Origin of the sequence: Rhodococcus sp. SORGH_AS_0301, assembly GCF_030818285.1 — a bacterium.
GTDB lineage: Bacteria > Actinomycetota > Actinomycetes > Mycobacteriales > Mycobacteriaceae > Rhodococcoides.
This window is the reverse complement of record NZ_JAUTAC010000002.1, coordinates 3,367,787-3,425,457: the sequence shown is the minus strand read 5'-3', so window position 1 is coordinate 3,425,457 and position 57,671 is coordinate 3,367,787. Positions and strand designations below refer to the sequence as shown.

General features: G+C 68.7%; 36 protein-coding genes, 1 tRNA gene and 1 pseudogene (2 of these 38 running past the window's edge). 25 read left to right on the top strand and 13 right to left on the bottom strand.

The genetic code is table 11. The features are described 5' to 3' along the window. On the bottom strand, nucleotides 1-1,725 hold the 5' portion of the coding sequence (locus tag QE397_RS16750) for an Hsp70 family protein (protein ID WP_307096140.1). It extends 87 nt beyond the left edge of the window; the window shows 1,725 of its 1,812 coding nt (coding positions 1-1,725); its start codon is at nucleotides 1,723-1,725; the stop codon falls past the left edge of the window. A gap of 353 nt (nucleotides 1,726-2,078) precedes the next feature. On the opposite strand from QE397_RS16750, the gene QE397_RS16745 reads away from it, so the two are divergent. The 3 genes from QE397_RS16745 to QE397_RS16735 all read left to right on the top strand — a co-directional run bounded on the left by QE397_RS16745 (nucleotide 2,079) and on the right by QE397_RS16735 (nucleotide 11,259). Then, nucleotides 2,079-7,724 (top strand): IniB N-terminal domain-containing protein, encoded by a 5,646-nt coding sequence (locus QE397_RS16745; protein ID WP_307096138.1) that lies wholly within the window; start codon nucleotides 2,079-2,081, stop codon nucleotides 7,722-7,724. Between the two features lie 146 nt (nucleotides 7,725-7,870). Further along, nucleotides 7,871-9,793, top strand: a complete 1,923-nt coding sequence (locus tag QE397_RS16740) for a dynamin family protein (protein WP_056444035.1) — start codon at nucleotides 7,871-7,873, stop codon at nucleotides 9,791-9,793. Then, nucleotides 9,790-11,259 carry a dynamin family protein gene (locus QE397_RS16735; protein ID WP_027506933.1) on the top strand — a complete coding sequence of 490 codons (1,470 nt, stop codon included), beginning with the start codon at nucleotides 9,790-9,792 and terminating at the stop codon, nucleotides 11,257-11,259. Before QE397_RS16740 ends, QE397_RS16735 begins: the two co-directional genes overlap by 4 nt. A gap of 2 nt (nucleotides 11,260-11,261) precedes the next feature. Here QE397_RS16735 and QE397_RS16730 read toward each other — a convergent pair whose 3' ends face one another. Beyond that, on the bottom strand, nucleotides 11,262-11,819 hold the full coding sequence (locus QE397_RS16730; protein ID WP_051613623.1) for a hypothetical protein: 558 nt from the start codon (nucleotides 11,817-11,819) through the stop codon (nucleotides 11,262-11,264). 614 nt (nucleotides 11,820-12,433) lie between these two features. On the opposite strand from QE397_RS16730, the gene QE397_RS16725 reads away from it, so the two are divergent. After that, nucleotides 12,434-13,297 carry a lipase family protein gene (locus QE397_RS16725; protein ID WP_307096133.1) on the top strand — a complete coding sequence of 288 codons (864 nt, stop codon included), beginning with the start codon at nucleotides 12,434-12,436 and terminating at the stop codon, nucleotides 13,295-13,297. A gap of 24 nt (nucleotides 13,298-13,321) precedes the next feature. On the opposite strand, the gene QE397_RS16720 is transcribed toward QE397_RS16725, so the two are convergent. Next, nucleotides 13,322-14,155, bottom strand: a complete 834-nt coding sequence (locus tag QE397_RS16720; protein ID WP_307096131.1) for a hypothetical protein — start codon at nucleotides 14,153-14,155, stop codon at nucleotides 13,322-13,324. A 151-nt stretch (nucleotides 14,156-14,306) separates the two neighbouring features. Here QE397_RS16720 and QE397_RS16715 point away from each other — a divergent pair, with 151 nt between their 5' ends. Next, a complete protein-coding gene (locus QE397_RS16715) occupies nucleotides 14,307-15,023 on the top strand; it encodes an SDR family oxidoreductase (protein WP_307096129.1) in 717 nt (238 codons plus the stop codon). Nucleotides 15,024-15,028: 5 nt separating this feature from the next. Here the strand turns inward: QE397_RS16715 and QE397_RS16710 are convergent, their stop codons facing one another. Then, on the bottom strand, nucleotides 15,029-16,156 hold the full coding sequence (locus QE397_RS16710) for an ABC transporter permease (protein ID WP_307096127.1): 1,128 nt from the start codon (nucleotides 16,154-16,156) through the stop codon (nucleotides 15,029-15,031). A gap of 1 nt (nucleotide 16,157) precedes the next feature. Beyond that, nucleotides 16,158-17,015, bottom strand: coding sequence for an ABC transporter ATP-binding protein (locus tag QE397_RS16705; RefSeq protein ID WP_037186932.1), 858 nt, complete (start codon nucleotides 17,013-17,015; stop codon nucleotides 16,158-16,160). Nucleotides 17,016-17,467: 452 nt separating this feature from the next. Here QE397_RS16705 and dnaK point away from each other — a divergent pair, with 452 nt between their 5' ends. Genes dnaK through QE397_RS16685 form a run of 4 tightly spaced genes read left to right on the top strand, consistent with a single transcriptional unit; the run spans nucleotide 17,468 to nucleotide 21,592 of the window. Beyond that, nucleotides 17,468-19,312, top strand: coding sequence for a molecular chaperone DnaK (gene dnaK / locus QE397_RS16700; RefSeq protein WP_027506927.1), 1,845 nt, complete (start codon nucleotides 17,468-17,470; stop codon nucleotides 19,310-19,312). Next, on the top strand, nucleotides 19,309-19,917 hold the full coding sequence (gene grpE, locus QE397_RS16695) for a nucleotide exchange factor GrpE (RefSeq protein WP_051613622.1): 609 nt from the start codon (nucleotides 19,309-19,311) through the stop codon (nucleotides 19,915-19,917). The genes dnaK and grpE overlap by 4 nt, the downstream gene beginning before the upstream one ends. Nucleotides 19,918-19,960: 43 nt before the next feature. Next, nucleotides 19,961-21,142, top strand: a complete 1,182-nt coding sequence (dnaJ, locus tag QE397_RS16690) for a molecular chaperone DnaJ (RefSeq protein WP_307096125.1) — start codon at nucleotides 19,961-19,963, stop codon at nucleotides 21,140-21,142. A gap of 27 nt (nucleotides 21,143-21,169) precedes the next feature. Further along, complete coding sequence (locus tag QE397_RS16685; RefSeq protein ID WP_027506925.1) at nucleotides 21,170-21,592, top strand: heat shock protein transcriptional repressor HspR; 423 nt, start codon at nucleotides 21,170-21,172, stop codon at nucleotides 21,590-21,592. A 3-nt stretch (nucleotides 21,593-21,595) separates the two neighbouring features. Here QE397_RS16685 and QE397_RS16680 read toward each other — a convergent pair whose 3' ends face one another. The 3 genes from QE397_RS16680 to QE397_RS16670 form a co-directional block, all read right to left on the bottom strand. Next, complete coding sequence (locus tag QE397_RS16680) at nucleotides 21,596-22,351, bottom strand: FAD-binding oxidoreductase (protein WP_027506924.1); 756 nt, start codon at nucleotides 22,349-22,351, stop codon at nucleotides 21,596-21,598. 13 nt (nucleotides 22,352-22,364) lie between these two features. Further along, on the bottom strand, nucleotides 22,365-23,840 hold the full coding sequence (locus QE397_RS16675) for a trehalose-6-phosphate synthase (RefSeq protein WP_027506923.1): 1,476 nt from the start codon (nucleotides 23,838-23,840) through the stop codon (nucleotides 22,365-22,367). A gap of 119 nt (nucleotides 23,841-23,959) precedes the next feature. Continuing rightward, nucleotides 23,960-24,127, bottom strand: a complete 168-nt coding sequence (locus QE397_RS16670) for a hypothetical protein (RefSeq protein ID WP_200933864.1) — start codon at nucleotides 24,125-24,127, stop codon at nucleotides 23,960-23,962. Nucleotides 24,128-24,290: 163 nt separating this feature from the next. Here QE397_RS16670 and QE397_RS16665 point away from each other — a divergent pair, with 163 nt between their 5' ends. From QE397_RS16665 to QE397_RS16640, 6 genes are all read left to right on the top strand, one after another. Continuing rightward, on the top strand, nucleotides 24,291-25,103 hold the full coding sequence (locus QE397_RS16665; protein ID WP_027506922.1) for an alpha/beta fold hydrolase: 813 nt from the start codon (nucleotides 24,291-24,293) through the stop codon (nucleotides 25,101-25,103). 31 nt (nucleotides 25,104-25,134) lie between these two features. Beyond that, the gene (locus QE397_RS16660) at nucleotides 25,135-30,939 is read left to right on the top strand and encodes a non-ribosomal peptide synthetase (RefSeq protein WP_307096121.1); all 5,805 of its coding nucleotides are present in this window, start codon (nucleotides 25,135-25,137) and stop codon (nucleotides 30,937-30,939) included. Between the two features lie 31 nt (nucleotides 30,940-30,970). Next, the gene (locus QE397_RS16655) at nucleotides 30,971-33,511 is read left to right on the top strand and encodes an amino acid adenylation domain-containing protein (protein ID WP_307096119.1); all 2,541 of its coding nucleotides are present in this window, start codon (nucleotides 30,971-30,973) and stop codon (nucleotides 33,509-33,511) included. Further along, nucleotides 33,426-41,216, top strand: coding sequence for a non-ribosomal peptide synthetase (locus QE397_RS16650; RefSeq protein ID WP_307097607.1), 7,791 nt, complete (start codon nucleotides 33,426-33,428; stop codon nucleotides 41,214-41,216). Before QE397_RS16655 ends, QE397_RS16650 begins: the two co-directional genes overlap by 86 nt. A gap of 86 nt (nucleotides 41,217-41,302) precedes the next feature. Further along, complete coding sequence (locus QE397_RS16645; protein WP_222633547.1) at nucleotides 41,303-42,676, top strand: lysine N(6)-hydroxylase/L-ornithine N(5)-oxygenase family protein; 1,374 nt, start codon at nucleotides 41,303-41,305, stop codon at nucleotides 42,674-42,676. Then, nucleotides 42,673-42,921 carry an MbtH family protein gene (locus QE397_RS16640; protein ID WP_027506921.1) on the top strand — a complete coding sequence of 83 codons (249 nt, stop codon included), beginning with the start codon at nucleotides 42,673-42,675 and terminating at the stop codon, nucleotides 42,919-42,921. Before QE397_RS16645 ends, QE397_RS16640 begins: the two co-directional genes overlap by 4 nt. A gap of 3 nt (nucleotides 42,922-42,924) precedes the next feature. On the opposite strand, the gene QE397_RS16635 is transcribed toward QE397_RS16640, so the two are convergent. After that, nucleotides 42,925-44,394, bottom strand: a complete 1,470-nt coding sequence (locus QE397_RS16635) for a threonine/serine exporter ThrE family protein (RefSeq protein WP_373425300.1) — start codon at nucleotides 44,392-44,394, stop codon at nucleotides 42,925-42,927. 394 nt (nucleotides 44,395-44,788) lie between these two features. Here QE397_RS16635 and QE397_RS16630 point away from each other — a divergent pair, with 394 nt between their 5' ends. The 4 genes from QE397_RS16630 (at nucleotide 44,789) to QE397_RS16615 (ending at nucleotide 46,972) form a co-directional block, all read left to right on the top strand. Beyond that, nucleotides 44,789-45,343, top strand: coding sequence for a GGDEF domain-containing protein (locus tag QE397_RS16630; protein ID WP_307096114.1), 555 nt, complete (start codon nucleotides 44,789-44,791; stop codon nucleotides 45,341-45,343). Beyond that, nucleotides 45,324-45,578 (top strand): GGDEF domain-containing protein, encoded by a 255-nt coding sequence (locus tag QE397_RS16625; protein ID WP_307096111.1) that lies wholly within the window; start codon nucleotides 45,324-45,326, stop codon nucleotides 45,576-45,578. Before QE397_RS16630 ends, QE397_RS16625 begins: the two co-directional genes overlap by 20 nt. Nucleotides 45,579-45,738: 160 nt before the next feature. Then, a complete protein-coding gene (locus QE397_RS16620; RefSeq protein ID WP_307096110.1) occupies nucleotides 45,739-46,875 on the top strand; it encodes a diguanylate cyclase in 1,137 nt (378 codons plus the stop codon). 25 nt (nucleotides 46,876-46,900) lie between these two features. Then, nucleotides 46,901-46,972: transfer RNA gene (locus QE397_RS16615), tRNA-Thr, on the top strand. Between the two features lie 137 nt (nucleotides 46,973-47,109). Here the strand turns inward: QE397_RS16615 and QE397_RS16610 are convergent. Together QE397_RS16610 and QE397_RS16605 are read right to left on the bottom strand one after the other, a co-directional pair. Further along, nucleotides 47,110-47,916: a site-specific integrase gene (locus QE397_RS16610; RefSeq protein WP_307096108.1), complete on the bottom strand. Its 807-nt coding sequence runs from the start codon at nucleotides 47,914-47,916 to the stop codon at nucleotides 47,110-47,112. Nucleotides 47,917-48,397: 481 nt separating this feature from the next. Further along, a complete protein-coding gene (locus tag QE397_RS16605; protein ID WP_307096106.1) occupies nucleotides 48,398-48,703 on the bottom strand; it encodes a hypothetical protein in 306 nt (101 codons plus the stop codon). Between QE397_RS16605 and QE397_RS16600 the strand changes: the two genes are divergently transcribed. From QE397_RS16600 to QE397_RS16580, 5 genes are all read left to right on the top strand, one after another. Beyond that, complete coding sequence (locus QE397_RS16600; RefSeq protein ID WP_307096104.1) at nucleotides 48,704-48,901, top strand: excisionase family DNA-binding protein; 198 nt, start codon at nucleotides 48,704-48,706, stop codon at nucleotides 48,899-48,901. Between the two features lie 844 nt (nucleotides 48,902-49,745). Further along, entirely contained in the window at nucleotides 49,746-50,546 is an 801-nt protein-coding gene (locus QE397_RS16595) for a ParA family protein (protein WP_307096102.1), read from the top strand. A 452-nt stretch (nucleotides 50,547-50,998) separates the two neighbouring features. Further along, nucleotides 50,999-52,171: a site-specific integrase gene (locus QE397_RS16590; protein ID WP_307096100.1), complete on the top strand. Its 1,173-nt coding sequence runs from the start codon at nucleotides 50,999-51,001 to the stop codon at nucleotides 52,169-52,171. 348 nt (nucleotides 52,172-52,519) lie between these two features. Further along, a complete protein-coding gene (locus QE397_RS16585; protein ID WP_307096096.1) occupies nucleotides 52,520-52,939 on the top strand; it encodes a hypothetical protein in 420 nt (139 codons plus the stop codon). Nucleotides 52,940-53,949: 1,010 nt separating this feature from the next. After that, nucleotides 53,950-54,429 (top strand): hypothetical protein, encoded by a 480-nt coding sequence (locus tag QE397_RS16580; protein ID WP_307096094.1) that lies wholly within the window; start codon nucleotides 53,950-53,952, stop codon nucleotides 54,427-54,429. Between the two features lie 169 nt (nucleotides 54,430-54,598). On the opposite strand, the pseudogene QE397_RS16575 reads toward QE397_RS16580, so the two are convergent. Further along, nucleotides 54,599-55,694, bottom strand: a pseudogene (locus tag QE397_RS16575) (NmrA family NAD(P)-binding protein). A 135-nt stretch (nucleotides 55,695-55,829) separates the two neighbouring features. Between QE397_RS16575 and QE397_RS16570 the strand changes: the two are divergent. After that, nucleotides 55,830-56,663, top strand: a complete 834-nt coding sequence (locus tag QE397_RS16570) for an alpha/beta fold hydrolase (protein WP_307096092.1) — start codon at nucleotides 55,830-55,832, stop codon at nucleotides 56,661-56,663. 7 nt (nucleotides 56,664-56,670) lie between these two features. On the opposite strand, the gene QE397_RS16565 is transcribed toward QE397_RS16570, so the two are convergent. Next, nucleotides 56,671-57,671 carry the 3' portion of an MFS transporter gene (locus tag QE397_RS16565; RefSeq protein ID WP_307096090.1) on the bottom strand. The gene runs 529 nt beyond the window's last position, so 1,001 of the gene's 1,530 nt are visible here — the last part of the coding sequence; its start codon lies beyond the right edge, outside the window; its stop codon occupies nucleotides 56,671-56,673.

Below are 57,671 nucleotides of genomic sequence, written 5' to 3'. Positions count from 1 at the left end.
GACACCGCCGAGGCCGTCCGTGACGCCGCCGATGACGTTCGGCGGTGTGTACTGCGGCAGCGAGGGTGCTGTGTAGGCCGGAGCCTGGGGCACCTGGGCCGTCGGGACGCTCGGAGCGGTGAACTGCGGCGCCGGTGCGTTCGGCACAGCAGCGTTCGGCGCGGTGGCGCCCGGTACCGCGGCCGATCCGGTCGAGCCGGGCGCGGTCGCGCCGGGAACCGCAGCCCCCGGTGCTGCTGCGGCGCCGCTGGTCGGCGCTCCGGCGGCTCCGGTGGTGCGCGGCTGCCCAGTCACGGGATCGACGCCGGCGGCGGCGGTGGTCGGGGTGGCGCTCACGGAACCGTCCGCGGCGGCCGGGGCCACCGCGCTGCTGGTGGAGGGGCCGGTGTTCTCCGACGATCCGCCGACGAGGCCGGTGCCGACGGAGAGGCCACCCGCGGCCAGCAGGATCACGGCAGCGGCGACGCCACCGATGACGGCGGTGCGCTTACCGCGCGACGGGGCGTCCTTGGCGTGTGCCGAGCGCGACACCGGTGCGGGCGTGGAGGTTCGGGCCGAGGCGGGGCGCTCGGTGACCGGAGGGAGCAGGTCGGTCTCGTCGTCGTCGACGGTGGAACCGGCGGCGACGGCAGCGAGTGCCGCTGCGCCCGGGCGGTTCAGTTCTGCCCCGGCAGAAGCGATGTCGGCGGCGAGCAGTGCGGCTCCGGTCGCGGCGGTGGCCGCGGGCTGTTCGCCGACGGTCACCGGCTTGCGCAGCGCGGAGGACACGGTCTCGGTGAGCATGGGGATCGACGCGCCGCCGCCGACCAGCAGCACACGGTCCACCGCGTCGCCGTCGACACCCGCGGTGCGCAGCGCCTCGCCGAGTACCCGGGTGACGTCGTCGAACGTCTCGCGCAGTAATTCCTCGATCTCCGACCGCACCAGTCGCACGTCGGTGTCGATGCCGGGCAGGTGCACCGGCACGACCGTCTCGGTGTCGGAGGACAGTGCTTCCTTGGCCGTCGCACAGTGCGTGCGCAGGGTCGTGAGGGCCTCGACCGTCGCGGAATCGAAGGGATCGAGCGACGAGGAGTCGACGTTGTCGAGCACGTGCGCCAACACGACCTGGTCGATGTGGGCGCCGCTGACGTCCTCGCTGCGCGCAGCGCGTCCGAGGATCGCCGAATCGGCACCCGTGCGCACGACCGACACGGTCAGGGCGCTCGCACCCAGGTCCGCGACCAGCACGACGCCGTCCGCCACCGCGTCCGGCGACTGCTGCATCCATGCCGTCGCGGCGAGAGCGTCGGGAACGAAGGTGACGTCGGTGAGGCCGTGGCGGGCAGCCGCGTTGCGAAGCCGATCCACCGTGTACTCGGGCCACGACGTCGGGTAGGTCACCACGATCGCGGCGTCGTCGTCGGCGCCGGCCGTGCGTGCCTCCCGGACGAGGCAGTCCAGCGTCGTCGCGTAGAGCTCGTCGCCGGTGTAGCTGCGTCCGTCCTCGGTGACCAGCGCGACCGGATCGCCGACGCGGCCGGCGAAGCCGGTCAGGGCCGTGGTGTCGACGGTGCCCGGCGCGGCCAGGGCGGGTTCACGGTCGGGCGTGACCGACAGTGCGGTGGACCGCACGACGGTGACGACGTCACCGAGGTGTCCCGGACCGTCCACGGCGACCGCCGTCGAGGTGCTCGAGCCGACGTCCAGTCCCAGACCTGATGACCGTCCCTGATCCGTTGCCATGGCGCCGACTCCGTTTCCGTGCTCGTCGATATTCGTGCTCGTCAAGGCTGTGTCGGACCTGCTGTCGGGCACGTCGCCGTGACGCCGTAGCTGTCCACCGGCACTGTCGTCCCGATGGTCCGTTTCGTTACAGGTCACAAGAGTAGAGCGGTCCTATCCCCTATGCCCCCTAGTCACCCCGATCTGCCCCGGGGCGACCCCCGGGGTGCAGGAAGGGGGCTGCGCCCCGTTGGGACACCTCACTAGTCGACCTAGTTTTGATCTCAACGTGCCGAGACAGTCGGCCCGACCACCTCGACGCCTGCACACACACCGTCTGCCGACACCGGTTCACACACACCCAGGAGATCCCGATGGCCACGAACGCCGTACTCGACTTCATCCTCAGCCTTCTTCGCGACGACAAGGCCGCCGCCGCCTACTGCGCGAACCCCCAGGCCTCGCTGGACGCTGCCGGCCTGCCCGACGTGTGCCACGCCGACATCGTGGCCGTGGCGCCCATGGTCGCCGAGTCCGGACTGTTCGCCGGCGGATCGCGTCTCGCCTCGATCGTGAACGCGGGCAGCTCCTCCACCGTCGTGAACTCGACCGTCGTGAATGCGGGCAGCGTGAACAACAGCACCGTCTTCGGCGGCAACAACGTCGCCGTCGGCGGCCCCACGTTCGGCAGCAACGCGGTGAACTTCGGAAACAACAACAACAACGGAAATTTCAGCAACAACAACTTCGGGGGCTTCGACCTGGGCGGCTTCACCTTCAGCCCGACCCTCATCGGTGGCGGCCTGGCGATCGGCAGCATCGGCAACATCGGCAACCTGAACCTCGGTGACCTGGATCTGAGCGGCCTGAACCTGGCCTCGCTCGACCTCAGCGGCCTGAACCTGGCCTCGCTGGACCTCGGCGGGATCGGCGACATCGACCTGCTCGGCGGACTCGACCTCAGCCTCATCGACCTGGGCGACCTCGACATCGCGGGCCAGTTCACCACGGTCCTCGCCCTCGTCCTGGCCAACGGACTCTCCCTCGGTGGCGACCTCGCCGCCGAGTTCGGTGCCGCACTGGGCGCGGCGTTCGACGCCTTCCTCGCCCTCGGCGGTGTCCTCGACCTCGACACGCTGGTCGACCTCAGCGCCACCCTGGCCGGTGCGCTCACCGCAGCGCTCGGCCTCGGCGTGGGTGCCGGAGCCCAGCTCACGGCCGCCCTCGACGCCGTGCTCGGCACCGTCGCCGGTCTCGACCTCGACGCCGTAGTCGGTCTGTCCGGCGTTCTCTCCAACGCACTCTCGGTGGGCGGTGTGCTCGGCGCGAATGTCGGCGCCGCACTCGGTGGCGTGCTCGGCGCAGCGGTCACCGCCGGTGGCTCGCTCGGCGCCGATCTGGCCGCCGCCCTCACCGCCGGACTCGATGTCGCCGGATCGCTCGGTGTCGTCGTCGGTGGCGCGCTCGGTGTGACCACCGACATCACCGCTGCTCTCTCGGGTGCTCTCGCCGCTGCCGTCGACGTCGCCGGTGATCTCGGCGCGACGCTGACCACCATCCTCGACGCGAACGTCGTCGCCGCGCTCGCAGGCACGCTGACCACCGAGCTCTCCGCGGCTCTCGGCGCAGCCCTCGCTGCCGGCGGAGACGTCGCCGGTGAGTTCGGCGCCTCCCTCGGCGCGCTCCTCGGAGCCGTCACCGGCCTGTCCGGCGCATTCGACCTCGACGCTCTTCTCGGCGTCGGCGGCACTCTCGGCGCGACCCTCGCCGGTGTGCTCGGCCTCGGTGGCGGTATCGGTGCGCAGCTCGGCGCCGCGCTCGACGGTGTCCTGGAGTTGGCCGGTGGCCTGGACCTCGCGGCCGCCCTGGCCGGCGGAGCCGACATCGCGGCCACGCTCGGCGCCACTCTCTCCACTGCCCTCAGCGGCGTGCTGGTCGCCGGCGGTACCGTCGCCGGAACGCTCGGCGCGGCCTTCGGTGCCGCCCTCGGCGGCGTCCTGGGGGCCGACCTCGGTGCTCAGCTGGTCGGACTGCTGGCCGGTGAGCTGGACCTCGGTGCGGCACTGGCCACCATCCTCGACGGCGCTCTCGGCCTCGGCGGCCTCCTGGACATCGGCGCTGTCGCCGATCTCGGTGCCCTGCTCGACGTCGACGGCGCACTCGGCCTGGGTGCCGGTGTCCTCGCCACGCTCGGCGGTTCCCTCGAGGCTCTCCTCGGCGCGGGCGGCCTGCTCGGTGGCGATCTGACCGCACTGCTCGGTGCCGATCTCGGTGCTCAGCTCGCTGCCGCGCTGGCCGGCGCTCTCGCCGTCGGCGGCGACCTGGGCGGCGACCTCGGACTCGCCCTCGGCGGCGTGCTCGCCGGACTCGTGGACGTGGCGGGCGGTCTCGACGTCGACGCGGTGGCCGGACTCGGTGCCACCCTCGCCGCAGCCCTCACCGGCGCACTCGGTGTCGGCGCAGGACTCACCGGTGGACTCGCAGCGGGCCTCACCGCTCAGCTCGGTGCCGCTCTCGACGGTGTCCTCGGCCTGGCCGGCGATCTCGACCTGCTCGGCGGACTCGGCGTGCTGGGCGACCTGAACGTGCTGAACGACCTCAGCGTCCTCGGCGACCTGGACCTCGCGGCCACCCTCGGTACCGCACTCTCCGGCGCTCTCGCCGCCGGCGGCGCGGTGGCAGCCAACCTCGGTGCCACGCTCGGCGCGGCCCTCGGCGGTGTCCTGTCCGGCGACCTCGGCGCCGAGCTCGTCGGCCTGCTCGCCGGTGGTCTGGACCTCGGTGCCGGCCTCACCACCCTGCTGGGCGGTGTCCTCGATCCGTCCGGTGCCCTCGGCCTCGGCGGCGACCTCGTCGCCACGCTCGGCACCTCGCTCGCAGCCGTGCTCGGTGCGGGCGGTCTGCTCGACGCCGATCTCGCGGGCCTGCTGACCGGCGGCCTCGCCGCGCAGCTCTCCGCCGCACTCGCGACGGCTCTCGCGGCCGGCGGCGACGTGGCGGCGAACGTGGGCCTGGCCCTGGGCGACGTGCTCGGCACGGTCACCGCGGGTCTGGACCTGGACGGCGTCCTCGGCGCCGACCTCGCGGCGGCGCTCACCGCGGCCCTCGGCCTCGACGGCGACCTGACCGGTGGACTCACCGCGCAGCTCGCCGGCGCGCTCGACGCCGCACTCGGTGTGGTCGGAGGCGCCGACATCACGGCTGCGCTCTCGGGCGCACTCGCCGCCGGTGGCGACGTCGCCGCAGGACTGGGCGCGACACTCGGCACCACCCTCGCTGCCGTGCTCGGCGCCGACCTCGGCGCCCAGCTCACCGGACTGCTGGCAGGCGGCGCCGATCTCGGTACCGCACTGACCGCCGTCCTGGGCGGCGCTCTCGACCTCGACGGGGTCTTCGGCATCGGTGCCGACGCGGCCGCCGGCCTGGTCGGCACGCTCGGCACCACGCTCGCCGCCGCACTGAACGTCGGCGGCCTGACCGACGTCGACCTCACCGCACTGCTCGGCGGCGACCTCACCGCCGTCCTGGGCGCCGCACTCTCCGGCGCCCTGGGCGCCGGCGGCGCACTGGGTGGCGACCTCGGCCTGGCACTGGGCGGGCTCGTCGGAGCGGCTACCGACCTCACGGCCGGCGCCGATCTCGGACTGGTCCTCGCCGGTGCACTCGGTGTCACCGGCGATGCCGCCGCCACGCTCTCGGGCGCACTCGAGGCGATGCTGGGAGCTGCGGGCGGTCTCGACCTCACCGCGATCCTCGGTGCCGACGCGGACGTCGCCGCCACCGTCGGAGCCGCGCTGAGCGCAGCACTGTCGGCCGGTGGCCCGCTGGCCGCGAACGTGGGCGCCGCCCTCGGCGGCGTGCTCGGGACCGCCCTGTCGGGCGACCTCGGCGCACAGCTCGCAGGTCTGCTGGGCGGCGGCGTCGATCTGGACGCCGCACTCGGCACGGTCCTCGGCGGCGCACTCGGACTCGGCGGGCTGGTCGATCTCGACGGGCTCGCAGATCTGGACGGGCTCGGAGCCGTCGGCGGTCTGCTCGACGCCGACCTGCTGGGCGGCCTGACCGGCGCACTGGACGCCGACATCGTCGGTGCGCTCGCCGGTTCGCTCGGCGCTGCCCTCGGCGCCGGTGGGCTGCTCACCGGTGACCTGCAGGCACTGCTCGGCGGCGATGTGGCGGCGCAGCTGTCCACCGCCCTCGGCGTGGCTCTCGGCCTCGGTGGCGACGCTGCCGGTGAACTCGGACTCGCCCTCGGCGGCGTCCTCGCCGGCGTCACCGACCTGACCGCGGGTGCCGATCTGGGTGCCGCTGTCACCGCCGCTCTCGGCATCACCGGTGAGGGTGCGGCCACCCTGGCCGGCGCCCTGAACACGGCGCTCGGACTCGGCGGGGCGCTCGATCTCGACGGCCTGGTCGGCGGAGATCTGGCCGCCACGGTCGGCGCTGCACTCGGCGGTGCTCTGGCCGCCGGCGGCGACGTCGCCGCCACGGTCGGCGCCACTCTCGGTGCCGCTCTCGGGGGCTCCCTGACCGCCGATCTGCAGGCCCAGCTCGGTGCACTGCTGGCCGGTGGGCTGGACCTCGACGCCGCGCTCGGCACGGTGCTCGGTGCGGCTCCGGATCTCGATCTGGACGCCGACCTCGCCGGCCTGCTCGGCGGCGCTGTCTCGACCGGCCTCGGCCTGGTCGCGGGAGTCGGCCTGCCCGACACGGAGCTGCCGGACCTCACGGGCAGCCTGGCCGCGGCACTGGGACTGGGCGGCGCAGCCGCAGCAGGACTGGGAACCGCACTGGGCACGGTGCTCGGCGGCACGGTGCTCGCCGATCTGGATGCGAACGGACTGCTCGAGGGTGACCTCGGCGGCATCGTCTCCGCCGCACTCGGCGACGCACTGAACGTCGGCGGTGTCCTCGACCTGGAGACCGACCCGGTCGGCCAGTTCGGCACCGCGCTCAACGGGGCGCTCGGCCTCGTCGGCGGCGTGGACACCGGCGCCCTGGGCGACCTGCCCGCGACGCTGACCGCAGCTTTCGGCGTCGGCGGCACGGCGGGTGCGGAGCTCGGCGGAGCCTTCGGCGCTCTGCTCGACATCGCCGGCGGCGGCGATCCGGTGGCGTCCCTGGGAACGGCACTCGGAGCCACGGGTGACCTCACCACGATGCTCGACGCCGCACTCGACACGGCGGTCTCCGCCGGCGGCGCGCTCGACGCCGAGGGTCTGCCGATCAGCGGACTGCTCGACGCGAACACCGGCCTCGACGGCAGCCTCAGCGCACTGACCACCCTGACCGGTGGCCTCGGCGCCGTGGGTGCGGTCGCCGGCGGACTGGACGGCACCCTCACCGGTGTCGGCGGCGCGGTCACCGATCCCGACGCGGTCACCGGTGCGGTGGCGAGCCTGGGCGGCGGCCTCGCCAGCGGCCTCGGGCTGGGCCTGAACAGCGTCACGCAGGGCGGGCTCGAGCTCGGCTCGGAGCTGCAGGGCGGCCTGACCGGCGCTGCGACCGGCGCGGGCGGCGTCTTCGGCGGCTTCGAGATCTCGCCCGACGGCGAGGTCACCGGCGGACTGGACAACACGTCCGAGTTCACCGGCGCACTCGACGGCGGCATCGACGCCACCGCCGACGCGGTGGGCCAGTTCCAGAACTCCACCGACGCCGTGCTCGGCGGCGTCACCGGAGCGACCGACGGACTGGGCCTGAGCGCGGTCACCGACGTCACCGGCGACGCGCTCGGCGCAGTGACCACGGACGGCGGACTCGGTGGCGACATCGCCGGCGAGGCCACCTCCTGGCAGGACGTCGACGCCGAGGGTGCCTTCGACGGCCCCGCGGCGGCGGTCGACGGAGTCGGCGACGGCCTCACCGACACCGTCTCCGGGCTCGGCGGCGGACTCACCGGTGGCCTGACCGACGGCCTGTCGAACACCCTCGGCGGTGGACTGAGCTCCGCGGACGACGGCCTCGACACCGGCGCTGTGGCCGATGACAACGCGGCCGACGCGGGAGACGCCAACTGATCACCCGCGCTCTGTAACACCGACGACCCCGTACGCGCTTATGCGTACGGGGTCGTCGGCGCTTACCGTGAGGGTCACACCGCCGCAGATGGTGAATGCTCACAGACGCGCTCGACCCGTTGCCACCGCAGACAGATCGGGACCACATGCAGAACGACGCACCACCCGCCGTGCAGACCGGCGCCGGGAAGACCCCCGCGCCGACGCAGGCGACGCAACTGGCCGAGCTCCTGTCCCGGATGGGCGAGGTGGCGTCCGGTGCCGGTCGCCGCGACCTTCTCGACCGGTTGACGGCGGCGCGTGAGCGGGTGCTCGATCCGCGCCTGCGCATCGTCGTGGTCGGACCGCTCAAGCAGGGCAAGAGCCAGTTCGTGAACTCGCTGCTGGGCCTCGACGTGTGTTCGGTGGGCGACGACGAGACCACCGCGGTGCCCACGATGGTCGCGTACGCAGAGACCGAGCGGGCGGAGCTTGTGGTCGGCGAGATCGGCGCCGACCCGGTGCGCATCGACATCCCCATGGCGGACATCCATGCCGTCACACCGACCGACCCGCGCGCGGAGGGTCGCGAGATCCTGCGCCTCGAGATCTCCGTGCCCAGCCCGCTGCTGAAGGACGGGCTCGTCGTCATCGACACCCCCGGCGTCGGCGGCCACGGCAACCCGCACGCCAACAGCACCCTGGGTCTGGTCACGTCGGCGGATGCCGTTCTGGTGCTGTCCGATTCGAGTCAGGAGTTCACCGAGCCCGAGGTGGCCTTCCTGCGCCAGGTGGTGACTCTGTGCCCGGCGGTCGCGTGCCTGGTGACCAAGACCGACCTGTACCCGCACTGGCGGCGCATCGTCGAGGCCGATCGCGGGCACCTCGCGCGGCAGGGCATCGACGTCCCGCTGATGCCGATCTCGTCGATGCTCCGCTCGCACGCGCTGCGGCTGAAGGACGATTCGCTCGACAAGGAGGCCGGCTTCCCGGCTCTCTACGACTTCCTCCGCGGTGTGGTGCAGCGTGCCGACGCCACCACTCGCAAGGCCGTCGCTCTCGACGTCCGCTCGGTGTCCGAGCATCTCGCCCTCGCCCTGGGCAGTGAACTCGCGGCGCTTCGCGATCCGGAGACCGCCGCCGCGGCGGTGGCCGGTCTGCAACAGGCGCGGGCCAACGCCGAGGACATGCAGAAGCGCAGCAGTCGGTGGCAGCAGACACTCAACGACGGCATCACCGATCTGGCCGCCGACATCGACCACGACCTGCGAGACCGGCTGCGCGTCATCACCCGTGAGGCGGAGGAGGCGGTCGACGGGGGAGACCCGGGCAAGGACTGGCCGCGCATCGGTGAGTGGCTCGAGGACCAGATCGCCTCCGCCGTGGGGGACAACTTCGTCTGGGCGCACGAGCGGTCCCTGTGGCTCGCCGAGACGGTCGCTCGGCACTTCGCCGAGACGGCCGATGCGCACATCCCGGCGATGAACATCGCGAACGTCGACGGCGTCATGGACCCGGTGACCTCACTGGGGGACCTCGAGTCCGGCCGGATGGGCATCACCTCGAAGGTGCTCGTGGGCATGCGCGGCTCCTACGGCGGCGTGCTCATGTTCGGACTCATCACGACGATGATGGGACTGGCGCTGCTCAATCCGATCTCGCTCGGCGCCGGAGTCCTGTTGGGCAGCAAGGCCTACAAGGACGACAAGGAGGCGCGGGTGCTCAAGCGGCGGGCCGACGCGAAGGTCGCCATCCGCAAGTTCACCGACGACGTCAGCTTCCAGGTGGGCAAGGAGTCCAAAGACCGCCTGCGGCTCGTCCAGCGCCAGCTCCGTGACCACTTCACCGACATGGCCGATCAGACGGTGCGCTCGGTGAGCGACTCGCTGCGGGCCGCGCAGGAGGCGGCGACCGGCGCCTCGTCCGAGCGTGCCGCGCGCACAGCCGAACTGGAGCAGTCACTGAAGAAGATCTCTGCACTGCGCAGCATCGCGCAGAAGCTCGACCCCGAGGCCGTCGAGGCCGCCGAGGCAGACAAGGTCGTCGAGGCGGCTCGTGCGGACCGCACGCAGATCGGTACCGGCTCGTGAGTGTCACGCTCGACCGTGCGCGGGAACTCGTCGCGGCGGCGCAGGCGGAGTACGTGCGGGAGCCGGACGTCCGGGATGCGTTGCGCGTCTGCGCGGACCGGCTCGACGAGCCGCTGCGCGTCGCGCTCGCCGGATCACTCAAGGCCGGCAAGTCGACGCTCCTCAACGCGCTCGTCGGACAGGACATCGCCCCCACCGACGCGACCGAGTGCACCCGCGTGGTCACGTGGTACCGCCGCGGGACGTCTCCCTCGGTGACGGCCCGGTACGACGGGGACCGCTCGATGAGCATCCCGGTGCTGCGACGGGGTGGTCGACTGTCGTTCGACTTCGGCGATCTCACCGCCGACCGCGTGGACCGCCTCGACGTCGAGTGGCCGGCGCGAACCCTGGCCCGCAACACCATCATCGACACCCCCGGCACGTCGTCGCTGTCCCTGGACGTGTCCGAGCGGACGTTGTCGATGTTGACGCCCGAGGACTCCGCGTCCGGCGCCGATGCCGTGGTCTATCTCCTGCGCACCCTGAGCGCGTCCGACACGTCGTTCCTCACCCGCATCAACGACGCGGTCGGTGGCGACTCCGGCCCCCTCGGCGTGGTCGGCGTCGTCTCGCGTGCCGACGAGGTGGGCGCCGGTCGCATGGACGCGATGATGTCGGCCAAGGAAGTGGCGTCCCGCTTCGCGGTGGAGCTCGAGAAGACCGGTCTGTGCCAGGCCGTCGTGCCCGTCGCCGGCCTGCTCGCCCTCGGGGCACGGACGTTGCGGCAGAGCGAGTTCGGCGCGCTCGTCGCGTTGGCCGACGCTCCGCCCGACGACCTCCAACTGGCGATGCTGTCGGCCGACCGCTTCTCCCGCCCGGACATGCCACTCCCCGTCGATGCGGAGACGCGCGCCGGACTCGTCGACCGTTTCGGGCTCTTCGGCATCCGGATGGCCGTCACGCTCATCCGCATGGGCACGCGCGATTCGCCCTCGCTCGCACGGGAACTCGTCGAGCGCAGTGGACTCGAGGAGCTACGGCACATCATCGACGTGCAGTTCGGCGAGCGAGCCGACCAGCTCAAGGCGCACTCGGCCCTCGTCGCTCTCGATCGCGTGCTGCGCGCCTCACCGGCCGCGGGATCGCGCGCCATCATCGACGAGGTGGGATCCACCCTCGCCGACGTCCACGGGTTCAAGGAACTGCGTCTGCTCGGTCAGCTACGGGCACGCGAGGTGCGGCTGCCCGAGCCGGAGAAGGCGGAGCTCGCTCGACTGGTGGGTGCGCAGGGCACCGAGACGACGACGCGGTTGGGGCTCGATCCGGACGACTCGGTGGAACTGCAGCGCAAGACGGCCTTCGACGCGGTCCGCAGTTGGCGCTCCCGCGCGTCCCATCCGCTGCTCGACCGGTTCACGGCGCGGGCGTGCGACATCGCCGCGCGCAGCGCCGAGGGCATCCTCGCGGAGCTCGACCGCCGCTGAGATCAGCGCCGGACGGGAGCGGCTGCGAGCCATCGCCCGACGGCGGGGACGAACAGCGGAGCGGTGCCCAGCAGAGCGAGGGCCGCGACGACGAACGGCGCATACGTCGTGGGCTGCTCCAGCGCATCGGAGGTCGCGATCCAGAACGCGATCGATCCCGCGGCGGCGACGATGCCGACCAGGGTCAGCGTGGATCGTCCGGTGGGGCGTCGGCCGCGGATCTGCAGGATGCCGGCCAGTCCCACCAGGAGAACGACGGCGCCGACGGCAGCACCGGCGACGAGCGTGATGAGGACCGTCGAGTCGATGTCCTCCGCCGAGGTGCCGGGGGCGTCGGCCGAGAGGACGTCGGCGAGGCGCGACCGTAGTCCCTGGTGGTCGAGTCCCAGCAGCGCGCCGGTGGCCGCCAGGACGACGAGGCACAGACTCCACAGGATCACGGCGGCATCGACGGCGCGTGGGCGCTCGTCGGGAACCGGCTCCCGCATGGGCGTCACGTGCACCGACGGGCGGGGCGGCTTCGGGGGTTGCGAGCCTTCGACACTGTCCGACGCGTTCATGGCTTCAGGCTAGAGGGTCTGTTTCCGCCCGACCCTGTTGTGGTCCGGCCCCGTCCGCTCGGGCTCGGAAAGTGATCGAGCACGAAGTCCGCGGTCGGGGTCACACCGGCTTCTCGGAAGTGGGCCCCATCACTTACGGTCAGGGCGGTAGTGGGCCCGCCAGGGCCCCGTTGTCGATGGGATGAATGTGCGGAAACTGCGGTCTGCCGGCGTCGGTCTGGTGATGTGTCTCGGTCTGTTCGGCGCGGTGGTGCCCACGGCGACCGCCGAACCCCCCGGCCCGGCCTCGAGCTTCTACACGCCCCCCTCGCCGCTTCCCGCCGGGAACGACGGTGACCTCATCCGTACCGGGCCGTCGAATCTCGCACTGTCGCTCCCCTTGCCGCAGGGACCGATTCCTGGCACCGCGACGCGCCTGATGTACCGGTCGCAGGACGCCAACGACGCGCCGGTGGCCGTCACCGGGACGTACATCGACCCGTCGGCCGAGTGGACCGGCCCCGGTCCGCGCCCGCTCGTGGTGATCGCCCCCGGCACCCACGGCCAGGGCGACCAGTGCGCGCCGTCGCACCAGTTGAACAACGTCCTCACCTACACCCCCCGTGCTCGGTCTCATGGTCGAGTACGAGCTCCTCTCCACCTATGCGCTGCTCTCCCGCGGCTATGGCGTCGTCATCACCGACTACGACGGGCTGGGCACACCGGGTGCGCACACCTACGTCAACCGCGCCGCCGAAGCGCACGCGGTGCTCGACGCGGCGCGCGCCGCGCAGCAACTCGGCAACACCAAGGTCGGACCCGAATCCCCGGTCGGCCTCTGGGGTTACTCCCAGGGCGGCGGCGCCGTGGCAGCAGCCGTGGAGCTCGCTCCCGAGTACGCACCGGAGCTGGACATCAAGGGCACCTACGCCGGTGCGCCCGTCGCCGATCTGGCCGCGACGCTGGCACAGGTCGACGGCACCATCCTCACCGGTGTCATCGGCTACACCCTGAACGGTCTGCGCCGGTCCAACCCCGAGTTGGGCCCGATCATCGACGCGTCGACCAACCCGGCCGGTAAGGCTGCGCTGGCGGCACTAGAGAATCAGTGCGTCGTGGAAAGTGCACTCACCGTGGGCTTCCACCGCACCAACGAGTGGATCACCACCGGCGAGTCGCTGTCGGACTACCTGAAGCGGATTCCCGAGGCGCAGACGGTTCTCGCCGAGAACAAGATCGGTAACCGCACACCCACCACGCCGGTCTACATCGACACCGGCACGGGCGACGACATCGTGCCGCACGGCCAGGCAGTCGATCTCGCCGCAACCTGGTGCGGGAAGGGCTCGAACGTCCAGCTGAACACTCAGCAGTTGCCGTTCTTCCTCCCCGGGCTCGCGCTCGGCCACGTCCTGCCCGACTTCATCGGACTCGGCGCCGGCACCAACTGGCTCGACGCCCGGTTCCGCGACGTCCCCACAGCGGGCAACTGCGCCTGACCCGTCACCGCCGAAGCGCCTCGATCACAGTCGATCGAGGCGCTTCGTCGCGTTCCGGACCCTCGAGGTCGACGCGTCCTTCTCCGACGCCGCCTCGGAACGCGCGTCCTGCGCCGCCTCCAGGTCCTCGCGTGCCTTTTCGAGTTGCTCGGTGAGGGCGTCGACCGACTCCTGCAGCTCGTCGATGCGATGGTCGGCCTTCTCCAGCGCCTCGGTCGCACCCTGCAGCGCAGCCTCGGCGTCGTCGAGTTCGGCCTGTGCGCGGGCTCGCTGCTCTTCCATCTCCCGTTCGGCCGTGTCGTCGGGTGCGGGTTCCGGTTCTTGCGCGGGTTCGGGATCGACGGACACCAGCCCCATCGGGCCGAACCCGCTGTACTCGGCGGCCCCCAGCATCCGGCCGCGCCGCACCTCGTCGGCGATGTCCGCATCGGACAGCGCCGCATTCAGGCTCTGGGTCACCTCGCGCCCGACGTCCTCGCCGATCGGGTGACCGCGGTCTTCTGCGATCTTCGCGGCGCGGTTCGCCAGTGCACGCACGGCGCGCTGCCGCTGCTTCGTCAGCGTGCGGAGGGTGGCGCCCGACGGTCGACCGGCCGGCCTCCGGCCTTCCCGCAGATGTTGCTGCGCCTCACGAAGTGCTTCGCCGAGGTCGAGCAGGTCTGTGACGTCGTCCTCCGCGTCGCGCACCGTCACGTTCAGTACCCACCCGACGATCGTCGGTTTGCGCAGCGCACCGATCTGCTTGGCCAGGGCCTTGTCGCCGTCGGAACGCGCCTGCTTCTGCCGTTCCGTGCGGGTGGCGACGAAGTCGGACGGGTCCAGCCCGTACAGCTCGTCGGCCACCTCGTCGAACGTCATGGTGGTCGATTATGCCGCCAAGCTGTGGGCATAGAGATTATGAATAGCAAGTCCCGAAACTATCGATAGCGCGATGGGATGATGCTGCGGGCCCGGTGCGCTGAACCTTCCGTGGCCGCGAGAGACGGGGCCGCGGAAGGGACACACCGTCATGAGCACCCTGCAGAACACCCGCATCCTTCTCGTCGGCGGCTCGTCGGGCATCGCGCGGCGCATCGCCGAGGACGCGCTCGCCGCCGGCGCGGAGGTCTTCCTCGGCAGTCGACGCCCGGAGGCCCTGGCCGACACGGTCGCCGAGCTCGGCTCGGGCGCATCGGCGATGCACCTCGACCTCGACGACGAATCGTCCATCGCCGCCGCCGTCACCACGCTCGGACCTCTCGATCACGTCGTGTCGCTCGCGGCGAACCACGCCAACGGCCCGGTCACAGCCCTCGACCGCGCCGCCGTCGAGGGCGCGTTCGCAGCCAAGGTCGTCGGACCGATCCTGCTGGCCAAGCACTTCGCGCCCACGCTGCGTGACGGCGGCTCGTTCGTGTTCTTCTCCGGTGTCGCCGCATGGAAGCCGGCGCCGGGCCTCGCCGTCATGGCCACGACCAACGGTGCTGTCGCATTCCTCGCGGAAGCGTTGGCCGTCGAACTGGCACCGTTGCGGGTCAACGCCGTGTCGCCCGGCATCGTCGACTCGGGTGCGTGGGACGGCATGGGGGACGGCAAGCAGGCGATGTTCGACGCGACGGCTGCCAAGAACCCCGCTCGGCGAGTGGGTCGACCCGACGACGTCTCGGCCGCAGTACTTCTCGCGCTCACCAACGGCTTCGTCACCGGAACCACCCTCCACGTCGACGGGGGTGGACGGCTGAGCTGAGCGCCTCAGGTGATCCGCACGCCCCTCGGCAAGGTGCGGGCCGGAACGCGGAGTCGGCGCGCGGCGACCGTGAGTCCGAGAGCTCCCAGGATGACATTGACGGCCAGCCCGAGGTACCAACTGTCGCCGATCTTTCCGGATTCGAACGCGACCTGCTCGTCGTAGAAGCTGCGGTTCGAGGCGCTCACGCGGTAGGTCGACGCGGTGTCCGCGCAGGTCGGCTCCGTCAGGTACGGGCCCGTGCGCGCCGTCGAGAGCGTCTCGGCTATCGGGCGCGCCACGCTGGGATCGGGTGGCCGCTCGTCCGACGTCCAGACACGTACGCTCGGATTGTCATCTGCGGCCACCACATCCGGGAGAATGAGAAACGGGTTGGGCGCCAACAGCCACCAGATACGCTCGGTGTGCTCGTAGGAGCGCACCGTGGCCACGTCGCGACAGTCCGGAACGGTGTCGAACGAATCGTCCACGTACGTGTACTCGGCGCCCACCACCTCGTGGTCCTCCGCCGTGGTCGAGTAGAGCAGGCCGAACAGCGCCGGGAGGCCCAGCACGAGGAAGAACACGGTGGCCTGCGTCAGGACGGCCGAACCTGCCGGCCGAGCGGTCAGGGCCGAGTACCCCAGCCCGATCCCGCAGTAGCACAGAAAAATCACGCAGAGAACGATCACGCCCAGCACCGAGGTGCCGATGCCGTAGGGCGCGGCGACGATGCCCCACACCAGGTACGGCGACGCCACGGCGACGAGGGCAAGGCAGGACACCCACGACCCGAGAAGTTTGCCGACGGCCAACTGCCAGTGGCTGATCGGCGTCGCCTGCACCACGGAGAGCGTCGCGTCCTTGCGGTCACCGTTGATCGACGTCGCCGTGAGGGTGGGGGCGAGGACCACGCCGAGGAACAGCTCGACTCCCAGTACGACCGCGTAGAGATTGCGCGCCCAGCCGTCGTAGTTCGCATCGGCCTCGTCCACCGACAGTGCCAGATACATCGACCCGAACACGGCCAGCGACATGACCGTGAACGTGACGGCCAGGGTGACGCGCCACCGCGTGGTGCGCAGTCGCTGCCGGAGTTCGAGGCCGATCAGTACGCCGACCACCGACGACCAGCTGCTCATCCGTGCCGCCATGTCATGTCCTGTCCGCGTCGAGGGCGAGGTACGCGTCCTCGAGTTCCGAGTCGACGCGGGCGAACTCGGCGACGAGCACTCCCGAGTCGACGACCGTGCGCAGGTGTCGCGCCGCGGCCTCCTCGTCGGGGAAGCGCAGGATGTCGGCCGACGAAACAGGCCGGCCCACCGCGCGTAGTCGCCACGATCGTTCGGTGGCGGGTGCCGACTCCCGCGTGCGCCCGTCCGTCATCACGAGCACGTCGTCCACCATCTCCGACAGTTCGGTGAGGATGTGGCTCGACACCAGCACTGCGCATCCGTTGTCGGCGAGCCGGCGGACCTCGTCGCGCAGTTCGACTCGCGAGCGCGGATCCATGCCGGACGCCGGCTCGTCGAGCAGCAGGATGCGCGGTCGGTGGACCAGAGCGCGGGCGAACCCGAGCCGCTGCTTCTGGCCGCGGGACAACTCGTGCGCGGGTCGGTCGGCGCGATCGTCGAGGTGGACCTGCTGCAGCAGTTCGGCGGCGCGGGCACGGGCGTCCTTCGACGACAGCCCGTGCAGCCGTCCGAACGTGGACAGGATCTCGGTCGCCGTGAGGCTGTCCCAGGTGCCGAAGACGTCCGGCATCCACCCCACGGCCCGCCGGAGTGCGACCGTCTCGACCGAAGACCCGTCCAGCTCGAGGGTCCCGGAGTCGGGAGCCAGGAGGCCGGCGAGCATCAGCAGCAGCGTCGTCTTTCCGGCGCCGTTGGGTCCGACCAGCCCGGTCGCCCTGCCGGGGGTCAGAGTGACGTCGGCGTGGGCGACTGCTGTGTGGCGTCCGAACGTGCGGGTGAGACCTCGGGCCGTCAGGGTCGTGCCGGGAACCGGTGACATGCCGTGGACCCTAACCGTCGGACGCGCGTGCTCAGCCACACTCTCGCGTCGAATTCCGCGGATCTGCAGAAAGCCTCGCGATCGGGTGGGTTCACACGCGCCGACCATGCGTGAGTGCCCTCAACTCGCTGCCGGAGGCGGGATCCCGTCGATCCGGTCGACCTGTGGATGCTGAGGCACGGCCGAGTGCAGGTTTTGCCACATTTTCGCGTCGAATGCTGCCGATCCGCAGAAAGCCTCGCGATCGGGTGGGTCCAGACGCGCGGACCACAGCCGGCCGACCACTCCGGGAACAAACTCGCACACCCCTCCGTTGAGCCGTACGACTGCCATTGAGCGTGGGTCACTCAAGTACGACTTGACGGAGCGAGAATCCGGCAGGCAGACTTGAGCGCAGTTCGCTCAGGCAGACGCTCGAACGATCACAGCAGCATCTATCAGGAGGTCTTCACATGGCTCGTGCGGTCGGAATCGACCTCGGGACCACCAACTCGGTCGTGTCCGTCCTGGAGGGCGGCGAACCGGTCGTGGTGGCCAACTCCGAGGGTGCACGCACCACCCCGTCCATCGTCGCGTTCGCCAAGAACGGAGAGGTTCTCGTCGGCCAGTCCGCGAAGAACCAGGCCGTGACGAACGTTGACCGGACCATTCGCTCCGTCAAGCGCCACATCGGCACTGACTGGACCGTCGGCATCGACGACAAGAAGTACACGTCGCAGGAGATCAGCGCGCGCACGCTCATGAAGCTCAAGCGTGACGCCGAGGCGTACCTGGGCGAAGAGATCACCGACGCGGTCATCACGGTGCCCGCGTACTTCGAGGACGCACAGCGTCAGGCCACGAAGGAAGCCGGCCAGATCGCCGGCCTCAACGTCCTGCGCATCGTCAACGAGCCCACCGCCGCCGCTCTGGCGTACGGCCTGGACAAGGGCGAGAAGGAACAGACCATTCTCGTGTTCGACCTCGGTGGCGGCACGTTCGACGTGTCCCTGCTCGAGATCGGCGACGGTGTCGTCGAGGTCCGCGCCACGTCCGGCGACAACCACCTCGGTGGCGACGACTGGGACGAGCGCATCGTCACCTGGCTCGTCGACAAGTTCAAGGCTCAGAACGGCATAGATCTGACCAAGGACAAGATGGCTCTCCAGCGCCTGCGTGAGGCTGCGGAGAAGGCCAAGATCGAGCTGTCCTCGAGTCAGAGCACGTCCATCAACCTGCCGTACATCACGGTGGACTCGGACAAGAACCCGCTCTTCCTCGACGAGCAGCTCAGCCGCTCCGAGTTCCAGAAGATCACCGCCGACCTGCTCGACCGCACCCGCGCGCCGTTCCAGGCCGTGGTCAAGGACTCGGGCATCGCGGTCAAGGACATCGACCACGTCGTGCTCGTCGGTGGCTCCACCCGTATGCCGGCAGTCTCCGAGCTGGTCAAGGAGCTCTCCGGTGGACGCGAGCCCAACAAGGGCGTCAACCCGGACGAGGTCGTGGCCGTCGGCGCCGCACTGCAGGCCGGTGTGCTCAAGGGTGAGGTCAAGGACGTTCTGCTCCTCGACGTCACGCCGCTGTCCCTCGGCATCGAGACCAAGGGTGGCGTGATGACCAAGCTCATCGAGCGCAACACCACCATCCCCACCAAGCGGTCCGAGACCTTCACCACGGCGGACGACAATCAGCCGTCGGTGCAGATCCAGGTCTTCCAGGGTGAGCGCGAGATCGCGTCGCACAACAAGCTTCTCGGCTCGTTCGAGCTGACGGAGCTGCCTCCCGCACCGCGCGGTGTGCCCCAGATCGAGGTCACGTTCGACATCGACGCCAACGGCATCGTGCACGTGACGGCGAAGGACAAGGGCACCGGCAAGGAGAACACGATCAAGATCCAGGAGGGCTCCGGCCTCTCCAAGGAGGAGATCGAGCGCATGGTCAAGGACGCCGAGGCTCACGCCGAGGAGGACAAGACCCGTCGCGAGGAGGCCGAGACCCGCAACCAGGCCGAGTCGCTCGTCTACCAGACGGAGAAGTTCGTCAAGGACAACGAGGACAAGGTTCCTGCGGAGACCAAGGAAAAGGTCGAGTCGGCCATCGCGGAGGCTCGCACTGCCTTGAACGGCACCGACATCGCCGCCATCAAGGCAGCGGTGGAGAAGCTGAGCACGGAGTCGCAGGCTCTGGGTCAGGCACTGTACGAGTCGGCAGCAGCCGACGGAGCAGGTGCCGACGGCGCAGCCCCGACCGACGGTAGCGACGATGTCGTCGACGCCGAGGTCGTGGACGAGCCGGTCGACACGGACAAGAAGTGAGTGCTGAGGACACCGGGAAGGTAGACGCACCCGACGTCGACCCCGCCGTGGAGGAGTCCCTCGCGGGCTCCGCCACGGCGCCCCAGCCCGGTGACGTGGAGGACGAAGCAGAGGTTCTCGAGGCAGAGATGTCCGAGGGTTCCGTGGATTCCGAGACTGCACCCGAGAAGGACGAGCTGTCCGAGCGGACGGCCGACCTGCAGCGCCTCAGCGCCGAGTTCGCCAACTACCGGCGACGCGTCGCTCGGGACAAGCAGGTGGACATCGACAACGCCAAGGCGTCGGTGTTGGCCGAGTTGCTGGGTGTGCTCGACGATCTCGATCGGGCGCGCAAGCACGGTGACCTCGAGACGGGGCCGCTGAAGTCGGTGGCGGACAAGCTCGAATCCGTCATCACCGCACAGGGTCTCGTCGCCTTCGGTGACGAGGGCGACGCGTTCGACCCTGCGCTGCACGAGGCCGTGCAGCACGAGGGCGACGGCAACGATCCTGTCGTCGGCAGCGTGTTCCGCAAGGGGTACAAGGTGCGTGATCGAGTTCTGCGCACCGCCATGGTCGCCGTCGTCGACGGTTCGGGCGCCGACGCGGCATCCGACCAGGCATAGTTCGACCACAACGAAGATGTGATGTGAGAGGAGGAGGCGACCGGTGAGCCAACGGGAGTGGATAGAGAAGGACTTCTACAAGGAGCTGGGCGTCTCCTCCTCCGCGTCGCAGGACGAGATCAAGAAGGCGTACCGCAAGCTCGCGCGCGACAACCATCCGGACTCCAATCCGGGGGACGCGAAAGCGGAGGAGCGCTTCAAGGCGGTCAGCGAGGCCAATGCGGTGCTCTCCGACCCCGCGAAGCGCAAGGAGTACGACGAGGCCCGATCACTGTTCGCCAGTGGTGGTTTCGGACGCGGCGGATTCTCGCCGGGCGGCGGAACCAACTTCGGCGGCGGGGGTACGGCCGGCGGGTTCGACGTCGGTGACCTCTTCGGAGGTGCCGGTGGCGGAGCCGATCTCGGTGATCTGTTCGGCGGGTTGTTCAACCGTGGCGCGGCCGGTGGTCGTACCCAGGCCGCGTCGTCGCGTCCCCGGCGTGGGAGTGATCTCGCGGCCGAGGTGACGCTCGACTTCCGTGACGCGGCGGTGGGAACGTCTGTCCCGCTGTCCATCACGAGTCCGTCGTCCTGCACCACCTGTCACGGGAGCGGCGCGAAGCCCGGCACGAGCCCGCGGGTCTGCCCGCGGTGCAACGGTGCCGGTGTGGTCAGCCGTAACCAGGGCGCGTTCGGCTTCAGCGAGCCGTGCGACGACTGCCGGGGCACCGGCTCGATCATCGACGATCCGTGCACCGACTGCCGCGGCACCGGCGTGCAGAACCGCACCCGGTCGGTGACGGTGCGGGTTCCTGCCGGTGTCAGTGACGGGCAACGTGTCCGAGTGGCCGGCCGAGGCGAGGCCGGTCTGCGCGGCGCTGCCGCCGGCGATCTGCTGGTGACCGTGCACGTGAAGAGCGACGCCGTGTTCGGCCGCACGGGTGACGATCTCACCCTCACGGTTCCCGTCGCGTACAGCGAACTGGTGCTCGGCACGACGCTGTCGGTGCCGACGCTCGACGGCCGAGTCGGTCTGAAGGTTCCGGCGGGAACGGTCGACGGCCGCACCTTCCGGGTGAAGGGTCGCGGCATTCCCAAGAAGTCGAAGATCGGTGACCTGTTGGTCACGGTGAAGGTGGCCGTGCCGTCCGAATTGGACGACGCGGCACGCGATGCCCTCGAGGCCTACGCTGCGGCGGAGAAGGCGAGTGGTTTCGATCCCCGCTACGGGTGGCCCGGAGCCTGACGGTTCTGATGCGAGAGGAGAGATGAGATGACTCGGACGCCCAGCGATCCGCAGGATGCGCGCGACGCAGGCGCGGACCCGGATGCCCGGATCTTCGTCATCTCCGTCGCCGCCGAGCTCGCCGGCATGCACGCCCAGACACTGCGCACCTACGACCGTCTAGGACTGGTGACGCCGTTCCGCACCACCGGCGGTGGGCGACGGTACTCTCCGCGCGACGTCGCGCTGCTTCGCGAGGTGCAGCGTCTCTCGCAGGACGAGGGCGTCAATCTGGCGGGTATCAAGCGCATCATCGAACTCACCAATCAGGTGGAGGCGCTGCAGGCCCGCGTCACCGAGATGGCGACCGAGCTGGCCAAGGTTCATGCCGGGTACCGACGCGATCTCGTTCCGGTGCAACGCAGTAACGCGCTCGTCGTGTGGACACCGCGCAACCCGAAGCAGACCTGACCGTCACCCCGTGCGGATGTTCTCCGCCGGGGTTCCCGTCGTCACCAGGGCACGCGTCGTGAAGCTCGACATCGCCGGTGATCCGCACACCAGCACGCGCTGCGACAGGTACGGCCCGCGCCGCGCCACCACCTCTCCGACGCGTCCGACGAGGTACTCGTGAGGTGCGAAGCCGGAGTCGGGTGCCGTCTGCAGCCGCACGGCCTCGGCGGCATCGAAGAACTCGTCGCGGTACGGCGGGTCCACGGGCTCGTCCACCACCGGGATCACCGTGAGCCATGGCGCTGATCGCGCCATCAGGGACAGCATGTCGGCGGCATAGAGATCGCGGGGGTGCCTGCCTCCCACGTAGAGCCGCACCCGCGGAGGTCGTGGCCGACGTGCCAGGCCCAGCAGCAGTGCGCGCATCGGTGCGAGACCCGTTCCGCCCGCGACCATCACGACGTCGTCGTCGGTGTCGTCGACACGGAGGTCGCCCGCCGGGTCGTCGAGAGTCCAGATGTCGCCCTCACGGGTCTCGCGGACGATGCTGCGACTGACCCAGCCTGCCGGTACCTCGCGAATGTGGAACTCGTACTTGCCGTCTCGCGACGGGGGTAGGGCGGGGGAGTACCGACGAGGCAGGTGCGGCGAGGTGGGCACCGTCACGGCGACGGACTGCCCCGCGGCGAACGGAACAAGTTCGCCGACGAGGCGGACGATCAGGAGATCACGGCGCAGCCGATGGCACTGCACCACTTGCGCTTCGACCACGGTCACCGGTCTTCGCGCATCACATCGTCGCCTGACCGATGTCCCGGTTGGAGATCATCTGGTTGGGCTCCTCGTCGCCGGTGCGTCCCAGCGCGGCGAGGAACGACCGCGCCCAGCGATCGACGTCGTGCGCGAGGACCTGCCGCCGCATCGCCCGGATGTGGCGTCGGCCCGATTCCGGCGTCTGCTCGATCGCGGCCATCATCGCGTCCTTGACGCTGTTCAGGTCGTGCGGGTTGCACTGGTACGCCTGGCGCAGTTCGGCTGCGGCGCCGGTAAACTCGCTGAGCACGAGGGAACCGCCCAGGTCGCTGCGGCACGCCACGTACTCCTTGGCGACGAGGTTCATGCCGTCGCGGATGGGCGTCACCAGCATGACGTCGGCGGCCACGTAGTAGGCGATGAGCTCCTCGCGCGGAATGGGGCGGTGCAGGTAGTGCACCACCGGATGCCCGACGCGGCTGAACTCGCCGTTGATGCGCCCGACCATGCCCTCGATCTCACCGCGCATCTGCTTGTAGCTCTCGACGCGCTCGCGGCTCGGTGTGGCCAGCTGGATCATCACGACGTCCTCGGGATCCACCCGGCCCTCGGTCAGCAGTTCCAGGAACGCCTCGAGACGGACGTCGATGCCCTTGGTGTAGTCGAGTCGGTCGACGCCCAACATGATCGTCTTCGGATTGCCCAGCTCTTCGCGCATCTCTCGTGCACGATCGCGCACCGGCTTGCGCCGCGACTTCTCGTCGAGATCGCCCGAGTCGATGGAGATGGGGAAGGCGCCCACGCGCACGGACCGGAAACCCACCTGCACCACACCGAGTTTGGAGCGGACTCCGATGTTGCCGCGCGAGGTCGGCTGGCCGGCGAGACGCCGTGCGAGGTAGAGGAAGTTCTGCGCGCCACCGGGCAGATGGAAGCCGATGAGATCCGCGCCCAGCAGACCCTCGACGATCTCGGTGCGCCACGGCATCTGCATGAACAGCTCGACGGGCGGGAACGGGATGTGCAGGAAGAAGCCGATCGTCAGATCGGGGCGCAGCATGCGCAGCATCTTCGGGACCAGCTGGAGTTGGTAGTCCTGGATCCACACGGTGGCGTTCTCGGCGGCCGCCTTGGACGTGGCCTCGGCGAAGCGTCGGTTCACCTCGACGTAGGCGTCCCACCAGCTCCGGTCGTAGACGGGCCGGACGATGACGTCGTGGTAGAGCGGCCACAGGGTGGCATTGGAGAAGCCCTCGTAGTAGTCGGCGACCTCCTGCTGCGAGAGCGGGACCGGGACCAGCTCGAGGCCGTCGTCCTCGAACGGGTCGACGTCGACGTCGGGGACACCGGCCCATCCGACCCAGGCGCCGTTGTTGCTCCGCAGGATCGGCTCGAGCGCGGTGACGAGACCACCGGGGCTGCGCTTCCAGACTCGGGAACCGTCGGGCGCCGTGTCGAGGTCGACAGGCAACCTGTTGGCGACGACGACGAAGTCCGAACCTGATGCGGTCACTGCTGATCCTCTGTCTCGACGTCGGGGCGCGCGGTGAGGCCGGCAGCCTGCCGCGACGGTGTCAGCACGTGCTTACCCCACTCGCCGAACGCCAATCGGAGTGCGGGAGCGAGCGGCGCTCAGGCGCGGACGGGCGGGTTGATCCCCAGCATGGACAGCAGCATGCGGCACTCGTCGGCGTCTGTTGCGTAGGCGGCGACGACGCGACGTGCCATGCGGGCGGTCTCGTCGGACAGGGTCTCGATCTCTTCGTCGGCGATGTCGGTCTCGGCGGGCTCGGTGGCCATGCGGGTCTCCTGGGGTCGAACGATGTGGTGGTGCAGCCCGGTGGGGCGCACTCGCGTACCTGAACTCTACGAGTTCGCGCTCGTTCCCGGCAAAACCGGACGCGCACCGTGACCGGTAGCGTCTGCCCCGAACAGCTGTCGTATCGGAAGAAGGACATCCGCCATGCCCATCGGCACCATCAACGGCATCCGCCTCAACTACACCGTGACGGGCAAGGGTCCGCTCGTCGTGATGGTCATGGGGACGGGCAGCCCCGGCCGGGTGTGGCAGCTGCATCAGGTGCCGGCGCTCACGGCCGCGGGATTCCGAGTGTGCACCTTCGACAACCGCGGCATCGCCCCGACCGACGAGTGCGCGGGCGGCATGACGATGGACGATCTGGTCGCGGACACCGCGGCGCTCATCGAGTACCTGCGGTCCGGCCCCGACGAGAAGGCAGCCGTCGTGGGCACGTCGATGGGTGCGCGCGTGGCGCAGGAACTGGCCTTGACCAGGCCCGACCTGGTGTCGCGAGCGATCTTCGCGGCCGGTCACGCCCGGCTCGACGAGTTCCAGAAGGTGCTCGGCGCCGGCGAGCGCGAGCTGGCTGACAGCTCGGCGACGCTGCCGCCGAAGTACGCGGCCGCGGTGACGGCGGCCCTGAACCTCTCTCCCGCGTCGCTCGCCGACCCCGCGAAGGCACGGGACTGGCTCGACCTGTTCGAGTTCTCCGTGCAGCCGCTGACCCCGGGCCAGCGTGCCCAGCTCTCTCTGGACGAGTCGTTCGACCGCCGGTCCGCGTACCGCGACATCACGGTGCCGTGCCTGGCCATGGGCTTCGCCGACGACCGGATGATTCCCGCCTACCTCTCGCGCGAGGTGGCCGACCTGGTTCCGGGCGGTCGCTACGTCGAGATCGCCGACGCGGGGCACTACGGATACCTGGAGAAGCCCGACGAGGTCAATCAAGCGATTCTCACGTTCCTCCGCGAGTAACGCCGGGCGAGCGTTAGGTTAGCCTACGTTCATGTCTCGGGGATCTGTCGTCACCACCGCTGTGCTGCCGTTGACCGCTGCTCAGACGGAGGTCTGGACCGCGCAGCACCTGCTGGGTGACCGCACCGACTTCGTCATCTCGCTGCTCGTCGAGATCACCGGCCCGCTCGACCTCGACCGTGCGTGTGACGTCATCCGGTCGGTCATCGCCGACGCGGACGCGCTGCACGTGCGATTCGACTTCTCCGGTCCCGAGCCCGTGCAGTACCGCAGTGACGACGAGTGGTCGGTCGGGGTCGTCGACCTACGCGCGGCTGCCGACCCGATGGCCGAGGCGAAGGCCTGGATCGCGCGCGACATCGCGTCGGCGGACACCAGCGGCGCCCGCGATCTCTTCGCGACGGCGCTTCTCCGCCTCGGGGACGAGCACGTGCTCTGGCACCAGAGGTATCACCACGGCATCGTCGACGGCTTCGGCATGTCGATCATCTTCAACGAGGTCCGCGCGCGCTATGCGGATCCTGATCGGGGAGTCGCACCCGCGGGCAGGCCGGATGCCGCTCGTCCCACCGTATCCGCGTGGGCTCTCGAGCCGCTGGTGGTGGCCGATGCGGAGTACCGCGCGTCCGAGGGTTTCCGTCGCGACCGCGACTACTGGCTCGACCAGATGGCCGACGCCCCCGAGCCGCCGGTGCTGCTGCCCGACGTGCCCGACACGGGGTCCGCGGTCACCGAGCGGGTCTCAGTGCCGATCGACCGCCTCACCCCGCTGTACGACGTCGCCGAGACGGAGGACATCCGACGCACCCGCCTCGCGCCGGCGGTGTGGATCGCGTACCTGTCCGCGGTCACCGGCCGTCACGATCTCGTCGTCTCACTGCCGTCGACCGCCCGCGTGGGCCGTCGTGCGCGGACGACGCCGTTCATGGCGTCGACCATCCTTCCCGTGCGACTGCGACTCTCGCCGTCGATGACGGTGGCCGACGTCGCGCGGGAACTGCAGCGGGCATCGATCGGCGCGGTCCGGCACGGGCGCTTCCGCGGGGAGGACATCGCTCGGGAGCTGCGGGACTCCGGCGACCGCATGGTGCACGGGCCGGGCATCAACGTCCTCATGGTGGAGCACGGCATCGACATCGGCGGTTCGCCGGCGCACATGCACAGCCTCCAGACCGGACCGGTGCGCGATCTCGACGTCACCGTCACCGGCGGCCGGGACGACGAGCCGCTGGTGTTCGACCTGCGCTCGCGCCCCGGTGCGCACGACGCGCTGATCGGCCACCGGGACCGCTTCGAGTGGGTGCTCGATCAGGTTCTCGCGCAGCCGGATCGGACGTTGTCCTCCCTGTCGACGATGTCGGAGCCCGATCTCGATCGCCTACTGCACACCTTCAACGACACCGCGGAACCGTCCGTGTCGACGTCGGTGCCCGCTCTGTTCGCGGCGCAGGTCGCCGCCACCCCCGATGCGGTGGCCGTGGTACTGGGCGAGCGGACGCTCACCTTCACCGAGCTCTCGCAGCGGGTGCACCAGCTCGCTCATGCACTTCTCGACGCGGGCCTGCCCCGTGAGGGTGTCGTGGCCGTGTCGATGCCGCGCTCGATCGAGATGGTCGTGGGAGTGCTGGCCGCGATGGTCGCGGGCGGTGCGTTCGTCCCGCTCGATCCGGACTGGCCGGCGGATCGCCGCGAGCGGGTGCAGCAGGATGCGGACACCCGCGTCGTTCTCACCGGTGCGGGCCACGAGAAGGGCCGGTGGACGGTCGATCTCGACGACTGGCAGTTCGGGGACAGGCCGACGTCCGCACCGGACATCGTGGTGCACGGCTCGCAGCTCGCCTACGTCATCTTCACCTCTGGCAGTACCGGGACGCCCAAGGGTGCCATGATCCGCCACGAGGCCATCTGTGCCCGCATGGTGTGGCAGCGCGATCGGGTGCTCGGTTTCGGACCGGGCGACGCGTCGTTGTTCAAGGCGCCGTTGTCCTTCGACATCTCGGTGAACGAGATCCTGCTCCCGTTGCTGTCGGGTGGCACCCTCGTGATCGCCGAACCGGGAGGCGAGCGGGACGGTCTGTACCTGCTGGATGTCATCTCGCGTCGCCACGTCACCTTCGTCTACCTGGTGTCGTCCATGCTCGACGCTCTGCTGGCCCTCGACACGGACGGATCGTTGTCCGGCCTGCGGCACGTGTGGTGCGGCGGTGAGGTGCTCACTCCGGAGTTGTTCGCGCGCTTCCGCTCTCGACTCGGCACCACGTTGTACCACGGGTACGGGCCCGCGGAGGCCACCATCGGTGTGTCCCATGTGATCTACACGGGCGACGCTCCTCGCATCGCCACGTCGATCGGCCGCCCCAACCCGAACACGCGCCTCTACGTGCTCGATTCGTTGCTGCGCCCGGTGCCGGTCGGCGTCGGGGGAGAGCTCTACGCGGGCGGGTTCCTCCTCGGTCGTGGCTACGTGGGCGCACCGGACATGACCGCGTCGCGTTTCGTGGCCGATCCGTTCGGCCCCGCCGGCGCCCGGCTGTACCGCACCGGCGACCGCGCACGTTGGGCGGAGGACGGCACCCTCGACTTCCTCGGCCGGGTGGACAACCAGGTCAAGATCCGCGGCATGCGCCTCGAGCTCGAGGAGGTGGAAGCCGCGCTCGGCTCGTGCCCCGGTGTGCGACGCGCCGCCGTCGACGTGCGCCGAACCGGCGCGGGCGCGGCGTTTCTCGCCGCCTGGATCGTGCCGGACGGCGCCGCGCTGACACCCGAGGTGCTGCGCACGCACTGTGCACGCGTCCTCCCCGAGTACATGGTGCCGTCCACCTACGTGGTGCTCGATGCCTTCCCCACCACCGCGAACGGCAAGGTCGATCGGCGGGCTCTGCCCGATCCGGAGCAGGTGCGCGGCGACGCCGTGGCCCCGCGGACGGAGCGGGAGCGTGTGCTGTGCGAGGTGATGGCGTCGGCGCTCGGTGTGGAGAGTGTGGGCGTCACGGACGACTTCTTCGCCCTGGGCGGCGACAGCATCGTGGCGATCACGGTGGTCGCGCAGGCCCGCGAACGGGGGCTGGCGATCGGCCCGCGCGACGTCTTCACCCTGCGTACCGCCGAGGCGATCGCCGGCGCGGCTCCGGCGGAGCTGGTGACCGTCGACGACGATCCTGTCGGTGAGGTGGTGGCCACGCCCATCGTCGCGCGGACACTCGAGCACGGCGGCATCGGCACCGCGTTCCACCAGACCGCCTCCGTGGCAATGCCTCCGGGCGCCGACCCTGTACTCGTGCGTGCGGCCGTCGAGCTCGTCGTCGCCCACCACCCGGCGCTGCGTGCTGTGTGGAGCGAGGGTCTTGCCGTGCCGGCCGACACCGTGTCCCCCGAGTTCGGCACGGGCTCCGTGGCGGACACCGTGGCCCGCCTCGATCCGATGCGGCCGGGCGGCATGGTGGCCGTGTCTCTCGAGGCCGACACGCTGATTCTGTCGGTGCACCACCTCGTCGTCGACGGGGTGTCGTGGCGCATCCTGCTCGGGGATCTACTGACGGCACTCGGTGCGCTGAGCGAGGGCCGCACGCCCACGCTGCCACCGGTCACCACGTCGATCCGCCGCTGGGCGAGCCTGGTCGCCGATGCTGCGGACGCCGGCCACTTCGATCACGAACTACCCTGGTGGCGTGAGGTTCTGACGACCTCGAGCGACACCGTCGGTGCTCGCGCACTCACCGCGGCCGATCGACTGTCGGCGACGCACACGGTCACCACCCCCGCCGACGTCACGGCGGCTCTGCTGATCGACGTCGCCACCGCCTACCGCACCGGGCCCACCGAGGTGCTCCTCGCGGCGCTCGCCCGCACCCTCGCGTCGTGGGACGGGTACTCGGCGCCGTCGGTCGTCGTGGACGTGGAGGGACACGGCCGCGACGTCGAGGTCGTCGAGGCCCCCGCGGTCGATCTGACGCGCACCGTCGGGTGGTTCACGACCGTCCGTCCCGTTGCACTGCCGACCGGTCCGGACCCGGATGCCGATGTCCTGCTGCAGATCCGGGACTCGCTGCGCTCGGTACCTGCGTCGGGCGTCGGATACGGCGCACTGCGGTACCTGCGCCGCGAGCCCGCCCTGGCGGAGGCCGCGGCGCCGAGCGTCCTGCTCAACTACCTCGGCCGCAGTACCGACGTGGGGGTGTCCGTCACCGGGGGCTCCGATCCTGATCAGCTTGCGGCGCACGCGCTGACGATCGACGTGATCGAGACCGGGGGACAGCTCGTCTCGACCCTGCGCTGGGTGCCGGGTGTGGTGGACGACAGCATCGTGGATGCGTGGACCGCCGCACTCGACCGCGTCGCCGGATCTGCGTCGAGCGCTCGCCGCACCTCCGCAGACTTCCCGCTCGCCGCTCTCGGCGCGGACGACGTCGCGGCGCTCCCGGACGACGTCGAGGACGTCCTGCCCCTCACCGCCGTGCAGGATGGCATATACTTCCACAGCACTTTTGGAGACACGGACCCGTACGTCGTGGGCCAGGTGATCGATATCAGTGGCCCCGTCGACAGTGTCGTGCTCCGCACCGCGCTCGAGCACGTGGTGGCTCGACACGCATCGCTGCGTACCAGCTTCCGACCCCTCGCCGACGGGCGCGTGGTCCAGGTGGTGCACCGCACCGTCGATGTCCCGTTCACCGTGTCCGACAGCACCGTCGACGAGGTGCTGGCCGAGCACGCCGGTGACGGCATGGATCTGGGCTCCGCTCCGCTGGTGCGCTACACCCTCGTCCGCCACGACGAGACCCGCTCGTCCCTCGTGCAGTCGATCCACCACATCGTCGCGGACGGATGGTCGATCCCGATCATGCTGCGCGAGATGCTCGCTCACTACGGGGACACTCCGGCTCTTCCGGCGGTCACCGCGCCCGCGGCGTGGGTCCGCCACCTCGCCGAGCGAGACATCGACGCGTCGGCGCGGGTCTGGCGCGCCGCACTCGCAGGTGTCCGCGAGTCGGTACCCGTCCCGGCGTTCGGCGCCGCCGGCAGCGGTACCGCAGCCGTGCGGGTCGACCTCTCCTCCGACGTCACCGCCGTGGTGTCGGGACGTGCGCGCGATGCCGCGGTGACGCAGGGTTCCCTGCTGCACGGAGCCTGGGGTCTCGCGCTCGCACGCGCCACCGGTCGACGCGACGTCGTGTTCGGGTCGACGGTGTCCGGACGGTCGGCACCGGTCGCCGGTATCGAATCCATGGTGGGGCTCTTCATCGACACCATCCCGGCACGATGGAGACTGCGAGCGGACGACACCGTCGCCTCCGCGGTACAGCGCTGGCAGCAGGAGCAGGCCGATCTGCTCGATCACCACCATGTCGGTGTGCCGACGCTGCGTCGTGTCGCAGGCGTGGACTCGTTGTTCGACTCGCTGGTCGTGGTGGAGAACTACCCGTTGGGCGACACCGCCATCGCCGATCCGTCCGGCACCATCGCGTTGACGGGCATTCGGGTGGAGGAGAACTCGCCGTACCCGTTGACGCTCATGGTGATCCCCGGCGATCGGTTGACGCTGGAGCTGAAGTACGACGCGGCGCTGGTCTCGGCAGCGACGGCGCAGTCGATGCTGGACACCGTCGTCGCCGTCGCGACCGCACCGGCCGACACCCTGGTGTCCGCGGTGACGGCGACGGATCGTCCGGCGGTCGTCGACGCGCCCTCGTCCGACAGTTCGACCACCCTGGTGGATCTCCTGGAGGTGCAGCGCCGGGCCACCCCGAACGGCGTCGCCCTCGTCCACGGCGAGGAGTCCCTCACCTACGCCGAGCTGCACTCGCGCGCCGAGCGGGGTCGCCGCCGGCCTTCGTGAGCGTGGTGCCGGTCCGGGATCGGTGGTGGCGGTGGCACTTCCGCGCTCGATCGATCTGGTGGTCGCACTGCTCGCGGTCGTCCGGTCGGGCGCGGCGTACCTGCCGCTCGATCCGGGGTACCCGGCCGAGCGTCTGGCCTTCATGATCGAGGACGCGCAGCCCGCCGCGGTGATCGAGGGCGATCTCGCACCGTTCGAGGCCGAGCCGACGGCAGCACCCGGGCCCGCCCCAGCCGACGCCGCGTACGTCATCTACACCTCGGGATCGACCGGCCGTCCCAAGGGAGTGGTGGTGCCGCACAGCGCCATCGTGCCCCGCCTCGAGTGGATGCGCGATCACACTCCGCTCGCCGTGGGCACCCGAGTGCTGCAGAAGACGCCTTCCAGTTTCGACGTCTCGGTCAGCGAGTTCTTCGGACCGCTGGTGTCCGGAGCGACGCTCGTGCTCGCGGACCCGGATGCGCACCGCGACACCGCCCGTCTCGTCGAGGTGATCCGCGCGCAGCAGATCACCTGGGTGCACTTCGTCCCCTCGATGCTCGACGCGTTCCTCACCGATCCGGACGTCGCGACGTGCACGTCGTTGCGCGTGATCGTCTGCAGCGGTGAGGCACTGTCCGCAGAGTCCGCGCGCCGCGTCGGCGAGCTGCTTCCACACGTGCGCCTGGACAACCTCTACGGCCCGACCGAGGCGGCCGTCGACGTCACCGCCGCGCAGGGCGTGCAGAACCACCCCGGCGACGCGGTGCCCATCGGATCTGCGCTGCCCGCCGTCGGGTTCCGCGTACTCGACGGGTGGCTGTCGCCGGTGGGACCGGACGTGCCGGGCGAGCTGTACCTGGCGGGTCCGCAGCTGGCGCGCGGGTATCTTCGCCGCCCCGGTCTCACCTCCACCAGGTTCGTCGCCGGGCCGGACGGGGAGAGGCTCTACCGCACCGGCGACATCGTGCGGTGGCGCGACGGGGCGCTGGACTACCTCGGTCGCGCCGACACCCAGGTCAAAGTGCGGGGCTTCCGTATCGAGCTCGGTGAGATCGACGCGGCGCTGCGCTCGCATCCGTCCGTCGACCGGGCCGCCACGGTGGTGCGCACCGACCGCGGGACCGCGCAGATCGCCGCCTTCGCGGTGGGGTCGGTGGACGAGGCCGCACTGCGGTCGTACCTGGCCGACCGTCTGCCCGAGCACATGGTGCCGACGACGCTGTCCGTGGTGGCTGATCTGCCGACCGGCCCCAGCGGCAAGCTCGACCGGGCAGCGCTGCTGGCCGCCCTACGTTCGGACACTCCGACCACCACGGAGACGGGGTCGGGTCCGGTCGCGCTGCTGTGCACCCACTTCCACACCGTTCTCGGTGGAGCGGCGGTCGGTGAGGACGACGACTTCTTCGCCCGCGGCGGCGACAGCATCCTGGCCATCCGGCTCGTGAACCTGGCGCGGGGCAGCGGTCTCGAGATCAGCGCCCGCGACGTCTTCGAGAAGCGCACTCCGCGTGCGCTCGCGGAGGTCGCACGGGTCGAGTCTCCGCAGGCCGCCACGGTTGCGGAGTCCGGTGTCGGGGAGGTGCGCCCGCTCCCCGTGGTGCACCGGCTGTCCGAGTGGTCCGGTAGCACCGATCGGTTCAACCAGTCACTGCTGCTGGTGGTTCCGGCTCCGGTCGAGGAGACCACGCCGCAGCGCACCGTCGATGCGCTGGTGCAGCATCACGACAGCCTGCGCCTCGTCCTGACCCGTCACCTCCGCGGTGTCTGGACCACCGCGGTGCGCCCCGACGCCTCGGTCACCGTGCACCGCGTCCACGCGGTCGATCTCGACGAGTCTGCGTTCGCCGACCTCGTCGCGCGCGAATCCGATGCTGCCACCGACCGTCTGGCTCCCGAGGCCGGCGCCGTGCTCGAGGTCGTGTGGTTCGACCGTGGCTCCGAGCCCGGCCGGCTGCTGCTCGTCGCGCATCACCTCGTCGTCGACGGGGTCTCGTGGGGCATCCTCGTCGAGGACCTCGCACTGGCGTGGATCGCGCACGACAGCGGCCAGACCCCGACGTTGGACCGCGTGCGGACCTCGTTGCGGGAGTACGGGCGCCTGCTCGACGAGAGTGCCCACAGCCCCGCTCGTCTCGCGGAACTGGACCACTGGACCGCCGTCACCGCGCCGGGCGGCGCGCTCACACCGAGAGACACCGACCACGCCGTGGTCGGTCAGGGCGACGTCCGCACCGTCGACGTGTCGTCCGAGGTCACTGCCGAGGTGCTCGGCAGTGTGCCCGCTCTCGTGTGCGGCGATGTGACCGACGTCGTCGCCGCAGCGCTCCGGCTCGCCCTCACCCGGTGGTCCGTCGACCGCGACGTACTGGTCGACCTCGAGCGCCACGGTCGGTCGGATGCGGCGGATCTCTCGCGCACCACGGGGTGGTTCACGTCCATCGCTCCGGTCCGGCTGCGGCCGGGAACCGATCCCGTCACGGTGCTCGCGGAGACGAAGGGAGGCCCTGCGTGCGGCGCCCGACGGTGGCCTCGGCTACGGGCTCCTGCGCTACGGGAACGCCCGCACCGCAGCCCTTCTCGCACGTGGTGAGCAGTCGCAGATCCTGCTGAACTACTTGGGCCGGGTGCCGGCCGCCGGGTCGGCCCCGTTCGACAGGGCTCCGGAGACCGTGCGTACCGATCCCGATGCCGACATGGGCGGTCCCTACCGTCTGGTGATCAACGCGCACGTGACGGACGGTGCACAGCCGACCCTCTCGGCCCAGTTCGCCTGGTCGTCCGCGCACCTGTCGTCCGAGGCGGTCACCTCGCTCACCGACGAGTTCCGCACGGCGCTCGGAGATCTCGCGGAGGCCGCCCGCACACACGACGGACCGCCGATCCTCACGCGGTCGGACGTCCCTCTCGTCGACCTCACTCCCGACGAGCTGACGGCGCTGACCGCACAGGGATCTGTCGAGACCGTGTGGCCGTTGACTCCTCTGCAGGAGGGACTGGTCTTCGAGAGCCTGTCCGCGGGGGAGCGCGACATCTACACGGCGCAGTTCGCGCTGGACTTCGATCACCGCCTCGATCTCGATCGGCTGCGTAGTGCCCTCGCCGGGCTGCAGCGCCGCCACCCACAGCTGCGCGCAGGGTTCACGCAGACGGCCGCCGGTGTGCCGGTGCAGGTCGTGTCGTCGTCGTGCGAGGTGCCCGTCCGCGAGGCACACGCCGGAGACGACGACGAGGCCGAGCGGTGGATGCAGGAGGACCGCGACACCCCGTTCGACCTGTCGACACCACCGCTGTGGCGGGTGCTCGTGCTGCATCTCGACGGTGGGCGCGATCGCCTGGTGATCAACCGGCAGTTCCTCGTCTGGGACGGCTGGTCCAACGGTGTGGTGGTGGGAGAGTTGCTCGCCCGCTACGAGAATCCGGGGCTGCCCGCGCCGGCGGACACCGCGTTCGAGCGGTACCTGACGTGGCTCGCGGAACGCGACCGCGTCGCGGCCCGCACCGCGTGGGCGACGGCGATGGCCGGTCTCGACGAGCCGACGCTGGTGGCGCACCGCGCCGCGCCGCCGGTCGGTATCCCGTTGCGCCGACGCGACGAGCTCGATGCGTCGACGACGGCCGCGCTCGTCGCCGCCACCCGTCGGCGCGGTGTCACGCTCAACGCCGTGGTCACGGCCGCTCTGGCACTGGCGATCTCGTCGGCCACCGGCCGCACCGACGTGGTCTTCGGCATCACGGTCGCGGGCCGACCGCCCGAGGTCGAGGGACTCGACACCGCACCAGGGATGTTCCTGTCGACGGTGCCCGTCCGTACCGTGCTCGATCCCCGCGAGAGCGTCGACGCCCTGGTCCGCCGTGTCCAGGGCGACCGCGTGGAGGCGATGGAGTTCGATCACCTCGGTCTCGCCGAGATCATCGAGGTGTCGCCGCACCGCACTCTGTTCGACACGCTCTGCGTGGTGCAGAACTTCGTCTCCGAGGACTCGGCGGCGTCCCTGAACGCGGCGCACGGTGTCGCGGGCACCGACAGCATCGACCACACGAACTATCCGCTCACCGTCGTCGTCACGCCGGGCGCTCGGATCGCCGTGACGGTCGAGTACCGGCCGGAGGCGATCGACGTCGAGCGCGTCGACCTGATCGCGGACGAGTTCACCCGCCTGGTGGCCGGATTCGCGACCGAGGGGTCGCGCTCTGTTCTGCCGGCGCTGCCACGCCTCGACCGACAGGTCGACGAGGTTCCTGATCTCACCGTGACCGAGATGCTGCTCCGCACAGCGCAGAAGGATCCCGACGCGATCGCACTCGTCGCCGGGTCCGAGCACCTCACCTACGCCGGGTTGGCCGGCCGGGTGGAAGGTCTGGCGCGCGTCCTGCTGGGCCGCGGTGCGGGACCGGAGACCGTGGTGGCTCTCGCGTTGCCTCGCAGTCTCGACATGGTGGTCGCGCTGTTCGCCGTGTTGCGCACCGGCGCGGCCTATCTGCCCCTCGAACTCGATCACCCCGATGCCCGTATCCATGCTCTGCTCGACGACGCTCGTCCGCTGTGCACCGTGACCACGGAGGCGGTCGGTCGCCGACTGATCGGACGCGACGGCATCGTCGTGCTCGAACCATTCCACGACGAGTCACCGCTCACCGCAGCCGAACTGGGGGCGTTCGCGCCCGGAACGCCGCATCGGCTCGATCACCCGGCCTACGTCATCTACACGTCCGGGTCGACCGGGACGCCCAAGGGCGTCGTCACGCCGTACCGCGGACTGACCAACATGCAGCTGAACCACCGGTCCGCCATCTTCGACCCTGTGGTGGATGCGGCACACGGTCGGGCACTGCGGATCGCGCACACGGTGTCGTTCGCGTTCGACATGTCGTGGGAAGAACTCCTGTGGCTCGTCGAGGGTCACGAGGTGCACGTCGCCGACGAGGTGCTGCGCCGCGACGCCGATGCCCTGGTCCGCTACATCGACGAGGAGTGCATCGACGTCATCAATGTGACCCCCACGTACGCATCCCTCCTCCTCGAGACAGGTCTGCTCGACGGGCATCGACCGGCGCTCGTCCTGCTGGGCGGTGAAGCCGTCGGCGACGACGTGTGGTCCGCACTGCGATCCACCGACGGCGTGCTCGGCTACAACCTGTACGGCCCCACCGAGTACACGATCAACACTCTCGGTGCGGGCACCGACGAGAGCGAGACGCCGACGGTCGGGTTGCCGATCCGCGCCACCGAGGCGCACGTGCTGGACGGCTGGCTGCGGCCCGTACCGGACGGCGTGGCCGGCGAGTTGTACATCGCCGGAGCCGGACTCGCCCGTGGCTACGCGGGACGGTTCGGCCTCACGGCGGACCGCTTCGTCGCCGATCCCTTCGGGACGGGGGAGCGCATGTACCGCACGGGTGACCTCGTGCGTCGCCGCGTCGGAACGGGACTGATCGACTACCTCGGCCGCACCGACGATCAGGTCAAGATCCGCGGTCACCGGGTGGAACTCGGTGAGGTCGCCTCGGTCGTGTCGTCGGTGGCCGGCGTCCGCCGCGCCGCGGTCGTCACCTCGACGGGGCCGGGCGGGCTGGCCCGGTTGATCGCCTACGTCGACACCGACGCGGATGCCGAATCGGTACGGGCGGCCTGCGCCGTGGTCCTGCCGGACTACATGGTGCCCACCGTCGTGCTCGTCTCGTCCTTCCCGATGACCGTCAACGGCAAGCTCGACGTCGCCGCACTGCCGGCGCCGGACGAGAGTGCCGTCGACGCTGTGCCGCCGCGGACCGAGGTCGAACGGCTGCTGTGCAACGTGTTCGACGACGTGCTCGGCCGCCGCGGCACCGGGATCCACGACGACTTCTTCGATCTCGGTGGCCATTCACTTCTGGCGACTCGCGTCGTCGGCCGTGCGCGGACCGCGCTCGGCACCGAGCTGAGTGTGCGCGATCTGTTCGCCGCGCCGACCGTGGCGGGTCTCGCCGCGCTAGTCGGATCGCGAGGCGATGACGCGCGGCCGGCTCTGCGTCGGTACGACCGGCCGGATGTCGTGCCCATGTCGGCTGCGCAGCAACGGCTCTGGCTTCTGCATCAGCTGGATCCGGACTCGGCCGCCTACAACTTTCCGATCGTCCTGCCGCTCCCCGAGCAGGTGGACGAGGATGCGTTCCGGCTCGCCCTCGCCGACGTCGTCGAACGGCACGAGTCGCTCCGCACCGTCTTCGGCGATGCGGACGGCGTTCTGGCGCAGCATGTCCTGACGACAGCGTCACCGGAGTTGTTCGTTCACGAAGGCGATGCCGCCGCCGTGGTCGCCGAGATGACGGCGCGGCCGTTCGATCTGCGCCGGGAGATTCCTGTCCGCGCGGCGCTGATCCGGAACGAGGACACTTCGTGCGTCGTCGTGCTCGTCCTACACCACATCACGACCGACGAGTGGTCGGACCGGCCGCTGCTGGCCGACCTGATGGCGGCCTACGCCGCGCGACTGTCCGGTGACACGGATGCCCGCCCTCCGCTGCCCGTGCAGTACGCGGACTACACGCTGTGGCAGGCCGACCTGCTCGGCGACGCCGCAGATCCGGAGTCGCTCGCGGGGCGTCAGCTCGCCTACTGGCAGTCCGCCCTGGCCGGCGCTCCCGACGAGATCGAACTCGCGACCGACCGACCGCGTCCGCCGCGGCCGAGTCATCGCGGATCGGTGGTGCGTCGCACCGTCGATCCCGAGACCGTGCGCGCCCTGCGGACACTCGCGCGGAGTCTCGACGCGAGTGTCTTCATGACCCTGCACGCGGCGTCTGCGGTGCTGCTGCACCGGATCACCGGGTCCGACGACATCGTGCTCGGCGCCCCGGTGGCCGGGCGCGGTGAGGAGGGGCTCGACCAGCTCGTCGGGTTCTTCGTCAACACGCTGGTTCTGCGCACCGCGGTCGACGGCCGCTCCACGCTGCAGCGGGCGGTGGAGGAGGCGCGTAGCGTCGACCTCGAGGCCTTCGCGCACGCGGATGTGCCTTTCGACGCAGTGGTGGCGCGGGTCGCTCCCGAGCGCAGCATGTCGCGGAACCCGCTGTTCCAGGTCATGATCAGCCATCACACCGGTCCGCTCGGCGACGGTGACGCGGCGCTGATGACGCCGGCGAAGTTCGACCTGGTGTTCAACTACACCGAGGATCTCACCTCCGACCGCCTGGTGCTCGAGCTCGAGTACGCCGAGGATCTGTTCGACGCGTCGACCGCCGAGGCCGTCACAGCACGTCAGCTCGCGGTGCTCGACGCACTGGCGACCGACGCCACGGCGGTGGTCGACGACGTCGACATCTTCCTGCCCTCCGAGCGCGACGACGTCCTCCGGCGCTTCAACGACACCGCCCGTGCGGTGCCCGAGGAGTCGCTGTTCGAGTCGTACCTGCGGTGGGTCGAGACCACTCCGGACGCGATCGCTGTGGTCGACGAGACCACGACGTGGACGTACGCGGATCTGCACGAGCACGTCCTCGACATCGCCGCGGAGTTGCAGCGGCGCGGTGTCGGCCCCGAGGCCGTGGTCGCGGTCGCGGTGCCGCGGTCGGTGTGGACCATCGCGGCGACCATGGGGGTCCTCGCGGTGGGCGCGGCGTATCTCCCGCTCGACCTGAAGCATCCTGCGGACCGGCTCGAGTACATGGTCACCGATGCGGGTGCGACCCTCGCCCTGACGTCGGCCGCGGCTACCGCGCAGGTGCCGTCCGCGGCCGAACACGTCCTCGTGGAGGACATCCCGCCGTCGACCGGTGTCGAGCTCGCGCGACCGGCCTCGCTCGAACTCGCGGCGTACGTCATCTACACGTCCGGTTCGACCGGCCGCCCCAAGGGTGTCGTGGTGCCGCACGAGGGCATCTCGTCACTCGTGGCCACGGCGGAGGACCGCATGCGACTCACCACCGGATCGGTGGTCCTGCAGTTCGCGTCCGTCGGCTTCGACGTCGCGGTCTTCGAACTCGCCATGGCCCTGTGCACGGGATCGCGGCTGGTGATCGTGCCCGACGACTCGCGTGTGGCGGGTCCCGAGCTCACCGACTTCTGCGCCGAGCACGGGGTGACCCACGCGATCATCCCGCCGTCGCTCATGGCGGCGCTCCCGCCGGGATGCGCACTGCCCGAGGGGTGCACCGTGCTCGTCGGTACCGAGACGGTGCCGCCCGCGGTGATCTCCGCCTGGTCCGAGCATCTGAACCTGCTCGCGGCGTACGGACTGACCGAGGCGACGGTCAACAACACTCTGTGGCAGGCCCGTCCGGGCTGGACGTCCTCCGTGCCCATCGGCGTACCCGATCCCAACGAGCGCGCGTACGTGCTCGACGATCGGCTGCGGCCCGTCCCGGTCGGGGTGTCGGGGGAGCTGTACATCGCCGGCCGCGGGCTGGCGCGCGGGTACCTCGGGCAGCCTGGGCTCAGTGCCCACCGCTTCGTGCCCGATGTCGCCGCTCCCGGCGGCAGGATGTACCGCACCGGCGACCGGGCACGCTGGCGTGCCGACGGCAATCTCGACTTCCTGGGGCGCGTCGACGACCAGATCAAGGTGCGGGGGTTCCGGATCGAGCCGGGCGAGATCATGGCCGCGATGGCGTCGTTCGACGGTGTCGATCAGACCGCCGTCGTCGTGCACGAGTCGTCCGGGGTGAGTCGCCTCGTCGGATACGTCACCGGGCGTGACGATCTCACGGGCGACGCGGTGCGGACGCACGCGGCGACGGTGCTGCCGGACTACATGGTGCCCACTCTCGTCGTGGTGGTCGACGGGACGTTGCCGTTGACACCCAACGGCAAGTTGGACCGAGCGGCGTTGCCGCAGCCGGAGTGGTCGTCGGTGGTCGGGGGCCGCGCTCCCACCACGGACGTCGAGCGTGTGCTGGTACGCAGTGCCGCAGCAGTTCTGGGCCTGGACGAGCTGGGGACGGACGACGACTTCTTCGCTCTCGGCGGTCATTCGATGGCCGCGATGCAGTGGGTGTCGGCCGTCCGCGCCGAACTCGACGTCGACATCTCGGTGCGCGACGTGTTCGAGGTGTCGACCGTCCGCGCCTTGGCGGAGCGACTCGCCGATCGCGGTGGACACGAGGGACCGCACCTGACCGCGCACGCGGACAGGCCGGATGTCGTGCCGCTGAGTCCGATGCAGGAGACCAGGCTGCAGAACGGGCACGTGGTGCAGGCCGACCACGCACTGGTTCTCGAGCTGCCCGACGTGGACGCGGCGGTGCTCGCCGCCGCGGTCCGCGATGTCGCAGAGCGGCACGAACCGCTGCACTCGGTTCTGGTGCCGGGCGAGGGGTCCGCCCTCGGCGACCTGGTGGCGCTCGAGACCGTCGACGTCGGGGCAGACGACATTCGCCGCCGCGCCTACGAGATCGCACAGGAACCCCTGCATCTGACGCAGCGACCCGGTCTGCGAATCATGCTGCTACGGAACGATTCCAGGGAAGTAATAATTCTCCTGGTCATGCACTACTGGGCCGTCGACGAGTGGTCGGTCGTCCCGTTGCTCACCGATCTGATGCACGCTGCGCAGGCGCGCTCCGGTGCCGAGGCGCCGGAGTTCACGCCGCTACCGCTGCGGTACGGCGACGTCGCGCGCTGGGCCGTCGCCCGACGGGATGCCGACGACTCGGCGATCACATCGTGGCGCGAGACCCTGGACGGTGTGCCGGGCCGGGTGAGTCTTCCGATCGCGCTGGGGGAGTCGGGGTCCGACGCCGTCGCGATCGACATCGATGTCGACGTGGTGCGAGCACTGCGTAGCATCGAGGGTGCGGGTCTCGTGTCGGTTCTGCATGCTGCCTTCGCGCTCGCTCTCACCGACCTCGGTGCGGGTGAGGACCTGGCGATCGCCACGATGGTCGCCGGCCGCGACGACGAGAGCACGCACGCCATGGTGGGTGCGTTCGCCGACGTCGTGCCGATCCGCACGCGAACAGGATCCGATCTGGCGACGGTCGCTCGTCGGGTGCAGGCGGAGACCGTCGCGGCGCTGAGCCGTTCCGGTCCTTCCTATGTCGACATCGTCGAGGGCGCCGGCGTGCGCGAGATGTACCGTCCGCAGTTCCTGGTGGTGCACCACCACGTCGCAGATCTCGGCGACGCCGGCGCGGCACTCCTGCCGGTACCCGTCGGTCGACCGTGGGCCGACCTGACGCTGAGCGTCCACGAGAGCGAATCGGACCACGACGCTGCACTTTTCGCGCAGCTGCAGTTCGCTGCGGGTGCCGATCGCGGGGCGATCGGTCGGTTCGTGGAACGGCTCACTCTGCACCTGCGATCGGTCGTCGAGGGCTAGTGGACCAGCAAAGGCTAGGCTAAGCTGACCGACGGTCCCGACGTCCACGCGACGATCCGATCCGGGACGGAACGGGTGGGAGAAGCATGAGCAGTCCAGAAGTACTCGACGTCGTGGGTGTCGGTTTCGGACCTGCGAATCTCGCGCTGGCGATCGCGATCGAGGAACACAACGAGACGTGCGCGGAGCACGAGCGCGTCCGGGCGGTGTTCGTGGAACGTCAGGAGAGCTTCGGGTGGCATCCCGGCATGCTGCTCGACGGCGCGACGATGCAGATCGCGTTCCCGAAGGACCTGGTCACGTTCCGCAATCCGCGGAGCGGGTTCACCTTCTTCAACTATCTGTACGAACGCGACCGGCTGGTGGACTTCGTCAATCACCAGACGTTCTTCCCGACGCGGCACGAGTTCCACGACTACCTGTCCTGGGCTGCCGACCGGGTCGACGCCGACGTCCGCTTCGGCACGTCGGTCACGGACATCAGGCAGGACGGCGACGTCCTGACCGTCCGGTGCGACGACGGCACAGTCGTGCGCACCCGCAACGTCTCCGTCGGCGCCGGGTTGACCCAGCGGGTCCCCGAGTGGGCATCGCTGTCCGCACGGTGCTTCCACAACCACGACTTCCTGCCACGTATGGCCGAGCTGCCGAAGCCGACCCACGGACGGTTCGTGGTGCTGGGCGCCGGCCAGTCGGCAGCCGAGGTGGTGCAGTACCTGCACGGTCACTACCCGCACGCCGAGGTCCACAGTGTCTTCACGCGGTACGGCTACAGCCCCGCCGACGACAGTCCCTACGCCAACCGCATCTTCGATCCGTCCGCGGTCGACGAACTTCACCGGGCACCGGCCCTCGAGCGGGAGCGGCTCATCGCGCTGCACCGCAGCACCAACTACTCGGTCGTCGACATCGAGCTGATCGAGGAGCTCTACCGCGCGGAGTACGCGGAGCGCGTCAGTGGTCACCGCCGGCTGTTCATGCGCCGCGCGTCCACCATCGACGGCGTGGTCGAGACGGCCGACGGCATCGAGGTGACCATCCGGGACAGCATCGACGGCATCGCCGACACCCTCGACTGCGACGCGCTCGTGCTCGCGACCGGCTTCCGGCCCGCGCCTCTGCGCCCGCTCCTCGGCGAACTGGCGCCCGAGGACGGCGGCCCCCGCGTCGTCACACGCGACTATCGCCTGCTGGCGACACCGGAGGCCGACACCGCCGGTGCACCCGGTGTCTACCTGCAGGGCGGCACCGAGACCACGCACGGCATCACGTCGTCGTTGCTCTCGAATGTCGCGATCAGATCCGGAGAAATCCTGAACTCCATCGTTGCGAGGCGTGCCGGTGGCGCGGTCCTTGCTAGGGTCGACACCGGTTCCACAGGCGCGGCGACCCGCGCCGAGACCGACAAGGCCCGCCGGGAACGCCCGGCATCGACGTTTGCAGTGAGCGAGGCAAGATGAGCACCAACCCGTTCGACGACGAAGACGGACGCTTCTACGTGTTGGTCAACGACGAGGATCAGCACTCGTTGTGGCCCACCTTCGCCGAGGTGCCCCAGGGATGGCGCGTCGTGTTCGGCGAGGAGAGCCGGGCAGCGTGCCTGGAGTACGTCGAGAAGAACTGGACCGACATGCGTCCCCGCAGTCTCCGCGAGGCCATGGAAGAGGACGCCGCGGGTCGTCACCGCGTCGAGAATCCCTCCTGATCTCTACTTCCAGCGCGCCGCGGACCGTCTCCGCGACCTGACCGGAAGCTTCGAGCGCACCGAGTCCGCGCGGCCCAGTCTCATGATGGGTCGACGCAGGGACTCGGTGCGTTCGACTATGCGGGGGCGGCGCAGTGTGCGCGCACCCCATTCGCCCAGCGTGACGCCGCCGGCCAGTGCGCCGCCCGTGCCCACCGCCGCCAGCAGTGCGCTGAGGCCCAGCAACGTCTGATCGTTGAGCAGGGCGAAGAGGCCGCGGTACACCGACAGACCCGGCAACAGCGGGGTGATACCGGCGACGGCGACGATCAGCGGCGGGATCAGGGCTCGGCGAGCCATGAGACCACCGGCGAAGCCGACCACCGTCGCGGCGATCGCGGACGAGAGCACCGGCCCGAAGCCGACCTGCTGCGCGATGAGGAACACCAGCGCACCGGCGAAACCCCCGGCGAACGCCGCCGTGAGACCTCGGCGCTCCGCGTAGCAGGCCAGTGCGTAGAAGAGGGCCGCGAAGGCGCCGGCCAGCACCTTGGTGGGCACCTGGGCGAGGTCCGGAGGCGCGACGTTGCTCATGACCGGCAGCTCGGCGCCCAGCAGCGCCGCCAGTCGCAGGGTCGTCGCCACGCCCGCGATGATGCCGCCCGTCATCATCAGCAGCTCGAAGAAGCGGGCCGCGGCGGTGATCGGGGCGCCCGTGATGGCGTCCTGCACCGAGCCGACCAGCGACAGCCCCGACAACAGCACTGTCACGCCGGCAGCGATGACCTGGGACGGCAGGATCGAGATGCCCAGTTGTTCCTGGAAGTTGTACAGCGTGATGGCGGGCGCCGACGCGATGAAACCGCCGACCACCTGCTGGAAGAAGAAGGGCAGACCGGCACGGTTCAGCACTCGGCCGACGCGGTCGATCACCATCGTCGACAGGAAGCTCACGGCGGCCACCAGCACACCGCCGCCGAGCAGGACGGAGATCGCCGCGGCCATGCCCGCCCACGCCAGGGTGGCGATCCACCGGTTGTAGGGGTGCGGTGCCCGGGTGACCTCCTTCAGCTCCGCCAACGCGACCGCCGGTGTCGGCACCTCCAGGCGGATCTTGCGGGCGAGAGCGTCCACGTCGGCCAGGCGCGTGAAGTCCATGGACCGGTAGTGCACGATGCGCATCGTGCTGGCCGGGGGGAGTGTCGGGCCGCGGTAGGCGCTGATGACGATCGAGTTGTAGGTGACGTCCACGTCGCACCGGGCGAGGCCGTACGTCGAGGCGATGAACTGCACCTGATTGGCGGTGTCGATGGCACCGGTCCCGGCGGCCAGGGTCACCTCACCGACACGCACCGCGAGGTCGAGCACCTCCGACACGCTGGCGTCGTCGGTGAGGTCGATGGGCTGGAGCGGACTGGGTGCACCCGCCGGGGTGTCGACGATGGCGCGTCGCTCGCCTGTCATGCGTCGTAACGTCGACGCGAAGCCCTGCAGGTAGGTCATTCCTTCTCTCGGTCCGCTCTTGTGTCCGGTTGTCCCGACGAAGGTACCGGGTCCACCCGGGTGTTCCCTGACCGAGGCGGCTCACGCCCACACACCGTTTTCGGCGTCCGGATGCGCCCACTCGTGGCACAGTGCTGGAACCACGTCGACCGTCGGGGGGCGACGACGTCCGACCCTGCAAGGACGGCCCCACCGTGCGCGTGCTCCCCGGAATCTCGGCGGCCGACGTCGACTACGAGAGCGTCGTGGCGTACCACCGCCACGGCACCGCGATCCGGCGAGCGCCGTACCTCATAGCGTTCGCATGCGTCCTGCTTCTCGTGAAGACCGGTGCGGATCTGGCCACCGTCCGAGGCGACCGGTTCCGTCCGCCGATCCTTCTGGTGTGCGCAGCCGTCACCGCCGCTCTCGCGCTGTGGTGGGTCCGCGGAAGAATGCCGCGCCGGTGCGGATCGGTCGGTTCCACGGCCTGCGCGTGTACCTCGTGCACAGCATCCTCGTCCTCGGGTCGACGACGGCGCTGGTGCTGCGCGCGCTCGCCGTGGGGTCCGAGAGCCTGGTCGTCGTGGCCGCGACCGCGGTGGTCATCGCGTTCGTCGTGTACGGCGGATCCACGCTGAACCACGTCTTCTTCACCCAGCTTCGCGACGACGCGGTGCGGGCCTATCACGATCAGCTCACCGGGCTGCGTAATCGTCTGGGCCTGCTCGTCGACGTGGAGAAGCAGATCCGTGACGCCGCCGGCACGCCGGTCGCGGTGTCGATCCTGTGCATCGATCTCGACGCGTTCAAGTCGATCAACGATCGGCACGGCCACGCGGCCGGCGACGAGGTGCTCAGACGCGCGGCCGGTCGGATCGCCGCGGTCACCCGCCGGGGACGCCGTCAGCGCGCGGACGGGCGGGGAGGAGTTCGCCCTCGTGGTCGTCGGTGTGGGTGACCCCGGGCCGCAGATGGCGAGCGCCCTTCTCGACGCCATTCACCGCCCCGACGATCCCACCCCCGTCACTGCGTCCATCGGTGTGGCCACCGTTCCCCTGCCGGACGGCCGCGTCGATACTCGGGATCTTCTGGACACGGTTCTCGCCGGTGCCGATCGAGCCATGTACGAGGCGAAACGGTGCGGTGGACATCGCGCAGCCGTCGCGACGGGCGACGACGTGCACTGCCTCTGACGACCGGAAACCGTCCTATACCTCGTTCGGTCGGTCTCTTTCGGGCTCTGTTCCCGCAATGACCGTGTCGACCGGGGATCGTGTGCCTACCATTGCGGTCGACGACGGTGTGGGGACCACCGTCGACACTGTTGTCCGTTTCGATGCAAGGCTGGCTCGAGTGCGTGTTCTCCGCGAATGGTGGTCGTCCGACATCGACTACGCGTGGGTCGCCAATTACCACCGGACCCACGCCTACCTGAGGTCGGCGCCGTACTTCATCAGCGTGGCCTGCTTCCTGCTCGCAGTGAAGACGGTCGCGGATCTGATCACAGCCCGTGACGCCGGACTCGGCGCATCCGGGTGGGTGTTCGCCGTGGCCACCGTCGTCTCCATCGCGCTCGGTCTGATGTGGGGGCGCGGCCACTTCCTGTCCCGGACGTGGTCGCTGCGCTTCGTCATCATCGGCGACGTCACCATCGCCGCGGTGCTGTTCGCGTTACCGCCGTCCCAGATCGTCGTCATCTCCGCCGCGCTGTTGGTGACGGTGGGGAACTACGCCAATGCGTTCCACGGCGTGCGCGTCTTCGTCTGCCACGAGGCCTGGTCCATCGGCGTCGTCGGCTTGCTGTTCCTCCGGCTGGTGACCTCCACGGCGGTGGAGGTGTCCGCTGCTGTATCGACCCTGATCGCCGTCCTCGTCGTTCTCTTCGCCGCATCGTCGCTCAATCACCTGTTCTTCACCGCACTGCGTGACGACGCTGCCCGTGCGTTCTACGACCAACTGACCGGTCTACGGAACAGACGTGGGTTGCTCGTCGACGTCGAATCGATGCTCCGCAGCGCGCGACTCACCCCTGGCGACGGCGCCACCGTCGTGTCCGCCGTCTGCCTCGATCTCGACGCCTTCAAGTCCGTCAACGATCGCTTCGGCCACACCATCGGCGACGACGTCCTCCGCAGCGCTGCCGCCCGGATCGGTCGGGTGTCCTTCGACGCCGTCTCCGCGCGCATCGGCGGCGAGGAGTTCCTCGTCGTCGTCGCCGGCGACGAGTCGAGGGGACCGGCCGTCGCCCGCGCGTTGCTGCACGCGATCCATCGAGACGACGACGCGACACCGATCTCCGCATCCATCGGGGTGGCCTCCCTACCCCTGTCGCAGGCCCGCGGCGACACCGCCGTGATGCTCAACAGCCTGCTCGATCGCGCCGACGCCGCCATGTACCAGGCGAAGCGACAGGGCGGGAACAGGGTCAGCGTCGCCGACCCCGGAACCGACGGGGTGGGCGGGCGCCGGCAGGAGGGGCTCTCGTTATGATGGTGCCGCTCGGTTCGCCGGGCACGCCTCCTTAGCTCAGTGGTAGAGCACTCGCCTTGTAAGCGAAAGGTCGTCAGTTCAATCCTGACAGGAGGCTCACTTTCAAGCCCTGTGACCTGCGATTTTACGCTCGGTCCGCTTCGCAGAAATGGGCGGCAAGGCCCCGATGTCACGAGTTGTCACAAGTCACTCGGAACTGCTCCACCGAGGGTCGAAATCGGGACATATGGATGGTCAGTTCCCGTGAAGGTCTGACATCGTCTGGAGGCTCTGGGCCGCGATCTTGAGAGCATCGTTCGGTGCGTGAGCGTACGTACGCATGGTGAAGGCCGAATCCGCGTGGCCCAGCCACGCCGAGATGACAGCAATGGGAACGTTCTGCAGGTGCATCAACGTCGCGCATGTGTGGCGCGCGTCGTGCAACCGGATCTGCGGCACTCCCGCGCGCTTACACGCCGTCTGCCAGAAGTTGGACAACGTGTCGGGATGGTAGGCGCGACCGAGCACATCGCAGACGATATGGGTGCCCGGTCCATAGTTGGGGCCCGCAGCGGCGCTTTCGAGGTCCTGGCGACTACGGGTGGCAGTCAGGGCGGCGGTCAGCGCAGGGGTCAGCGGAAGATCGCGGTTCGACCTTTCCGTCTTGGTCAGTCCGTCCACAGCTTGACCGGCGACAGACACACGGTTGTTGCGGATCGACATGGTGCCGGCGTCCAGGTCGACGTCGGACCACCGAAGACCGCAGATCTCACCGCGGCGTAGACCCGACAAGGCCAGGTGCCACGCGTGTCCCACTCGATCGGTCTGCGCGAACGCCAACATCTGCCGCATCTCGTCGACGGAGAACGTTCGCATCTGTGGCTGCGTTCGCGGCAGCCGGTCCACCAACAGCGCGACGTTCCTCACCAGCAGGCCCTGTTTGACGAGGTCGGTCAACACTGCCGAGATGATATTCAGCATCGGATTGATGGACTGCGGGCTCCACGGTCGACGCACAGAATGGGGCGTCATCGGTGCTCCGCCGGCCACCAGTGCCGTCACCAGAGAGTCGAGGTGCCCCTTGGTCAACCGCTGTACCGACATTCCTCCGTGGATCTGTCTCAGCGGTTCCAGTGCATGGCGATACGCGTTCTTCGTCGTAGGTCTCACTCGCCGGCCGGCGAGCCATGCCTCGCACGCCTCGTCGACGGACAGTGCGCTACCCGATACGTGGACACCACGGTTGACCTCGTCGGTCACGCGGGCCAGAAACGCGCGAGCATCCTTCTCGGTATCGAATCGCCGTCGGGACTGAGATCGCGTCGCGTGAAGATACGTGGATCCGTCAGGTCGCAGGCGCGGTACCTCTCGCGTTCCCGCATCGACAGTGACCTGGTAGCGGACAACGTCTTTCCCCGTACGGCGATCGGTGACCGAGATCTTACGGATCTGCGGAGGTAGTTGGTTTCTAGCCATCGGCCGACTGAGCCTTACCAGCAACGGGTCTCCTTAGTGCCTCTGAAATCCGCTGCGATCGCGTCGATCAGTCATGGGGGAGTCCATCTCCGACGGTCATGCCGAGCTCGGCCATGGTTTCCCGATGCGCTGCCGTCTGCTTGAGCGCGTTCTCGTAGATGATCTCCAAGGCTTCGACTTGGTCGGCCGATTCGTTGTTCTCGAGCGCCCTCTGAAGCTGCTTGCGTGCGCTGCGCATCGCGGTGATCGAACGGTGCCATTCGTGAGTCAGCGTCATACGGTCTCTGCGGGAATCGAACTGGCGGCGCACCAACACCGGAACCGGCTGCCCGGTTGCTTCGTCGGACCATCCAGATTCCTCGAGCAAAAGCACATGACGAGACAGCTGTTCAGCGTGCAAGAGGGTATGGACCGCACCGGCTTGGGCCGGTCCAACTTCTCCAACAAGCTCGCATCCGGTGAGATCAAGAGCATCAAGGTGGGCAAGCGCCGCCTCATACCGGACACCGCGATCGACGAATACATCGAACGCCTCGAGGCGCAGGCATCTCTGTCGACGGATGTCGCGTGAGCTGAGGCACTGCCCGAACACAACGACGCCCCCGGCGCATCTCGGTGTTACCAGCACCGAGGCCGAGGGCGTCCAAACCGCCTCACATCAGATCGGAGGTTCTGATATTCGACCATAACTCATTCCTGTTCGTCCCTCAACGATGATTATTGATGGGACGAGCCGCACATCAGCTTTTCGGCTGATTGTGCTGAACGCTGGGCGCCTTTTTTGCCCGCGTCCGTCGTTCTCTGGCAGAGCCCGACGATAACCAGCCTGCCGCCGTTGACTGTGCACCCTGTAGCGATCCCCGGAAACCGGCCCCGGGCACCATGCCGTCGACTGATCATTGATGACGTGGCGATACCGAAAGCCACGCGCCCATCCGGGTGCGGGGCCAGAGGGCGTGGAGCGGACAACGTGGGTGCGGACATTGGGGGTCACCCCTGGGGGGTCCGGGTGAAGCAGTACGTAGTCCGATGCAGTAGACGGGAACACCCGCCATGCCAACAATTTTGAGGTTCACTGATCGGCGACCGGATCCCTGGATCTTCCACACGATCGACTCGGGCGCGGGTTCGATCACAACACTCCGAGTCAGCCGTGTTTGCAGTAGCGGCAGTGTTATCAGCATCGACCGCTATCCCAGTAAAGGTGGCATTGCTGGTATTACGTCCCGTTCGGGTGTCACGTCCTAGTCAGTCATTACCGGTATCGGACGCTTCACTGGAGTGGCATGTATGGAGGCACCCGCGGTACACCTCCGATACGGCCATCACTTGCTTCACTTCCTTAACCCGTATTGCAGGTATTGCAGGTTAGGGAAACCTCACTCGCAAAATTACCGTCACACGAGAGGACACACATGTCACACAACGTGATCGCCTTCTGTAACCAAAAGGGTGGAGTCGGCAAAACGACGACCACCTTCCACATCGTTGATGCTGCCCGTCGTGCCGGCCACCGAGTTCTGGCACTCGACATGGACCCTCAGGGAAACTTGAGCACCGTTCTCAGCGCCGGTGAGCCCGCACCTGATGACGCGGGAATGGCGGATGCTTTATCGGACCGGTCGTCCGCCACCCTCGCGGACGTCGTGGCACCCTCCATCTGGGACGGCGTCGATCTGGTGGCCACCGATCCGAACTCGGAATCCCTCGCGTTTGTGCGGGATGAGCTGATTCTGGGGGGCGCGGGACGCGAGCGGCGACTCCGAGATGCACTGGAATCAGTCGCTCCGATGTATGGACTGGTGGTGATCGACTGCCCGCCGAGTCTGGACCTGTTGACGATCAACTCTCTGGTGGCGTCCCGACGAGCGCTCGTCGTCAGTCAGTCCGCGCTATTCTCCGCGAACGGGCTGGCACGCTTACGACGCACCATCGACGTGGTGCGTCGCAGCTACAACCCGACGCTGGAGCTGGTGGGCGCGATCATCAACCTCCACGAACGCAACACCATCGCTGGTCGCGAACAGCTGGCCGAAATCGCCGACTGCATCACGGTCATCGGAGATCCGGTACCGAAGCGAGTCGTGCTGAAGGACTCCTCCGAGGCACAGACCAGCCTGCTCGACTGGGGCACGACGGACGCCCGAAATTTCGCCAGCATCTATCGCCGCACGTCGGGCCAGCTCATGGATGGGGTCGACGATGGCGCGTCCTGAACGCCTGAAAAGCACCTTGGGCAACTCGAGTCCCCTCGACCCGGTGATCGAGGTGGTACCGAGTGCGACAGCAACCGCGCCCTCGCCGACATCTGTAGACAAGCCCGTCAAGACAAAGCGGACGTTCGACTTCTACGTCGACACAAGTGAGCGTCTCCTGAACGCGGCCGAAGCGTTGATGGCCACACCGGGAGCACCTCGCGGTCCGTCCGATCTCGCTGCAGAAGCAGTGGAGCGGTATGTCGACTACCTAGAGGCCACACACAACGAAGGCCGGCCGTTCGCACAGCGAAGTGGGCCGCTACAGCGGGGACCACGCGTTCGGTAGCTCGCCATGTCTACGCCGGTTGTCGAGCCTGTTAATTTCACTTAACGCACCGTGTGCCGTAAATCGCCAGTTCAGCACAGTTTTAGCCCGCGATCATATCGGGCGAGGAGTCTAGGATGCGGATATGGAGTCTCGACCTGCTGAAACGACCCCTGTACGCCCTCCGACGGCTGTCTCGGGTCCCTCGGAGGGCACTGCTGCACCGGCGATCCCCGCGGCGGTGATCACTCGCATCGCTGCTGCGGTGGAGTCGTCCCGGTCGGCGGGCACACGCCGCGCCTACGCCTCCGGGTGGCGACGGTTCAACGACTGGTGCATCCGTAACGGGCACGTCGCACTCCCGGCGCACCCCGTCACGGTTGCCGCGTACCTCGTCGACGCCGCCGACACCGTCACCGCGGCGGGGGAGAGGGCTTACGCGGCCAGCACTCTGTCGGCGTGGGCATCAGCGATCAACCACTACCACCAGACCACCGGACACGCCTCGCCCACGAAACACCACCTCGTCACCGCTGCGCTCGCGGGCATCCGCCGGCAATACGCCACCGCCGGCGACCGACCCCGCACCCAACGAGCACCGTTGCTGGTGTCCGACATCCGGTACCTCGTCGACACCGCTCGCAACCAGTGCGACGGATGGGCCGACGACGTCTTCGAACGCCGCGACACCGCGTTATTGCTACTTGGCTTCGCCGGCGCCTTCCGCCGCTCCGAGCTCGCCGACCTCGAATGCCGCGACGTCACCCTGCACCGCGAGGATGGCCTGCACATCCGACTGCGCAAGACCAAGACCGACCAGGAAGGCCGCGGCGTCGTCCGAGCGCTGCCGACCACCGAGTCGCACACCACGTGCCCACCGTGTGCGTACGTGCGGTGGGTGCAGGTTGTGTCAGCGTTCGACGCCGGCGGCCGACCCTCGGTCATCCGAATGCTCCGTAGTCGGGATCCGTTCGACGAGCATGTGTGCCGCGGGGGAGTGCCACGCACCACCGCACGCGCACCGCTGTTCCGCGCTATCGCGAAGAACGGCAACCTCGGAACCACACCGATGTCCGGCGCCGCGATCCACAAGACCATCCGTCGCCGCGCCGAACGCGCCGGTTATGACCCCGCCCTCACCACGCAACTAGGCGGACACTCGCTCCGCTCCGGGTTCGTCACCCAGGCGTTCCGCAACGGCGCCGACGCGCACGCCATCATGCGCCAGACCGGACACACCACACCCGCCATGCTCGAACGTTACGCGCGTGAGAACGCCCCGCTCATCGGCAATGCAGTCAATGAGATTGGCCTGTGACCCACTCGTCGTAGCGCCTACCTGATCAGCTATGAAAGAGGCGCGGCGTGGTCTGGATTGATCGCTGACACTCGGTAGGTATATCTGCGGTCAACACCGGGCCGCTTGCGCGCGCGTTGGGGCAGCAGCTGGCTGCTGGTTTTGCGCGTACCTACTCACGGAGCGCCACCGTATGGTTTACGCCGTTGTGCCACCTCGCGTGTTGTTCGACAACGTCACGGTGCTCCAGAAGAGCGCAGCATTGCGCTCAATGGAACGATAGAAACGATGACGCGCTGAGCATAAGCGTTGGAGTATGTCGGTAGTACGTGCCATGATGGTCACAGGCTGCAGACGGAGGTACACCACATGGTGTTCGAAGTGTTCAACAAGCGCAACGCGCCGCTGGGAAAGTCACCCAGTGTTACGATCCAGAAACGTGGGATCTTCTCGATGAACCGCGCGGCTCACGCGCTCATCGAAAATTCGGACACCATAGAGCTCCTCTATGACAAGGACGAACAGATCATCGGTTTTAGGCCGGCCGAGGATTCGACCTTGCACGGCTACCCGGTTCGACCACAGTCGAATGCCAAGTCAACTGGACCCGTACTCGTGGCCGGATTCGCGTTCACCCAGTACTACGGCATAGATACCACTGTCTCTATGCGTTATTCGCCCAGGTTGGTTGACGGAATCCTCTGCATCGACCTCAAAGACGGCGGCCAGCCCATCGTTGGCAACCGCACGCCAAAGAGCGATCGAAACGATGCATCTGATGATGAGTGACTTCAGTGATCTCAGCCTGGGGTGACGAGTCTGGGTCAAACGCGCGGTTAGACCCCGGCACGTACATCCTCGGTGCCGCGATCAGTTTCGACGAACACGTCGATGATGCGCGTCGAACCATGGAGCAGTTGCGTCTTCCTGCGGAGACAAAGATTCACTGGCAGTCTGACGATGAACGGCGGCATCGCTCGATCGTTGAAGCCATCGCTACGATGCCAGTAGAGGGCTTTGTAGTAGTGCGAAACAGGCCTGGGGACAGGGCTGAACACAGCCGTCGCAAATGTCTGGAGGCACTCATGTCTGAGCTTGAATCCCTCGGTTGTGAGCAGCTGACATTGGAGTCCCGAGGTCGCGCCGACGATCGCCGAGACCTCAAAATGGTTCAGTACATACGTCAGAGGAGGCACCCTGGTGCTCGCCTACGGCTGGACCACACCCCTGGGCCCAAAGATCCGATGCTGTGGATCGCGGATGCGCTCTGTGGCGCGGTAGTTTCGGCACGATGCGGTCAACCCCAGCATCTGAAAATGCTCGAAACGGTCACCGAGGTGCGCATCATCGACCCGTGAAAAGACGCAAGCTCCAGGCCCTGTCGTCCGGCAGGAACTCCTGGAGCTTACTTCCGATCCTCACCGCAGTGGGTCGGCTACGACTCGAACATACCCAATACCGTCAGTGAGGTCAACCCTTGGTCCGTCTGGCGTCTGAAAACTGCATACCCATCGAGTACCTCTAAGGACTTTGTCATGGAACAGGTGCGTGTTCATCAACTGGCGCGTGAGCTGGGGTTATCCTCGCAGCAGGTGCGGGCGGAGCTGGGTCGACGCGGCGAAAAGCTACCCTCTGTAGCGAGCATTGTATCACCTAGCATGGTCACTGTCATGAGACGTACCTTCGCCTCGCGACAGAGTCGATATCCTGGACCAACCGCACCACTGGTGGACCGGCGAAATCAACGACAACAAGTCGCTGTTACGGCTAATGACGATTTCGAGAGTGCGCTCGCCGCGGTGAAGAGGGGCGAGCTAGGCGCCAACGGTCCAACCTCTGACACCAAGCGGAAGACCGGCGTGTGGAAGGGCCAGCCACCGAGCGCAATAACCCAGGCGTTGCTCGACGTAGTTGTAGTGCCACGACGAAGCAGCAGATCGAAACTCCCGGCGGACAAGTACTACCTGGACGAAATGGATAGGGCGCGGAGTCTGCACTCCAAGTGGGCTGCAGCGCAGTTGGACTGCCCAAACCTGGATGAGAACGCTGTAGTGGGTTGGATACATCTGACCGGGGGGACGGACACATTTGTGGCCATAAAGCTCGCGAACGCGGGCATTACTCCAGAGGACGCAAGACTCCGCCTCGCATACAACAGGCTGGATCCCACAGCTGACACTATCTATTACAGACTGCTAAACGGCTACATGTCCGTCAAGGATGCAGCCAATCAGGTCAAACGATGGAAGGAAACAGCGCCAGAGCGCGCCGCCATGTAACCGGCTGACCGACGCAGTGACGGCGCTACGACCTCTGGCTCTCCAATGGACGGTGCCCCTTGACGGTCCTGCAGGTTGGGAGCGCTGCAGTTGTCGCGCCTGACCACTCTTGGGAGGACGGTGCGTTAACACCTTCCATGTGTCGAGCACGCTCGAGATCGCGCGGCGGTCAGAGCGTGCCGCGTCGTCCGTCAGCGCTGCTCTTGATTATTACGGATTCTGTGTTCCAGTTGGCGGGTTGTACACGTTCGAGCAGCGTTCCTCTGCCTGCGGCACGTCCCGCCGCGTCTTCCCTCCCGGAACCACTCTTCGGCGGATCGGATTCTGCCGGGATGTATTTCGTCGAGCAGTGCGTAGTCACGAGTGACGATGCCGTTCTTCCACAGGTTCCAGAAGCCGGTGAAGTAGTCGCTGAAGCTCATGGTGCCGCGGTCGCCGGGATCGGCGTTGTATCCCGCGGGGGAGTCGGCCACCCGGGAGAGGGGCCCGTTCCAGTACTCGTCGAGGCCGATGTCGACGAACCGGGCGGGGTTGCCGGTGACTTTCTCGAACGCTGCGGCCAACTCGGTGTAGGTGATGTCGGCGATCGCGACCTCGAGGTTCAGGCCGCTGGCGAGGCGTGGGTGGTCGAACAACCAGCGCACGTAGTATCCAGAGTCGTCGAGTGCGACGTGGGGTACGAAGCCGTCTCCGAGGGGAACCCGCCAGACGACGGTCCCGTCCTCGATGGAGGGAGTCATCGGGGTGCCCGGTGAGATGGTCATCTCGATGTACGGGCCGGAGGTGAACACCGCGGCTCCCATACGTTCGCGGTTCGCGTCGTTCTGGCCGAGAATCCACTCGGTGATACGGCCCTTGCCGTCGTAGTGGCGGGTTCGGTACGTCGAGTCGTAACCGGCCTTCTTCAGGCCGTAGTCGAGGTTGGCGTACACGAAGAACGTGAGCCCCTCCTCGATGGCGATCTCGTAGGTTCGCATGGCCCAGTACATCTCGGTCTTCTCGCCGGTGTTGAAGCCGTCGATGTCGACGAACGCGCCGGTACACCCGGCGAGTGCTTCGTGCAGCACGTCGTCGTCGGCGAAGGTGCCGTCGACGAAGGACACGTTGCCCAGTCGCGCGAGGTCTCGCGCGCGCGGCGACGAGCTGTCCAGCGTGAGCACGCGCACCGCGTACTTCCCGTCCGCGACGAGGTGGCGCACGACGGGTATTCCCTGTGCTCCGGTGCCTCCGATGACGAGGACGGTGCAAGTCGACGGTGTGGGCATGGTGAATCTCCGCGCGAGGTGGTCGATCGGGTACCGGCGCCGACCGTACCTGATAACTTGAGAAAATAAAGTACATCGATGACAGGGGAGAGACAGTCATGGTCGGAGACGAAAGAGGTCCGGTGATGTCCATCCGTGGGATCACGAGCGAATTCCTCGAGACCGTTCCGGGAGACGCCCCGTCGGCGGGCCGACTGCGGTATCTCCAGGGCGGCGAAGGGCCACCCGGTGGTGCTGCTGCACACGGTCCGGACACAGGCCGAGCACTTTCACCGGCTGGTTCCGCTTCTTGTTCCCCATTGCACCGTGTACGCATTGGACCTTCCCGGTATGGGGTGGTCGCAGATCGTTCCGGGGGCGTCCTACGACGAGCCCGCGATGCGTGCGGCGGTGCAGCGATTCGTGCACGGACTGGATCTGCACGATGTCACGCTCGTGGGAGAGTCCTACGGCGCCGTGCTCGCACTGACTGTGGCTGCGACCGTGCCGGATCGCATCACGCGGGTCGTGGCGATCAATCCCTACGACTATTCCGGTGGTATCAAGCGTTCGAGTCTGCTCGCACGCGTGGTCGTCTCCGGTGTTCTCGCGCCGGTGATCGGTCCGACCATGGCGAAGGTCGAGCCCGCGCCGGCCATGCGGGCGGTACTGCACGGCGGGTTGGTGGACGAGTCGGCCCTGACCGCGGAGTACCTGGACGAGTTGCTGGCGGTGGGGAAGCGTCCGGGGTATTCGACGGTGGCCAGGGCTGTGTACGGCGCCCTTCCCAGTCTGATCGCGGCGAGGGCGCTGTATTCCCGCGTGTCCGTTCCCGTCGATCTCGTCTACGGACGCCGGGACTGGTCGAGGGCGGCCGACCGTGAGAGCAATCGACAACTACTCTCGGCCGCCCGCCATCACGAGATCGTGGACGGCGGCCACTTCCTGGTTCTGGAAAAACCCGCCGCGATCGCAGAGCTGGTGGTCTGATCGACGGTCAGTGCGGCCGCGCCGGGAGGAAGATCGCTGCTACCACCGCACCGACTGCGGTGACGCCGGCGGCGACGTGGGAGCCGGCTGCAAGTCCGTCGAGGAACGCGCTGTTCGCTGCCGCGGTGACCGCATCCGCGCTCACCGACTCTCCGGCGGCGCGCAGTTGTTCCGACGCGATGACTGCCCCGCCCACGGAGTCCTGTACGGCGACGCGTGCGTCTTCCGGAAGCGCCGCAGCGACGTCGGAGGAGTCGAGGGCGCCGGCGTAGAGGGAGGCATAGACACTGCCGATGACGGCGACGCCGAGGGTTCCTCCGACCTCCCTGGTGGCATCGTTCATTCCGGATCCGATGCCGGCCTTCTCCCTCGAGACCGCACCCATGATCGCCTCGGTCGCGGGCGCCGATGTCAGCCCCAGTCCGAGACCGAGAGGAATCATCTGGCCGGCGATCTCGAGATAGCTGGTGGCCTCGCTGAGGGTGGAGATCCAGACGAACGCCGTGGTGAACAGCGCCAGACCGGTGGTGACGATGATCTTGTTGCCGCAGCGGACGGCGAGGACGGTTCCCAGGACGGAGCCGACGGCGATCGACAGCGCGACGGGTATGAATTTGAGGCCGGTGTCCAATGGACCGAACCCGCGGACGAGTTGGAAGTACTGCGAGATGAGGAAGATGAACCCGAACAGGGCGAAATAGGCGAAGGTGACCGATGCACTCGCGGCGGTGAAGCGCATGTTCGCGAAGAGGGTGACGTCGATCATCGGGTCGTCGTGTCTACGCTCCCACAGCACGAGCGTGACGAACAGCCCTGCTGCGAGTGCGAAGCCGGTCAGGGTCGGTGCGCTGCCCCAGCCGTGTTCGGGTGCTTCGATGACGGTGTAGACGAGGGTGCCGACAGCGAGGACCGAAAAGATCAGCCCGCCGAGGTCGATGCGGGGGGTGCTCGGATCGCGTGAGGTGGTCACCATGGCGGCGACGGCCGAGAGTGCGATCAGTGCCGCGG

What these genes read in the sequence shown, in the direction of transcription:
- QE397_RS16745 (WP_307096138.1), top strand. Translation starts at nt 2,079, where the DNA reads ATGGCCACGAACGCCGTACTCGACTTCATCCTCAGCCTTCTTCGCGAC.
- QE397_RS16740 (WP_056444035.1), top strand. Translation starts at nt 7,871, where the DNA reads ATGCAGAACGACGCACCACCCGCCGTGCAGACCGGCGCCGGGAAGACC.
- QE397_RS16730 (WP_051613623.1), bottom strand. Translation starts at nt 11,819, where the DNA reads ATGAACGCGTCGGACAGTGTCGAAGGCTCGCAACCCCCGAAGCCGCCC.
- QE397_RS16725 (WP_307096133.1), top strand. Translation starts at nt 12,434, where the DNA reads ATGGTCGAGTACGAGCTCCTCTCCACCTATGCGCTGCTCTCCCGCGGC.
- QE397_RS16720 (WP_307096131.1), bottom strand. Translation starts at nt 14,155, where the DNA reads ATGACGTTCGACGAGGTGGCCGACGAGCTGTACGGGCTGGACCCGTCC.
- QE397_RS16715 (WP_307096129.1), top strand. Translation starts at nt 14,307, where the DNA reads ATGAGCACCCTGCAGAACACCCGCATCCTTCTCGTCGGCGGCTCGTCG.
- QE397_RS16710 (WP_307096127.1), bottom strand. Translation starts at nt 16,156, where the DNA reads ATGGCGGCACGGATGAGCAGCTGGTCGTCGGTGGTCGGCGTACTGATC.
- QE397_RS16705 (WP_037186932.1), bottom strand. Translation starts at nt 17,015, where the DNA reads ATGTCACCGGTTCCCGGCACGACCCTGACGGCCCGAGGTCTCACCCGC.
- dnaK (WP_027506927.1), top strand. Translation starts at nt 17,468, where the DNA reads ATGGCTCGTGCGGTCGGAATCGACCTCGGGACCACCAACTCGGTCGTG.
- QE397_RS16685 (WP_027506925.1), top strand. Translation starts at nt 21,170, where the DNA reads ATGACTCGGACGCCCAGCGATCCGCAGGATGCGCGCGACGCAGGCGCG.
- QE397_RS16670 (WP_200933864.1), bottom strand. Translation starts at nt 24,127, where the DNA reads ATGGCCACCGAGCCCGCCGAGACCGACATCGCCGACGAAGAGATCGAG.
- QE397_RS16665 (WP_027506922.1), top strand. Translation starts at nt 24,291, where the DNA reads ATGCCCATCGGCACCATCAACGGCATCCGCCTCAACTACACCGTGACG.
- QE397_RS16660 (WP_307096121.1), top strand. Translation starts at nt 25,135, where the DNA reads ATGTCTCGGGGATCTGTCGTCACCACCGCTGTGCTGCCGTTGACCGCT.
- QE397_RS16645 (WP_222633547.1), top strand. Translation starts at nt 41,303, where the DNA reads ATGAGCAGTCCAGAAGTACTCGACGTCGTGGGTGTCGGTTTCGGACCT.
- QE397_RS16640 (WP_027506921.1), top strand. Translation starts at nt 42,673, where the DNA reads ATGAGCACCAACCCGTTCGACGACGAAGACGGACGCTTCTACGTGTTG.
- QE397_RS16600 (WP_307096104.1), top strand. Translation starts at nt 48,704, where the DNA reads ATGACGAGACAGCTGTTCAGCGTGCAAGAGGGTATGGACCGCACCGGC.
- QE397_RS16595 (WP_307096102.1), top strand. Translation starts at nt 49,746, where the DNA reads ATGTCACACAACGTGATCGCCTTCTGTAACCAAAAGGGTGGAGTCGGC.
- QE397_RS16590 (WP_307096100.1), top strand. Translation starts at nt 50,999, where the DNA reads ATGGAGTCTCGACCTGCTGAAACGACCCCTGTACGCCCTCCGACGGCT.
- QE397_RS16585 (WP_307096096.1), top strand. Translation starts at nt 52,520, where the DNA reads ATGGTGTTCGAAGTGTTCAACAAGCGCAACGCGCCGCTGGGAAAGTCA.